General features: G+C 70.6%; 42 protein-coding genes and 1 pseudogene (1 of these 43 running past the window's edge). 24 read left to right on the top strand and 19 right to left on the bottom strand.

Features of this window, described 5'->3' with window-relative positions:
* The 3 genes from AC507J_RS00215 to AC507J_RS00205 all read right to left on the bottom strand — a co-directional run.
* Window positions 1-282, bottom strand: the 5' portion of a protein-coding gene (locus tag AC507J_RS00215; protein ID WP_496286959.1) for a hypothetical protein. The gene continues 495 nt to the left of window position 1, outside the view; 282 of the gene's 777 nt are visible here — the first part of the coding sequence; its start codon is at window positions 280-282; its stop codon lies off the left edge, out of view.
* 246 nt (window positions 283-528) lie between these two features.
* Window positions 529-1,878, bottom strand: coding sequence for a poly(ethylene terephthalate) hydrolase family protein (locus tag AC507J_RS00210; protein ID WP_496286958.1), 1,350 nt, complete (start codon window positions 1,876-1,878; stop codon window positions 529-531).
* A 298-nt stretch (window positions 1,879-2,176) separates the two neighbouring features.
* Window positions 2,177-3,013: a helix-turn-helix domain-containing protein gene (locus AC507J_RS00205; protein ID WP_496286956.1), complete on the bottom strand. Its 837-nt coding sequence runs from the start codon at window positions 3,011-3,013 to the stop codon at window positions 2,177-2,179.
* A 128-nt stretch (window positions 3,014-3,141) separates the two neighbouring features.
* Here AC507J_RS00205 and AC507J_RS00200 point away from each other — a divergent pair, with 128 nt between their 5' ends.
* The 3 genes from AC507J_RS00200 (at window position 3,142) to AC507J_RS00190 (ending at window position 5,959) form a co-directional block, all read left to right on the top strand.
* On the top strand, window positions 3,142-3,870 hold the full coding sequence (locus AC507J_RS00200) for an Atu4866 domain-containing protein (RefSeq protein ID WP_496286955.1): 729 nt from the start codon (window positions 3,142-3,144) through the stop codon (window positions 3,868-3,870).
* 27 nt (window positions 3,871-3,897) lie between these two features.
* Window positions 3,898-5,235, top strand: coding sequence for an amidohydrolase family protein (locus AC507J_RS00195; RefSeq protein ID WP_496286954.1), 1,338 nt, complete (start codon window positions 3,898-3,900; stop codon window positions 5,233-5,235).
* A 154-nt stretch (window positions 5,236-5,389) separates the two neighbouring features.
* On the top strand, window positions 5,390-5,959 hold the full coding sequence (locus AC507J_RS00190) for a hypothetical protein (protein WP_496286953.1): 570 nt from the start codon (window positions 5,390-5,392) through the stop codon (window positions 5,957-5,959).
* A gap of 125 nt (window positions 5,960-6,084) precedes the next feature.
* Here the strand turns inward: AC507J_RS00190 and AC507J_RS00185 are convergent, their stop codons facing one another.
* Genes AC507J_RS00185 through AC507J_RS00175 form a run of 3 tightly spaced genes read right to left on the bottom strand, consistent with a single transcriptional unit; the run spans window position 6,085 to window position 9,223 of the window.
* A complete protein-coding gene (locus tag AC507J_RS00185) occupies window positions 6,085-7,302 on the bottom strand; it encodes an ABC transporter permease (RefSeq protein WP_496286952.1) in 1,218 nt (405 codons plus the stop codon).
* On the bottom strand, window positions 7,299-7,982 hold the full coding sequence (locus tag AC507J_RS00180) for an ABC transporter ATP-binding protein (RefSeq protein WP_496287351.1): 684 nt from the start codon (window positions 7,980-7,982) through the stop codon (window positions 7,299-7,301). The genes AC507J_RS00185 and AC507J_RS00180 overlap by 4 nt, the downstream gene beginning before the upstream one ends.
* Window positions 7,983-8,017: 35 nt before the next feature.
* Window positions 8,018-9,223 carry an efflux RND transporter periplasmic adaptor subunit gene (locus AC507J_RS00175; RefSeq protein ID WP_496286950.1) on the bottom strand — a complete coding sequence of 402 codons (1,206 nt, stop codon included), beginning with the start codon at window positions 9,221-9,223 and terminating at the stop codon, window positions 8,018-8,020.
* 91 nt (window positions 9,224-9,314) lie between these two features.
* Between AC507J_RS00175 and AC507J_RS00170 the strand changes: the two genes are divergently transcribed.
* Both AC507J_RS00170 and AC507J_RS00165 read left to right on the top strand, forming a co-directional pair.
* A complete protein-coding gene (locus tag AC507J_RS00170; RefSeq protein ID WP_496286949.1) occupies window positions 9,315-10,022 on the top strand; it encodes a response regulator in 708 nt (235 codons plus the stop codon).
* Window positions 10,019-11,824: a sensor histidine kinase gene (locus AC507J_RS00165; protein WP_496286948.1), complete on the top strand. Its 1,806-nt coding sequence runs from the start codon at window positions 10,019-10,021 to the stop codon at window positions 11,822-11,824. Before AC507J_RS00170 ends, AC507J_RS00165 begins: the two co-directional genes overlap by 4 nt.
* A gap of 77 nt (window positions 11,825-11,901) precedes the next feature.
* Here the strand turns inward: AC507J_RS00165 and AC507J_RS00160 are convergent, their stop codons facing one another.
* On the bottom strand, window positions 11,902-13,755 hold the full coding sequence (locus tag AC507J_RS00160) for an alpha/beta hydrolase-fold protein (RefSeq protein ID WP_496286947.1): 1,854 nt from the start codon (window positions 13,753-13,755) through the stop codon (window positions 11,902-11,904).
* 264 nt (window positions 13,756-14,019) lie between these two features.
* Complete coding sequence (locus tag AC507J_RS00155; RefSeq protein WP_496286946.1) at window positions 14,020-14,613, bottom strand: TetR/AcrR family transcriptional regulator; 594 nt, start codon at window positions 14,611-14,613, stop codon at window positions 14,020-14,022.
* Between the two features lie 86 nt (window positions 14,614-14,699).
* Here AC507J_RS00155 and AC507J_RS00150 point away from each other — a divergent pair, with 86 nt between their 5' ends.
* Window positions 14,700-15,878: an MFS transporter gene (locus tag AC507J_RS00150; protein WP_496286945.1), complete on the top strand. Its 1,179-nt coding sequence runs from the start codon at window positions 14,700-14,702 to the stop codon at window positions 15,876-15,878.
* 322 nt (window positions 15,879-16,200) lie between these two features.
* Window positions 16,201-17,739, top strand: coding sequence for a non-reducing end alpha-L-arabinofuranosidase family hydrolase (locus tag AC507J_RS00145; RefSeq protein ID WP_496286944.1), 1,539 nt, complete (start codon window positions 16,201-16,203; stop codon window positions 17,737-17,739).
* A gap of 80 nt (window positions 17,740-17,819) precedes the next feature.
* On the opposite strand, the gene AC507J_RS00140 is transcribed toward AC507J_RS00145, so the two are convergent.
* Both AC507J_RS00140 and AC507J_RS00135 read right to left on the bottom strand, forming a co-directional pair.
* Window positions 17,820-18,635, bottom strand: coding sequence for an ABC transporter permease (locus tag AC507J_RS00140; protein WP_496286943.1), 816 nt, complete (start codon window positions 18,633-18,635; stop codon window positions 17,820-17,822).
* Entirely contained in the window at window positions 18,632-19,570 is a 939-nt protein-coding gene (locus AC507J_RS00135) for an ABC transporter ATP-binding protein (protein WP_496286941.1), read from the bottom strand. The genes AC507J_RS00140 and AC507J_RS00135 overlap by 4 nt, the downstream gene beginning before the upstream one ends.
* A 9-nt stretch (window positions 19,571-19,579) precedes the next feature.
* Here AC507J_RS00135 and AC507J_RS00130 point away from each other — a divergent pair, with 9 nt between their 5' ends.
* The 3 genes from AC507J_RS00130 to AC507J_RS00120 are packed head-to-tail and all read left to right on the top strand — an operon-like array spanning window position 19,580 to window position 22,526.
* Complete coding sequence (locus tag AC507J_RS00130) at window positions 19,580-20,923, top strand: sensor histidine kinase (protein WP_496286940.1); 1,344 nt, start codon at window positions 19,580-19,582, stop codon at window positions 20,921-20,923.
* A complete protein-coding gene (locus AC507J_RS00125; protein ID WP_496286939.1) occupies window positions 20,920-21,597 on the top strand; it encodes a response regulator in 678 nt (225 codons plus the stop codon). Before AC507J_RS00130 ends, AC507J_RS00125 begins: the two co-directional genes overlap by 4 nt.
* A complete protein-coding gene (locus AC507J_RS00120; RefSeq protein ID WP_496286938.1) occupies window positions 21,594-22,526 on the top strand; it encodes a DMT family transporter in 933 nt (310 codons plus the stop codon). The genes AC507J_RS00125 and AC507J_RS00120 overlap by 4 nt, the downstream gene beginning before the upstream one ends.
* A gap of 149 nt (window positions 22,527-22,675) precedes the next feature.
* Here the strand turns inward: AC507J_RS00120 and AC507J_RS00115 are convergent, their stop codons facing one another.
* The 4 genes from AC507J_RS00115 to AC507J_RS00100 are packed head-to-tail and all read right to left on the bottom strand — an operon-like array spanning window position 22,676 to window position 26,199.
* Window positions 22,676-23,896 (bottom strand): ABC transporter permease, encoded by a 1,221-nt coding sequence (locus AC507J_RS00115; protein WP_496286936.1) that lies wholly within the window; start codon window positions 23,894-23,896, stop codon window positions 22,676-22,678.
* A 1-nt stretch (window position 23,897) separates the two neighbouring features.
* Window positions 23,898-24,593: an ABC transporter ATP-binding protein gene (locus AC507J_RS00110; protein WP_496286934.1), complete on the bottom strand. Its 696-nt coding sequence runs from the start codon at window positions 24,591-24,593 to the stop codon at window positions 23,898-23,900.
* Window positions 24,590-25,669: an efflux RND transporter periplasmic adaptor subunit gene (locus AC507J_RS00105; protein WP_496286933.1), complete on the bottom strand. Its 1,080-nt coding sequence runs from the start codon at window positions 25,667-25,669 to the stop codon at window positions 24,590-24,592. The genes AC507J_RS00110 and AC507J_RS00105 overlap by 4 nt, the downstream gene beginning before the upstream one ends.
* Window positions 25,666-26,199, bottom strand: a complete 534-nt coding sequence (locus tag AC507J_RS00100) for a hypothetical protein (RefSeq protein WP_496286932.1) — start codon at window positions 26,197-26,199, stop codon at window positions 25,666-25,668. Before AC507J_RS00100 ends, AC507J_RS00105 begins: the two co-directional genes overlap by 4 nt.
* A 182-nt stretch (window positions 26,200-26,381) precedes the next feature.
* On the opposite strand from AC507J_RS00100, the gene AC507J_RS00095 reads away from it, so the two are divergent.
* From AC507J_RS00095 to AC507J_RS00065, 7 genes are all read left to right on the top strand, one after another.
* Window positions 26,382-27,038, top strand: coding sequence for a response regulator transcription factor (locus AC507J_RS00095; RefSeq protein WP_496286930.1), 657 nt, complete (start codon window positions 26,382-26,384; stop codon window positions 27,036-27,038).
* A complete protein-coding gene (locus tag AC507J_RS00090; protein ID WP_496286928.1) occupies window positions 27,035-28,189 on the top strand; it encodes a sensor histidine kinase in 1,155 nt (384 codons plus the stop codon). Before AC507J_RS00095 ends, AC507J_RS00090 begins: the two co-directional genes overlap by 4 nt.
* Before the next feature lie 267 nt (window positions 28,190-28,456).
* Window positions 28,457-29,752, top strand: a complete 1,296-nt coding sequence (locus AC507J_RS00085) for an MFS transporter (protein ID WP_496286927.1) — start codon at window positions 28,457-28,459, stop codon at window positions 29,750-29,752.
* A 76-nt stretch (window positions 29,753-29,828) separates the two neighbouring features.
* Window positions 29,829-31,391 carry an ABC transporter substrate-binding protein gene (locus AC507J_RS00080; RefSeq protein WP_496286926.1) on the top strand — a complete coding sequence of 521 codons (1,563 nt, stop codon included), beginning with the start codon at window positions 29,829-29,831 and terminating at the stop codon, window positions 31,389-31,391.
* Complete coding sequence (locus AC507J_RS00075) at window positions 31,388-32,338, top strand: ABC transporter permease (RefSeq protein ID WP_496286924.1); 951 nt, start codon at window positions 31,388-31,390, stop codon at window positions 32,336-32,338. Before AC507J_RS00080 ends, AC507J_RS00075 begins: the two co-directional genes overlap by 4 nt.
* Window positions 32,335-33,180 (top strand): ABC transporter permease, encoded by an 846-nt coding sequence (locus AC507J_RS00070; protein ID WP_496286923.1) that lies wholly within the window; start codon window positions 32,335-32,337, stop codon window positions 33,178-33,180. The genes AC507J_RS00075 and AC507J_RS00070 overlap by 4 nt, the downstream gene beginning before the upstream one ends.
* Entirely contained in the window at window positions 33,177-34,733 is a 1,557-nt protein-coding gene (locus tag AC507J_RS00065; RefSeq protein ID WP_496286922.1) for an ABC transporter ATP-binding protein, read from the top strand. The genes AC507J_RS00070 and AC507J_RS00065 overlap by 4 nt, the downstream gene beginning before the upstream one ends.
* A gap of 69 nt (window positions 34,734-34,802) precedes the next feature.
* Here AC507J_RS00065 and AC507J_RS00060 read toward each other — a convergent pair whose 3' ends face one another.
* Window positions 34,803-40,268, bottom strand: a complete 5,466-nt coding sequence (locus AC507J_RS00060; RefSeq protein WP_496286921.1) for an ATP-binding protein — start codon at window positions 40,266-40,268, stop codon at window positions 34,803-34,805.
* A 429-nt stretch (window positions 40,269-40,697) separates the two neighbouring features.
* Between AC507J_RS00060 and AC507J_RS00055 the strand changes: the two genes are divergently transcribed.
* Together AC507J_RS00055 and AC507J_RS00050 are read left to right on the top strand one after the other, a co-directional pair.
* On the top strand, window positions 40,698-44,309 hold the full coding sequence (locus AC507J_RS00055) for a fibronectin type III domain-containing protein (protein WP_496286920.1): 3,612 nt from the start codon (window positions 40,698-40,700) through the stop codon (window positions 44,307-44,309).
* A gap of 149 nt (window positions 44,310-44,458) precedes the next feature.
* A complete protein-coding gene (locus tag AC507J_RS00050; protein ID WP_496286919.1) occupies window positions 44,459-45,820 on the top strand; it encodes a fibronectin type III domain-containing protein in 1,362 nt (453 codons plus the stop codon).
* Window positions 45,821-45,851: 31 nt separating this feature from the next.
* On the opposite strand, the pseudogene AC507J_RS00045 reads toward AC507J_RS00050, so the two are convergent.
* A pseudogene (locus tag AC507J_RS00045) lies at window positions 45,852-46,742 on the bottom strand (DUF817 domain-containing protein); the annotation flags it as partial.
* 88 nt (window positions 46,743-46,830) lie between these two features.
* On the opposite strand from AC507J_RS00045, the gene AC507J_RS00040 reads away from it, so the two are divergent.
* Window positions 46,831-48,129 (top strand): NYN domain-containing protein, encoded by a 1,299-nt coding sequence (locus AC507J_RS00040; protein ID WP_496286918.1) that lies wholly within the window; start codon window positions 46,831-46,833, stop codon window positions 48,127-48,129.
* 69 nt (window positions 48,130-48,198) lie between these two features.
* Here the strand turns inward: AC507J_RS00040 and AC507J_RS00035 are convergent, their stop codons facing one another.
* Entirely contained in the window at window positions 48,199-50,940 is a 2,742-nt protein-coding gene (locus AC507J_RS00035; protein WP_496286916.1) for a hypothetical protein, read from the bottom strand.
* 173 nt (window positions 50,941-51,113) lie between these two features.
* Between AC507J_RS00035 and AC507J_RS00030 the strand changes: the two genes are divergently transcribed.
* From AC507J_RS00030 to AC507J_RS00020, 3 genes are all read left to right on the top strand, one after another.
* Window positions 51,114-52,754, top strand: a complete 1,641-nt coding sequence (locus AC507J_RS00030) for a hypothetical protein (protein WP_496286915.1) — start codon at window positions 51,114-51,116, stop codon at window positions 52,752-52,754.
* Between the two features lie 385 nt (window positions 52,755-53,139).
* Window positions 53,140-54,504, top strand: coding sequence for a CE1 family esterase (locus AC507J_RS00025; protein WP_496286914.1), 1,365 nt, complete (start codon window positions 53,140-53,142; stop codon window positions 54,502-54,504).
* 128 nt (window positions 54,505-54,632) lie between these two features.
* A complete protein-coding gene (locus AC507J_RS00020; RefSeq protein WP_496286913.1) occupies window positions 54,633-55,310 on the top strand; it encodes a hypothetical protein in 678 nt (225 codons plus the stop codon).
* Between the two features lie 157 nt (window positions 55,311-55,467).
* On the opposite strand, the gene AC507J_RS00015 is transcribed toward AC507J_RS00020, so the two are convergent.
* Window positions 55,468-56,313: a type IV toxin-antitoxin system AbiEi family antitoxin gene (locus tag AC507J_RS00015; RefSeq protein WP_496286912.1), complete on the bottom strand. Its 846-nt coding sequence runs from the start codon at window positions 56,311-56,313 to the stop codon at window positions 55,468-55,470.
* 329 nt (window positions 56,314-56,642) lie between these two features.
* Entirely contained in the window at window positions 56,643-57,014 is a 372-nt protein-coding gene (locus AC507J_RS00010; protein ID WP_496286911.1) for a MerR family transcriptional regulator, read from the bottom strand.
* A gap of 75 nt (window positions 57,015-57,089) precedes the next feature.
* Between AC507J_RS00010 and AC507J_RS00005 the strand changes: the two genes are divergently transcribed.
* Window positions 57,090-57,671: NAD(P)-dependent oxidoreductase (locus AC507J_RS00005; RefSeq protein ID WP_496286909.1), on the top strand; the 582-nt coding region annotated here is incomplete at its 3' end.

Below are 57,671 nucleotides of genomic sequence, written 5' to 3'. Positions count from 1 at the left end.
GACGCGTCGTACCCACCGGCCGAGGAACCACTGCGCCACCAGCAAGCCGACCACCAACGCCGTAAGTGCCAGCAGCGGTGGCCAGGAGGACGTGGCATAGGTGAGTCGGAACGCGTGCGTGAGTGCCGCGCCGATCAGGAACGCGGCCAGCAGGATGCTGTCGACGAGCTTGGCGCGCCGTCTTGCCGCCAGCCGCGCCGCGAGCAGCGGGGTCGGCTCGACCTCGGCCAGGCCGTGCCGGGCCAGCCACTGCCTGGCCTCCGGGTGATCTGCCTGTGGCATGCCGCCACCTCCGTATGTCGCAAGCTTTGTATCAACAAGATGAGTCATAGCATGCGACAATGTCAACCCCGGGGTGGGGCGCTGTCACGAACGTGGCGACCGTGGGAAGCGGGTGACTGAGCCGGGCGGGCCCGACCTGAGTCGAGCCCGCCCGTTTCAGTCCGGCCTGTTCAGGAGGGTTGGATCTCGCTCCGCAGCGAGTGGACCGGCACGCCCTCGAACAGGTTGTCCATCAGTCAATCGAGATCATCTTGCGAGGGGCGCGAGCCGGAACTGCTGGTTGGTTTGTCCGTGGCAGTCGTAGAGCTGGACCTGGGCTCCGTTGGCGGTGCTCCAGACGTCGAGGCATCGTCCGGACTGGACGCCGCTGATGGTGCCATTGGAGTTGATGTTCCATTGCTGGTTGGTCTGGTTGTGGCAGTTGTAGATCTGGACTGCGGTGCCGTTGCCGGAGCCTGCTGCGTCCAGGCACATGTCGCCGTACACCCGTAGTTGCTTGTCCGGGGTGTAGGTCCATGACTGGTTGGGTTGCCTGTTGCAGTCGTAGAGCTGGACCCGGGTGCCGTTGGATCGGGAGGCGTTGGGTACGTCGATGCAGCGGCCCGACTGCGCGCCGACGATCTCGTTGGCGGAGCCGGATGGTGGCGTGGTCGGGGTGGTGGTGGGGGTCGGCGTCGGCGTGCCGGTCGGCGGCGGAGTGGTCGGCCCCGGCGGAAGCAACGGGCACGTACTGCGGTAGGTGACCACGCCGCTGTTGTCCAGCAGCGGGCAGAGGAACTGGCTGTACCGGGCGTCGTTGTCGATGAACATCTTCAGGAACGGCAGCATGGTCCGGATCAGCACCGGGTTCGACCGTCCGACCATGAAGCCGTGATCCCCACCGGCGACCTCCAGGTAGGCGCTCTCCGTGCTGGCCGGGAGGCTGTTGTACAGGCCGAGGGCGTAGGACGGGGTGACCACCGTGTCCGCCTGCCCAGAGATGATCATCGTGGGTACCTGGTTGCTGGCCAGGTTCGACGACGGCGAGTACGGCGTGATGCCGACCACTGCCTTCAACGACGAGCGCCGCATGGCTGCGCTCAGCGCCCCACCGCCGCCCATCGAGTGACCGGAGACGGCCAACCGGTTCCGGTCGACCCGGTCGCGTACCGGGCTCTGCTGCGTCAGGTAGTCCAACGCGGCGAGCAGCTGGGTGCCTCGGGCCGTGTCGAAGTCGTTACGGCTGTTGGTCTCGATGCCGATCACGACGAAGCCGTGCGATGCCAGCCACGGCCCCATCCAGGCCAGTTCGGCGGAGAACAACGCGGTGTAACCAGGCGAGATCGCGATGGCCCCGAAGGTGCCCTGGCTGGTGTCGGTCGGGTAGTAGATCCTGCCGCCGTTGAAGCCGTTCCCGGTCGGGACGCTTACCGACGTGTTGGCAAAGGGGCCGTTCACGGCCGCGACACTGGTCCGGGTGGGGTCCGGGCCCCGCTGGTACGGGTTGTCGGCGGCCGACGCAGATCCGGTCGCCACCGTCACGGTGAACAACCCGACGGCGACTGCGATCCCGGCCGTGGCGAGCTTCGACAGCCGTCCTCGGAAGCCGGGGGACACTCGGTCAGCCTGGGTGTTCCCCGGGGGTGGGGGGTGCGGTGCCTGTCCTCGCACTGTCGGTACCTCCTGGTGGTGGGGGTGAGTGAGGGGTGGGCGGGGTGCGGCGGCTCCTGGGAGCTCAAGGATCGTGTTAGCGATCACATCCATCGATGGCTCTCAGGCTGACAGAAAGTTTCAAGGTTCTCAACCGGTAGTTTCCGGGAATTGACCGGTAATTTTTTCGGCCGGCGCTCGGCTCGGCGGGCTCGGCGCCGCTGGCGGGCGAGCGCACCCACCCGCGAGAGGGCGGCAGAGCGCACTAGAGCGAGGATCGGAGCCAGCTGCTGGCGGCCAGCGTGCCCAGCAGTTGCAGGGCCTCGGCGCTGCGGCTGTGCGGCTGTGCGCGGTACACGATCAACTGCTGGCCGGGGGCGTCCCGCACGTCGAACGCGTGGTACGACAACGTCAGTTCGCCCACTGTGCCGTGCCGGAACGTCTTCGCCTCGTGTGTCTTGCCCTGCACGTCATGCCGCCCCCACAGCCGGCGGAACTCCGGGCTCGCCCGGCCCACTTCCTCGGCCAGTTCCTGTGCCTGCCGGTCGTGCGGGTCATGGCCGAGGGCCAGGCGCAGGTTCGCCACGCACGCCTCGGCGGCGCGTCGCCAGTCGGCGAAGAACGTCGGGCCGGCCGGGTCCAGGAAGGTCATCCGGACGAGATTGTCCGCCTCGGCGAAGTCCGCGTAGAACGCGGCGGCCAACGCGTTGCCGGCCAGCAGGTTGAGTCGCCGGTCGATGACCACGGCCGGGGTGTCCGGCCAGGCGTCGAGCAGTTCCCGCAGGCTCTGCCCGACCCGGGGCCGGGCGGGTGCCGGCGCGTCCCCTGGCGAGAGCCCGGCCAGCCGGAAGAGATGGTCGTGGGCGTCCGGACCGAGGTCGAGAGCCCGGGCCACGGCGGCCAGCACCGACGTCGACGGGTTGCGCTCCCGGCCCTGCTCCAGCCGGGTGTAGTAGTCGACGCTCACCCCGGCCAGCACCGCGACCTCCTCGCGCCGCAGCCCCGCGACGCGCCGGGTGCCACTGGAGACGAGGCCGACGTCGCCCGGCGTGAGCCGGGCCCGCCGAGCGGTGAGGAACGCCCCGAGCGCGGTGGTCGGCATGCCACAAACGGTAGCCGCGCGGGCTACGGCCAGGCAGGGTGCGTCGCACCCTGGTTGGGCCCGGCCTGGTTGCCGGCTCCGCCGCCGGTGACGGTGAAAGCACGAGCCCCAACCCCAGGAGGTACGCCATGAGCAGCCCGATGCTCGACGAGGCGGTGCTGGCGGAGATCACCGGGAACAGCGGTGACCGGCACCGTCCACTGATGTTCGTGAACGCCACAATCCACACGCTCGACCCGCTGATCGGTGATTTTTCCGCCGCCGACCTGCTGATCGGTGCGGACGAGATCGTCGCGGTCGGTCCGGGCCTGCACACCGCGGCCGAGGACGACGGCGCGATCGTCGTCGACTGCACCGGCCTGGCCATCGTGCCCGCGGTCATCGACGGTGTCGCCGTCGCCGGCCTGCGGGTCCGTCCAGTCGACCGGGTCGGTGCGCTCACGCCCGGAAATCCCGCCACCTTTGCCCTGGTCGCCGGCCCGACCTCCGGCGCGTCCGCCCTGGAGATGATCGTCTGGCGGCCGGAACAGGCCGCCGCGATCGTCGTCGACGGGCAGATCGCGCTCGTCAACGGTCGCCGACTCACGCCCGCCCCGATCGAGCCCGACCTGCGCCCCCGCTCGGTCCAGAGCCCCTACCTCGGCATGTGGATCGACGAGACCGGCTTCCTGCACCAGGAACTCACCGCCGACGGCCGGTACGACGAGACGCGGGGCGGCCGGCCGCACGCGTACCAGGGGGCGTTCTGGATCGACGGTGACCGGATCGTCTACCGCGACGACCTGGGCTTCTGGGCGTACGGCCGGTTCATCGACGGGGTGCTGCACCACGCCGGATACGTCCTGCACCGCCGGTGACCACAGACAGCGAAGGGAGCCTTGGAGATGATGTTGTTCAGCGGTGGCGCGGTCGTCACCATGGACCCCGCGATCGGCGACCTGGACCGGGGTGACGTGCTGGTCCGCGAGGACCGGATCGTCGCGGTCGGCCGGGATCTGCGGTCGCATCCGGAAGCGGCGGGCGCAACCGTGATCGACACGTCCGGCCGGATCGTCAGCCCCGGATTCGTCGACACCCATCGGCACGCCTGGCAGGCGCAGTTGCGCCGCAGCATCCCCGACGTGACCGACCTGGGGGCGTACGTGACGTCGACGCTGGCCGGGAGCGCGCCCGCGTACACGCCGCACGACATGTACGTCGGCACCCGGCTGGCCGCGCTCACCGCCCTCGACGCCGGCATCACCACGATGCTTGACTTCTCGCACAACTCGCGTACGGCGGCGCATTCGGACGCGGCGATCCAGGCGCTTGTCGACACCGGCATCCGGGGCGTACACGCTTCGATGGGACCGCACTTCGACGACTGGGACCGCCAGTGGCCGGGTGACCTGGCGCGGTTGTGCGCGGCGTACCAGGGTGCGAACGGCGGCCTGGTGACGCTGCGCCTGGCGGCGTTGGCCACCGACGAGATCGCCGGGCCGGCCCTGGCCTACGGGCCGGAGCTGGCGGCCGTCGCCCGCGATCTCGACCTCGGCGTCAGCGTGGACGCGGTGTTCGGCGTGCCGTCCGCCACGGCGATCCTGAGCTGGGCCGCCAACGGGCTGCTCGGCCCGGAGCTGACCCTGATCCACGCCACGGGCCTCACCCCGCAGGCGTGGCGGGCGATGGGCGACGCCGGGGTCACCGTGTCGCTGGCACCGACCTCGGAGGCGCAGATCGGTCTGGAGACGGCGGTGCCCGCGATCGACGAGGCGCTGGCGGTCGGTATCCGGCCCGGGCTCAGCATCGACGTGGAGGTGGCTCTGGCAAGCGACATGTTCACCCAGATGCGTACGCTGCACGCCATCCAGCGGATGCGCGCGGTGAACGCCGCCTACGGCACGGGAAGCACGCCGTACCGGATCACCACCCGCGACGTGCTTGACTTCGCCACCGTGCAGGGTGCCCGGACCAACGGGCTCGGCGACGTCACCGGTTCGCTCACCCCCGGCAAGCAGGCGGACCTGCTGGTCGTCAACGCCTACGACATCAACACGATGCCGCTCAACGACGCGGTCGGCACGCTTGTGCTCGGGGCCGATCCCCGCAACATCGAGACCGTGGTGGTGGCCGGTCGGGTGCGCAAGAGTGGCGGGCGGCTCGTCGGTGTGGAGTTGGACGAACTGCGCCGGGAGGTGACCGCATCCCGCGACGCGATTCGCGCGGCCGTCGCCTCGGGATGATCTCGGGCGGCACGACGGATGGCGCGCTGCCGGAAGACCCGGAGACCTGACATCTTCCTCACTTCCGCTCGGAAGGCTGGCTCCGGCCGGGCCGGAAGGCCGGCCGCAGTGGCCCGGGACGCTCCCGGGTCGACCGGACGGAAGGGGCGATGTCATGCGGAGGAGTCGGGCGGTCTGGGTGGGTGCCGTCATGCTTGTCGCGCTCTCGGCCTGCGGGGCAACGAGCGACGAGCAGCAGGCGGACGACGGCGCGGCGCAGGTGGCCACGTTGGAGACTCCCGAGCCGGAACGGACCGGCTCGGCGCAGCCGAAGGAACAGCGTCCGCGCGAGCGGCTCGACACCACGTCGGAGGAGTTCGAGGCGATGCTCGGGCCGTACTACAAGTGCATGCAGGAGCAGGGTCTGACCAGCCCGCCCGGGGGCGGCAAGCCCCGGCCGACCACTGCGGCGGAGATGGAGAAGTTCGAGGCGGCGAACCGGATCTGTGAGCCGCAGTTCTATCCACTGCCGCCGTGGGAGAAGGACCCGGCCAACCCGGAGGCCCGGGACTTCGCGCTCGCCGTGGTGAATTGCCTGAAGGACAAGGGCGTCAAGTACGTGGAGGTCGACGCGGACGGCATCTCCATCTCCCTCGGTGGGGACCAGAACGACTCCCGTTCGATCAGCTTGGGGCTGGAGTTCGCCCCCGAGTGCGAGCGCAAGGTGGCCGCCGCGTCGAATTGACGCCTGACGAACAGCGAGCGCGGCGGCCGATCCCCGGCCGCCGCGCTCGTCCGTATCGCCCTTCGCCCGCAGTGATCCGGTCCCGTAGCTGGACCGGGAGGGCGGGACACCGCCAGCAGGGCAGCTCAGCCGGCGGCGAGGGCCTGCGTCGGGGGCAGCCGAGCCGCGCGTACGCACGGGTAGACACCGGCGAGCACGCCGATCACGACGGCCCCGCCCACCCCGAGGACGGCCGATTCGCCGGGCAGCACCAGCGGCCAACCCTGCCAGGTCGCGTACCCGACGGTGGCGAGCAGGCCCGTCGCGGTGCCGACCAGCCCGCCGAGCGCCGCCAGCACCACCGATTCGGTGAGGAACTGACCTCGGATCTGCCCACGGGTCGCCCCGAGCGCCCGTCGCAGGCCGATCTCGGCGCGCCGTTCCAGGACCGAGACGACCATCGTGTTGGCCACCCCGATGCCACCGACGAGCAGGGCGACCCCGGCCAGGGCCAGGAAGAGTACGGAGAAGCTGCCCTCGGTGGCCCGCTTGGCGGCCAAGGCGTCGGAGGGGCGGCTCACCACCACCTGGCCGGGACGCTCCGGTGAGATGGTCTCGGCCAGCACAGCCCGGACCGCCTCCAGTTGCGACTCCTCGCAGCGCAGGTAGATGACGGTCGGGTGACCGTCGAACCGCAGCTCGCTGCGGGCCGCCTCCCAACCGACAAGCACCGACCGGTCGATGTCCGGCGACAGCGGGGTCTCGGCCAGGATGCCGATCACGGTGAACCGGCGGTCCGCGATCATCACCTGCGGCGGGGGCTGGCCGGCGGGCAGGTCGGCGATGCCGAGTCGGGCGGCGGCGACGGAGCCGAGCACGACCGTGGGGAAGTTCGCCGTGGCCGGGTTCAGCCACCTGCCGGCCCGGATCCGTGCGTTGATGGTGGGCAGCAGATCCAGGCGGCTGGCCAGCACGGTGAGCCCGGAGCCGTTCGAGGGGTCGACGCGGTCGTTTCGGCGTACCACGGTGTGGGTGTTGCCGACCGCGCTGACCGCCGTGACCGGGCCGATCCGCTGGACCATCCCCACCGCCGATTCCGACAGCCGGGTCGGTGGCTCGCGGTCCGGCACCGCCATCGCCTGGAGGGTGTTCGTGCCGAGCGCGGTCAACTCGGTCAGCAGCGCCGCCTGGCTGGACGCCGGGATGCCGGTCACCACGATCATCGTGGCGATGCCGATCGCGATGCCCAGCGCCGACAGCACCGCCCGCAGCGGACGGGTCCGCAGGCCCGTCAAGCCGAGCGCGAGCAGGTCCGGCACGGCCAGCCGGACCGGTCGCGGCGCCCGGTCGGACTGCCCGGTCACCGGTCCGCCACCACGGCGTGCGCCGCGCGCCGGGCCGACGACGCAACCTCGTCGCGAACCAGCCGCCCGTCACGGATCTCGATCTGCCGGGGCAACGACGCGGCGATGTCGCGGTCGTGGGTGATCAACACGATGGTGGTGCCCTCCTCGTTGAGCCGGCGCAGCAACCGCAGCACGGACTGCCCGGTGGCGGTGTCCAGCGCGCCTGTGGGTTCGTCGGCCAGGACCAGCGAGGGCCGGTTGGCCAGGGCCCGGGCGATCGCGACGCGTTGCTTCTCGCCACCGGAGAGCTGTCGTGGGCGGTGCCCGGTGCGGTGCGCCAGGCCGACCCGGGCCAGGGCGCGCAGGGCGTGCTCCCGGCGTTGTCGACGCGGCACCCCGGCGTAGAGCAGGCCGGTGGCGACGTTGTCGGCCGCGCTCAGGCCGTCGGCGAGGTGGAACTGTTGGAAGACGAAGCCGATCTCCCGGGCCCGCAGCGCCGACAGCCGGCGGTCGCCAAGCGTCGCGACGTCCTGACCGGCGATGTGGACGGTGCCCGAGGTGGGGCGGTCCAGCGTCCCGATGATGTTGAGCAGGGTCGACTTGCCCGACCCGGACGGTCCGACGATTGCCACCAGTTCTCCGGCGGCGACCTCCAGGCTCACCCGGTTTAGCGCGGTGACCCCACCCGGATAGACCATCGACGCGTCGCGCACCGAGAGCACGGGTTGGCCGGTCACGCGGGTACCACCAGTTCGGTGCCCTCGGTCAGCCCGGCGCCGGTGATCTCGACCCAGCCGTCGGCGAACATGCCGGTGCGCACCGCGACCAGTCCGCTGGACGTCTGTACCGCGTACCCGCCCTCGCGCAGGGCCACCAGCGCCTCTACCGGCGCGGCCAGCACATCGGCGGCGGTACGCCCGGCGAAGTGCACAGGCACCTCGCCGGAGTCGAGGTCGGCGATGGTCTGCGGTTTGTCGACGGCCACCGTCACGGTCAGTAGTTGTGGGCCGGTGGTGGCGCCGTTCTCGGCCGCGACGAGATCACGGCCGACGGAGACGACCCGCGCCGGCACCGTACGGTCGTCGGGCAACCCGACCTTGACCCGGTCCCCCCGTTTGATCGAGGCGGCGTCGGTGAGTTCGGCACCGACCGTGATCACCTTGCGGACGGCGGTCACCGACATCAGTGGCGCGTTCGCCGGGTCGCCGGGCTGTCCGGTGATCGAGTCCACCCGGACCGCGCCGCTGGAGACCTCGACGTGCCCCACCGGGATCGTGCCGGTCGCCGGCACACCCAGATCGGTCTGCCACCGTTTGATCGCCGCGATCAGGCCCGTGGTCAGGACGCCCTCGTCGCTGCGTACCCGCTGCGGTTCCGCTCCGGGACCCGCAGCGCCGCCGGTGGTGGAGTTGCCGGCCGGCGGATGGGGCGTCACCCGCTCGCCGGGCGACGGCTGCTTACCGATCGAGTAACCGAGCGCGCTCAGGTTCTCCGCGATGATCCGCACATCCCGGCCGACCAGGTTGCGCCCGGCGATGTCGCGGTACATCGGCATGCTGCCGTAGAAGAGCACAACCGGCCGGTCGTCGGCCCGGAACAGCTGCTCGCCCCGCTTGATCGTGGCACCGGCCGGCGGCAACCAGGTGACCGTCGCCGCCAGGTGCCCGGCGAGCGGGCGGGCCGCGCCGAATCCGATGGTGCCGGGCAGCGTCCTGGTGGTGGAGAGGTCGCGGCGAACGATCGGTGTGGTCGCGACGGCGGTCGTCGCCTCCGGCCCCGGCTCGGCGGCGGTCCGGTGCCGGGCCACCGCGATCCCGGACCCGGCCACCAGCCCGGCCACCACGAGCCCCACGGCGAGCCAGCGCATGCCGCGCCGCCGGGCCGGCGGATCCGGCACGCGCGGGATGAACTCGGTCGGATCGTCAAGCTTCGGATGCATGCCGACGAGCGTGTCCAGCGGTCGTTAGAAACCTGTCAGGTATCGCCTCCGGGACCGCTCGCGGCGGATGTCCGGACCTATCATCGCCGCCATGTGCGCGCAGGTTCTGGTCGCTGACGACGATCCCCGCCAGGCCGAGGTGGTACGCCGGTACCTGACCGCCGAGGGCCACGGCGCGGTGGTGGTACACGACGGCCGGGCTGCGCTGGACACGGCCCGGCGGCTCCGGCCCGACCTGCTGGTGCTGGACGTGATGATGCCGGAACTCGACGGCCTACAGGTGTGCCAGACCCTGCGCCGGGAGTCGGACGTGCTGGTGCTGATGCTTACCGCCCGGACCACGGAGGACGATCTGCTGACCGGGCTGGAACTCGGCGCCGACGACTACCTGACCAAGCCGTACAGCCCGCGGGAGTTGATGGCCCGGATCCGCACCCTGTTGCGGCGGGCGGGCCGGGGCGGGCCGGCCCCGGCCGGGACCGGGCTGCGGCGGATCGGTCCGATCGAGATCGACACGGCGGCGCACCAGGTCACCGTGGACGGCGTCCGGGTGGCCTGCACCCGTGGCGAGTTCGCCATCCTGGCGGCCATGGCGGAGCAGCCGAACCGGGTCTTCACCCGGGCCCAACTGCTGCACCACACCCACGGCATCGACCGCAGCTCGACCGAACGAACCATCGACGTGCACGTGATGAACCTGCGGCGCAAGATCGAACGCGATCCACAGCGGCCCGCCTGGTTGGTCACGGTCTTCGGCGTCGGTTACAAGCTGACCAACGGTTCGGCGACGCCGCGGTGAGCGGCGGACGGGTGCCGGTCCGGCACAGTCTGGTGACCCGGCTGCTGGTCACCTCCGTGCTGATCGCGGTCGCCGCGATCGCGGCCACCGCCTGGCTGGCGACCCGGACCGCGACCCGGGCGATCAGCCAGGAACAGGGTCGTTCGCTCGCCGAGAACCGCAGCGTGTACGACCAGCTGGTCGGGTACGCGGCCAGCCACCCGGACTGGTCCGGGGTGCAGCCGCTCATCGAACAACGTGCCGCCGAGCTGGACCGCCGGATCACCCTGATGACCGAGGACCGGACGGTCATCGCCGACACGTTCCCCGGCCCGTCGCTGCGTACCGCCCGTCCGGCCGCCGTGGTGGATCCGCTGAATCTGGATCTCGGCCTGACCGGCGGTACCGACCGCATCGACGGCCGGGCGGTCGGACCCTTCCGGGTGTCGTCGGCCGCCCGCGCCGACCTGCGCGAGCGGGCCGACCAGCAACTCTCCTGCGTGCGGAGATTCGGGGCCGACGGGGAGATCGAGTGGCGGCCGAACGGCCGATTCGAAATTGTCCTGACCACACCGGACCCGACCAAGGTGGCCACCGATTGCCGGGTGGGTTTGCCAGTGCCGGCCACCGGATCCGAACGGAAGGCGCTGCGGTCGTTGGGCCGGTTGGCGGCCCGCTGCGTCGACCTGGACGAGAAGACCCAGCAGCTGGAGGTCCTGCCCGACTTCACGGCGTACCTGGTCCCTCTCCGTGATGCCCGGCCGGTCGAGGAGGGTCGTGGCTACCTGGACACGGCCGGCGCGGCGCGGATCAACAGCTGCGTGGAGAAGTCCCGGCGGACCATGCTCCAGCCGTACGTGGCCCCGGCCGTGCTGCTGTTCATCACCGCCCCGGACACCGGAGTCGACCAGACCACGTTCACCCTGTCCGGCGAGAACACCATCCGCATCGTCACCGTGACCGGGGCGGTGCTGGTCGCCACAATCATCGTCACGGTGCTGGTGGGCCGCCGGCTGGTCCGCCCGTTGCAGGCGCTCACCGACGCCGTCGACCGACAGCGTCCGGCCCCGGTGTCCACCCCGGATGAGATCGGCCGGTTGGCCCGTGCCCTGAACGATTCGGTCGACCGCCGCGACCGGGCCGAGGCGCAGCGGCGAGCCATGGTCAGCGATGTGGCGCACGAACTGCGTACCCCGCTGACCAACATCCGCAGCTGGCTGGAGGCGGCCCAGGACGACCTCGCCCCGACCGACGCCCAACTGCTCGGCCTGCTGCACGAGGAGGCGGTGCTGCTCCAGCACATCATCGACGACCTGACCGATCTGGCCGCCGCCGACGCGGGCACGCTGCGGATCCATCCCGAGCCGACGTACGTGCGGGACGTGCTAACCCAGGTGGTGGAGAGCCACCGGGGCACGGCACAGGCGGCCGGCATCGACCTGACCATGCAGCTCCGCGACGACCCGGTGCTGCCGGCCGACGCGGTGCGGCTCCGCCAGATCGTCGGCAACCTGGTCTCCAACGCGATCCGCTACACCCCGCCCGGCGGCTCGGTCACCGTCGGCGCGCAGGACACCACGATCACCGTACGGGACACCGGCGTGGGCATCGCGGCCGAGAACCTGTCGAAGATATTCGACCGGTTCTGGCGGGCGGACGAGTCGCGTAACCGGGCGACCGGCGGCAGTGGCCTGGGGCTGGCGATCAGCAAGCACCTGGTCGAAGCGCACGGCGGCACCCTGACGGTGGCCAGCACCCCCGGCGAGGGCAGCCTGTTCACCATCCGGCTACCGGAGATCGGGACGGCGCCACCGCCCACCTGACGCTTCCGGGACGACGATGGGCCGGCGACTGGAGTCGCCGGCCCATCATGCCTACCTACTGTCGAACGCGTAGCTGATTACCGGACCCGCAGCTGTTGGTGGACTGCCGCGGCGGGAGCGTAGGTCGCGTCACCGGAGTAGGCGACGTGGACCGCGTAGTTCCCTGCGGACAGGCCGCTGGTCGGCAGTTTGACGACGGCCTTGCCGTTGGTCAGCGCGATCACCTGCGTGGTGCCACCGAAGGTGACGGCGATCTCACCGGTCAGCTTCGGCGCCTTCTTGTGCTGGTGTTGCGCCCGCACGTCGACGTCGAGCGTGAACGTGCCACCCCGGACGACCGACGCGGGTGCGGCCTTCGCCTTCACCACGGTCTTCGCCGTACCCGGGGCCTTCAGGGTGACCCGGGCCGAGCCGGACTTGGTCGGGTCGACCACCGACGTCGCCACGACGGTGAGCGACGACGCCTTCTCCTTGGCGGACACCGAGAGCAGACCGTCCGCGGAGATGGTGGTCTCCGCCGAGGTGGCTCCCTGGACCGCCCACGTCACCGCCGGGCTCACGCCCTCGTTCGTCGACACCTTGGCGCTGAACTGCCTGGTCCAGTTCCAGCCCTTGGTCAGGTTCACCTTCGCGGGGGTCACCGAGACGGAGTCGACGCCCGTCCACAGGTGATCCCGGGCGAAGATGGTGAAGAGCTGGCTCGCGGTCATGCCGTCGTGCGCGCCCGGGACCTGGGTCGTCGCGGCGGCGTACCCGCGGGCCCGGAAGTTGTTCGCGATGCCGTTCTGGACGTTGAGGTTGCCCTCGAAGACACCGTTGCCGAGGAACACGAAGAGGTCCTGGTCCCCGACCGCAGCCGCGACGTTGTCGTAGTCCTGGGTGCTCAGCGACGGGTTACCGGAGAAGTGTCCGTAGAACGCGAACGTGGTCGGGTAACCCCGGATCACGTGGGCGCCCGTCATGCCGCCGTACGAGAAGCCGGCGTAGGCGCGCCCCTCCCGCGTGGTGGCGACGTTGTACCGCTCCTCGATGAGGGGGAGGATCGTCTGGACCAGGTTGTTGGCGGCGTTTGTCTGGTTGTACGAGGCGAAGCCGAGGCTGGTACCCGTGAAGTGGTTCCCCATGGTCACCACCACGGTCGGCTCGATCTCGCCCTTCGCCGTCATGTTGTCCAGGATGTGCGGGACGTTCGCCGGGACCATGAAGTCGGTCTCGTCGCCGAAGATGCCGTGCGCCAGGTACGCGACCTTGTACGGCTCGGCGCGGTCGGGGTCGTAGCCGGCCGGCAGGTAGACGCCGAGGTAATGGCCGCTGTCGCCCAGGATCGTGGTGTAGGGGATGTACTTGACGGTCCCGCGCTTCGAGCGGTCCCTGATCGGCAGCTCGTACTCCGCGCGCTCCTTGAGCACCGGGTCGTTCTGCTTGTCGGCGTATGGCACGTAGACGGCGTCGAGGACGTCGTTGTTCCGGACCCGGAAGGAGGACTCACCCGGGGGGCGGGGGTTCGTCGAGGCGGGATCCCAGATGCGCTTGTTCTCCCAGCCCTGGGTCGGGTCCCAGACCCGGTACCAGTAGCTGAGGCTCCCGGCGTGCAGCGGGAGCGAGACCGACCAGTACCCCTTCGAGTCCTTGGTCATGTCCCGGAGGAATTCGGTGCCGCCGGCGTGGTACCGGCCCGGCTGCCACTCTTCCGGCTGGTACCGCGTGTTGCCGGTGTTCACGTCGAGCAGGGTCAGGTCGCCGGCGAGACGGACCTGCGTGGCGTTGGGGTTGCGGTAGACGAACTTGACGGTGTACCCGGTCGGTGAACTGCGATCCGCCGTGACGGTCGCGCCTTCGGCGATCTTGGATTTGCCGGCAGCAGCGGCTGGCGCGGAGACGACGGCGCCGGCACCGAGTGACATGACCGCGAGCAACGAGGCGGCACGCATGAGCCTGCGCCTTCCGATTGCTATCTCCATCTGAGCGAACTCCTCTGTGGTCCCTCTTCGTGGCCTTGTTTGGACCTTCTGCTCTATTCGGACAATGGGATGGGGGGGTGGGTGGGACTGGGGTCAGCTAAATCGAATTAGCATGGCGCGTAGTTTGGTCGTGCACGACTGCCGATGTCAAGGGTGTTTCAGGTCTGTTGCGGCACCGGTTGCTCCTGGTCACCGGGCCGAAAGTGCCGGCCGGCGAACGCCGACGGTCGGGCGCTACTCGGGGTGAGCGACCAGGGTCTCGGCCATGAGTCGGGCGTGGGCCAGTTGCCGGCCGTGGCGGATTGCCGCCAGGTCCCCGAGCGAGGCGCGGGCCAACACGCCCTCGTAGATGATGAGCAGTTGCTCGGCCACCTGCGCCGGTGCGGACACCCCGCACTCGGCGGCCAGCTCGCCCAGCCGCCGGAGCATCGACGCCTTCTGCTCAGTGATGACCTTGACGGCCGGATGCGCCGGATCGCTGATCTGCACGGCGGCGGCCGACATCGCGCACCCGTGGTCCATCCCGGTCGACCTGCGCCAGGCCTGCAACGCGTCGAAGATCGCGAGCAGCCGACCCTCGGCGTCGCCAGCGCGGGAGATCTCCGACTCCCAGACCTCGCGCCACCGGCGATCGCGGTCCGCGAGGTACGCCGCGACCAGGTTGTCCTTGTTGCCGAAGGACTTGTACAGCGAAGCCAGGGCCACCTCGGCCCGTTGGACGACGGCGTCCACCCCGGTGGTCGCGATGCCCTGCGCGTAGAACAACTCGTCCGCTGCGCGCAGCAGGCGCTCGCGCGCCGAGCCTCTCGCTCGCCCCTGTTGCGGCATGGGCCCACCCTACATTTGACCGGGTAGAGCGATCGTTCTACTCTTGCCCGGTGAAGCACCCCGTGAGCTGGCATTTTCGCCCAGTCGTGAGCGGGCAGCCCGCAGACCGCTGGGCCATGATCGGCGCGGGGACGGCCCTGATCGGCGTCTGTTACGGGTTCGCCCGCTTCTCCTACGGCCTCTTCGCTCCGGTGTTCCAGGACGAGTTCGCGATGGGGCCCACGCTCACCGGAGTCGTCGGGTCGGGCAGCTACCTCGGTTACTGCCTGGCCATCGTGATCAGCCTCGTCCTGACCGCACGACTCGGGGCCCGGCCGATCGCCCTGGCCGCCGGCCTCGTCGCCACGCTCGGCACCGCCACCGTGGCCGCGGCGCCCAACGGGGTCGTCCTCGCCGCCGGGATCCTGGTGGCCGGGTCGAGCACCGGCCTGGCCTCCCCGCCGATGGCCGCTGCGGTTGCCCGGTGGGTCCGCGAAGCGCACCGTGACCGTGCCCAGTCGATCGTCAATGCCGGAACCGCGGTCGGCGTGGTCCTCTCCGGTCCCATCGTCCTGGCGTTCACCGAGAGTTGGCGGCTGGCCTGGGCGTTGTTCGCCCTCATCTGCGCAGCGGTCACGCTCTGGGTCGCCGCGACCGTGCCGAACACCGAACCCGAGGCCGCGCCGCCAACCACGCGGAGCGGGGCCGCCCGCCGCCGGCCATCGGGCCCGCCCGGAGCGGTCCGCCTGCTGTCGGCCGCGCTCTTCATGGGCTTGGCCAGCGCTCCGGTCTGGACCTTCGGGCGTGAGATCATCAGCGTTCTCGGCGATGCCGGACCGACCGCCTCCGCGGTGATGTGGATCGTGATCGGCGTCAGCGGTCTCGCCGGCACGGCCAGCGCCGACCTGATCACCTGGCTCGGCCTGGCACGGTCCTGGACCCTCACCCTGCTCGCCCTCGCCGCCGCGACCGCGCTACTGGCCGCCGCCCCTGCGGTGCTGCCACTGGCCCTCGCCGCCGCCGCGATGTTCGGCGCCAGCTACATCATGCTCTGCGGGCTCGCCCTGTTGTGGAGCACGCAACTGTTCGTCGGGCGGACCGCCATCGGGGTGGGCGCCGCATTCCTGTTCCTCGCCGTCGGGCAGGCCCTCGGCGCACCGATCGCCGGTGTGCTGATCGAGCAGGCCGGCCATGTCACCGGCTTCCTGGTCTTCGCGGCGCTCGGTGTGGTCGGCGCCGCCATCCGCCCCGCTGCCCGTCCGGCACCGGCTGCGGCACGCGACTGACGACGCTCCGGGCCCTAGCTGGGTACCTCGTTGTTAGCGTGATCAAGCCGCCTCAGAGGTACGACGTCCGACGATCACATGATTCCGGAAGATTACGTCTTGACGAACGACATGTTATCGCCCACAGTCGATGTTCAAGGACGACGATGCCTCTGGCTTACCGGGCAAGCCTGCTTCGTCGGACATCGGATCAGGCGTGCGCCAGGACACGCAGCCGTCGATGTTAGCGCTAACACTCGACGGTCGGCGCTCGACGATGTGGCGTGTCGTGGTGTGCCCGGCTTCGGGCGCACCGGTCGGTCTTGGTCGATGGAGGAGGATCATGTCTGCCCTTGGTAGGTCTCCAGCGCTCGCGCCACCGCCGGCGCGGCGGCGTGGGTTGTTGCCGCGGGTCGCCGCCGCTGGCGTGACGGCGGTGCTGGTCGGTGTCGCCGCCGCAGCGGTGGTCTCGGCACCCGCGTCGGCGGCGACGGTCGACACCAGTGCCTGGTACGTGCTGGTCAACCGCAACAGCGGTAAGGCTTTGGACGTGTACAACCTGGCGACGAACGATGGTGCGCGGATCACGCAGTGGACGCGGAACAACGGCAATCAGCAGCAGTGGCAGTTCGTGGACTCCGGTGGTGGCTACTACCGGTTGAAGTCGCGGTTGTCGAACAAGGTGCTGGATGTGCACAACTTCTCGACGGCCAACGGTGCGGCGATCGTGCAGTGGGCTGATCACAACGGGACGAACCAGCAGTTCCGGTTGGCTGATTCCGATGGTGGTCACGTCCGGTTGATCAACCGGAACAGCAACAAGGTGCTGGAGGTGCAGGGCGCCTCGACCGCCGACGGCGGCAACATCGTGCAGTACGACGACTGGAACGGCGCCAACCAGCAGTGGCAGCTCGTCCGGGTCGACGGGGGGACCAACCCCACGCCGGGGCCGACGACGCCGCCGCCGTCGGGTAACTGCAACCTTCCGTCGTCGTACCGGTGGTCGTCGACGGGTGCCCTGGCGCAGCCGCGGGCCGGCTGGGTGTCGCTGAAGGACTTCACCCACGCGCCCTACAACGGCCAGCACCTGGTCTACGCCACCACGCATGACACGGGGACCAGTTGGGGTTCGATGAACTTCGGCCTGTTCTCCAACTGGAACCAGATGGGCTCGGCCAGCCAGAACCCGATGCCGTTCAACGCGGTCGCGCCGTCGTTGTTCTACTTCGCGCCGCGCAACATCTGGGTGTTGGCCTACCAGTGGGGCGGTCCGGCGTTCTCCTACCGGACCTCGACCAACCCGACAAACGTCAACAGCTGGTCGGCGCATCAGACGTTGTTCACCGGCAGCATCTCCGGCTCCGGCACCGGCCCGATCGACCAGGCGCTCATCGGTGACGACCAGAACATGTACCTGTTCTTCGCCGGCGACAACGGGCGCATCTACCGGGCCAGCATGCCGATCGGCAACTTCCCGAGCAGCTTCGGCTCCAACTACACCACGATCATGACCGACACCACGAACAACCTGTTCGAAGGGGTGCAGGTTTACAAGCTTCAGGGCCAGAACCGGTACCTGATGCTGGTCGAGGCGATCGGCGCGCAGGGGCGTTACTTCCGCTCCTTCACCGCCACCAGCCTCGGCGGCACCTGGACCCCACAGGCCGCCACCGAGAGCAACCCCTTCGCGGGCAAGGCCAACAGCGGCGCCACCTGGACCAACGACATCAGCCACGGTGAGCTGATCCGTTCCAACGCCGACCAGACCATGACCGTCGACCCCTGCAACCTCCAACTGCTCTACCAGGGCCGCGCCCCCAACTCCGGCGGCGACTACGGCCTGCTGCCCTACCGGCCGGGTCTGCTCACCCTGCAACGCTGACCCCGTAGATCCGAAGAACCGCCAGCGGGCGGGCTCGGCACCAGGCCGAGCCCGCCCGAATGCGTGCGGTGCCGCCGCCGCTAGGCGTCGGAACGCTTCAGTCGCCAGGCTGCCGCGACAAGGACCGCGAGCAGGTACGCGGCGAACACCGCGAGTCCTGCTGCGGGGTCGAGTGTTCCTGAGTCGGCGGTGACCGCGGTGAACGAACTCGCCGCGTTGGCCGGAAGGTATCCCACCACGTCGTCGCGCCAGGAGTCGGGCAGAAGCAGGGCGGCGACCCCGCTGAGCAGGAACATGAGACCGAACAGGGTACTGATGGCAGCCGGGGTGGAACGCAGCAGCGCGCCGAGGGCGAGCCCGAGCAGCCCGGAGCCGGTCACGGTTACGGCGGAGCCGATGATCGCGCGGGTCGCTCCCGGATCCGACCAGGTCGCGCCGCTCTCACCGAGAATCGCCTGGCCGGCGGTGAAGGCGACGACGGTGGCCGCCAGGCTGACGGCGAACACCACGATGCTGAAGACTGCGATCTTGGCCCAGAGGACGGGCAGCCGCTTGGGAACCGCGGCCAGCGACGACCGGATCATGCCGGTGGCGTATTCGCTGGCCATGAAGAGCACGCCGAGGGTGCCGAAGGCGAGCTGAGCGAAGGTGGTACCGGCCAGGCTGACCTCGACCGGGCCGATGCCCGCTGCCCCCGGGCCGCCGGGACCGTCACCGATGACGGGACCGCCGCTCTGGAAGGACGACGTGGCGAGCAGGCCGATGCCGACGAGGAACAGGACACCGACGCCGAGCGTGATGATCGATGATCGCAGGGACCAGAACTTGATCCACTCTGCCCGGATGACGCGTCTCTGGGTGACGCGCAGGTCGGGCATGCTGATGGCGGTGGTCATCGCGCTGCGGCTCCCGTCGGTACCCCGATGCTGGCGGTCGCCTGGTATTCGACCGCGTCTCGGGTCAGCTCCATGAAGGCTTCCTCCAGCGAGGGGCGTTGGTGGGTGAGTTCGTACAGCGGTATTCCGTGCGCGGCGGCCGCATCGCCGACCTGCTCGGCCGTGATGCCCGAAACCTCCAGCAGGTCGCGTTCGACGGTGCGGATCGTCGTTTCCGGTCCGGCGATTATTCGGTGCAGTTCTGCGGCCCGGCTGGAGCGGATCCGAATGGTTTCGGGCGATGCCTGCGCGATGAATTCCCGCACCGACACGTCAGCGATCAACCTGCCCCGACCGATGACGATGAGGTGTTCGGCGGTCAACGCCATTTCGCTCATGAGGTGTGACGAGACGAATACGGTGCGCCCCTGGGTTGCCAGGTCCTGCATGAGGGTGCGGATCCACAGGATGCCCTCCGGATCGAGCCCGTTCACCGGTTCATCCAGAATCAGCACCTCGGGGTCTGCCAGCAGCGCGGAGGCGATGCCCAGTCGCTGGCCCATGCCCAAGGAGAACCCGCCGGCCCGCTTGCGGATCACGCCATGCAGACCCACCAGGTCGATCACCTCGTCAACCCGGGCGCGGGGCACGCCGGTGGTGGCGGCCATCGCGGTCAGATGATGGTAGGCGGACCGGCCGGGATGCACGGCCTTGGCATCGAGAAGAGCGCCCACCTGGCGTAGCGGCGCCGTCAGGTCGGTGTATTTCTGACCGTTGATGGTGGCGATGCCGGCGGTCGGCCGGTCAAGCCCGAGGATCATGCGCATGGTCGTCGACTTGCCAGCGCCGTTGGGGCCGAGGAAACCGGTGACGATGCCTGGCTTGACGGTGAACGTCAGCGCATCGACGGCTGTTTTCTCGCCGTACCGCTTGGTGAGATTCGCTACCTCGATCATGCGTCAATCGTGCGTTCCGCCGAGGGTGGCCACATCGTCTGCGGGCAGATAGCGCCTACCACGTTGGTGGTACCTGGCGGGCCCCGGACTACTACCGCGAGAGGACGTTTTCGGGTAGGTCCGCAGCGTAACGTCAGCCCTGTGATATCGGCGAGCGCAGTGCGGCACCGGGCCGTCACGGCCGCCAGGAGGCATCCGCAGCTGGTGGACGGCGCTTTCGCCGTCGGCCTCGCCGTTCCCTACCTCGTGGCCACCCTCTCCGGTTTCACCCACCCGGGCCGCGGGGAACGTCCCCACCTGGCTGCCGCACTCTCCGCCACCGTGGTGGCGGCTCTGGCGATCGGCGGCCGGCGTCGCTGGCCGATGCCGGCCCTGCTCGTGGTGACGGCAGGCACGCTCGTCTTCGTCGTGCTCGGCCAGCAGCAGCCGATCCTGATGGGCGCTCTCGTCATCGCCACCTACACGATGGCCTCCCGGGCGGATCGTCGGTCGGCCTGGCTCGTGGGCACGGTTGTCGCTCTGGCCGTCTATCTGGTCCGGGTGATCACGCTTGGCGACGGTTGGTGGGCGCCGGAAGCGCTCGGTGCGGTGGCATGGGTCGGCATGGCCACCGCTTTCGGCGACGCCACCCGCAACCGCCGGGCCTATGTCGCCGAGATCGAGGCGCGCGCCCACCGCGCCGAACAGACCCGCGAGGAAGAAGCCCGTCGGCGGGTGGCCGAGGAACGGATCCGGATCGCCCGCGAGTTGCACGACGTGGTCGCCCATCACATCGCCGTGATCAACGTCCAGGCGGGTGCCGCCGCCCATGTCCTGAACGACCAGCCCGAAAAGGCGGCACCGGCCCTGACGCACATCCGCCGAGCCGCCGACACCGTCATCAAGGAACTGGCGTCCGTGGTCGGTGTGCTCCGCCAGCCCGACGACGTGTCCACCGAACCGACGCGAGGATTGACGGGAATCGAGGACCTGCTGGACATGCTGGCCTCGGCCGGCCTGACGGTACAGCGCCAGCAGCACGGCGTATCCCGAGAGCTGCCGGCGGTGGCCGACCTCGCGGCCTACCGGATCGTGCAGGAGGCCCTCACCAACGCGCACAAACACGGGACCGGCGGTGCCGCCCTCGACATCACCTACTCCTCCGACGAGATCATCATCGAGATTACGAACCCGGCACCTGCTGAGCACCGATCGGCCGACATCGGCGGCTACGGAATCATCGGTATGCGCGAACGGGCCGCCGCCGCCGGCGGTGTCATCAGCGTGGGCCGCCGAGCCGACCACCAGTTCGTCGTCCGGGCCGTGCTTCCCCTACCTGCCGATGATCACGCCCCGGCCGAGAGGCAGCCATGACCATCCGGATAGTGCTCGCCGACGACCAGGCTCTCATCCGGGCCGGCTTCAAGATGATCATCGAGTCCGAGCCCGGCATGCAGGTGGTCGGTGAGGCGGTCGACGGCCGGGAGGCGCTCGCCCGCGCCCGTAGCACCCGCGCCGATGTCGTTCTGATGGACATCCGCATGCCGGGAATGGACGGCATCGAAGCCACCCGGCGCATCGTGGCGGAGGAGGACCTCGCCGGCGTACGGGTGCTCGTACTCACCACCTTCGAAATGGACGAGAACGTCGTACGGGCACTGCGGGCCGGCGCGAGTGGCTTTCTCGGCAAGGGCGTCGAGCCGGCCGAGTTGCTGCGGGCCATCCGCGTCGTCGCCGCCGGTGACGCTCTGCTCTCCCCCCAGGCCACCCGAGGTCTGATCGGCCACTTTCTCGCCACGATCGATGCGGACGAGCGGCCCGACCGAGCCGCCCTGGGCTCCCTGACCGATCGGGAGCGTGAGATCGTCATCCTGGTCGCGCACGGGATGTCCAACGAGGACATCGCCGAGCGGCTGTTTCTCTCGCCACTCACGGTCAAGACCCACGTCAACCGGGCCATGAACAAGCTCGACGCCCGTGACCGTGCCCAACTCGTCGTCATCGCCTACCAGAGCCGGCTCGTCCGACCCGGTGAAGCGATCCGGTGACCCTCGCCTTCGCCATCGGGCTCTGTGTGGCGTCCTCGATCGCGTACGCCGTCGCGGCCCTTCTCCAACGTCGCCTGGCACCCCACCCGCTCACCACCCTCGCCCGAAGGCCGTCCTGGTGGTACGCCCTGCTGCTCAACGGCGCTGGCGCGGCGCTGCACGTCGCCGCCCTGCGATACGGACCGCTGCTGCTGGTGCAGCCGTTCGGGCTGCTCACCCTGGTGCTCGCCGTCGTCATCGTCGCGATCGAGCACAACCGGCCGGTCACCGGCCGGGAATGGCGGGGGCTCGGCCTGACCTGTGTCGGCCTGGCCGGCCTCCTCGCCCTCATCGATGCCAGCCACGCCACCACCCTGCGGGCGGACCAACTGCCCGTCCTGCTCACCGCCACCGCCGTGGTGCTGCTGACGCTCACCGCCGTCAGCCGTCGGCCCGCGGCATCGAACCTCTGGGCGGCCGGTGCCGCCGGCATCAGCTTCGGCGTCGCCTCCGCCCTGACCCAGACCGTCACCCTCGCGTTGAGCACCGGCGGAACCGAACACCTCCGCCACCCGGTGACCCTGACCGCCCTCACGACCACAGCAGCGCTCGCGCTTTCCGGGGTGCTCTTCACCCAGGTCTCCTACCGCCGCCGCTTCGGTGCCGCCCTCGCCACCAGCACGTTGACCAATCCCGCTGCGGCGGCCCTGATCGGCATCGTGCTGCTCGGCGAGGGATTCCGCTTCGGGCTGCCCGGTGCCGTGCTCGGCGCCGCCTCCGCCCTGCTCGCCGGCAGCGGCATCGCCATCCTGACGGCGGCCGCCGAACCGGCATCCACGCTACCCAGACCGCGCCGCGCAGCACTCGTGGCGCGACGATCGAGCGCGTGTGCAACCCGCCGCCGTACGGTCGACAGACGCGGCTCCAACGGCCCGCGATCACGGAGCTGAGGACCGCTTCCGCGCGACACCGGCGGCCGGCGCACGGTGCAGCTCAGCTACGCGGCACCGGCAGAGTCCCGGCGCGCTCCGTGCGCAGCACGGCAGAAGGCCCCCGAATGCCCGGCGAGGCATCGGGGGCCGTTCTGTCGTGCCGATCCCTACACCGTGGCGAGCGCTTCGGTGGGTGCCAGGCGCGAGGCGCGGATCGCCGGATAGAGGCCGGCGAAGGCGCCAATCACCAGGGTGGCGCCGACGCCGCCGAAGGTCGCCCAGGCCGGCACCACGGTCGGCCAGCCCTGCCAGAGCGCGTAGCCGCCGGTGACCAGGATGCCGAGCAGTACCCCGCCGATCCCACCGAGCGCCGACAGCAGCAGCGACTCGGCGAGGAACTGGGTTCGGATCTGCCCCCGGGTGGCGCCGAGCGAGCGGCGCAGACCGATCTCGGCACGCCGTTCCAGGACCGAGATGACCATGGTGTTGGCCACCCCGACCCCGCCGACGAGCAGAGCCACCGCGCCCAGGCCGAGCAGGAGCGCGGTAAACGTCTCGTCGGTGGCCTGGGCGGCGGCCAGGGCGTCCGACGGACGGGACACGTCCACCTCGTTCGGCGCCTCCGGGTTGGCGGTCGCCCCGAGCACCGCGCGGACCGCTTCGACCTGGTCCGCCTCAGTGCGGGTGTAGACGGTGGTCGGATGGCCGTCGAAGCCCAACCGGCTGCCCGCCACCTCCCACCCGACCAGGGCCGAGCTGTCCAACTCCGGCGCGAGCGGCGCCGGGGCGAGGATGCCGACCACGGTGAACCAGCGGCCACCGAGCCAGACCTGCACGTCCGGGCCGGCGGCGGGCAACCCGAGCCGCTTCGCAGCGGTCGCGCCGAGCACCACGGCCGGATACCGGGCGGTGGCCGCGTTGAGCCAGGTACCGCTCACCACCTCGACCCCGACGGTCTCCGGCAGCCCGAGCTGCGCTGCCCGGACGGCGATGCCGCCGGTCTCCGCCGCCGGGATGCGGTCGGTCCGGTAGACGTTGCCGTCGACCTGGCCGGTGGCCGTCGCCCGGGTCACCGGGCCGATCCGGCCGATCATCGCCACCGAGTCGGATGGAAGCTGGGCGTCGCTGCCGAACATGGTCCGACCGGGTGACACGGTCAGCAGGTTGGTGCCGAGCGCGGCGAGCGTGCGGTCCAGTTCGGCCCGGGACGACGACGAGATGCCCACCACGGAGATCATCGCGGCGATGCCGATGGCGATGCCCAGTGCGGAGAGGAACGCCCGTAACGGCCGGGTCCGCAAGCCGACCCCGCCGACGCGGAGCACGTCGGCCGCGGGCATCCGGGCCGGGGCGAGCCGGGGGGCCCGGTCCGGGGAGAGCAGCGCCATCTCAACTCACCCCGCTCGGCACCGGCCGCGAGTCGGCGCGCAGCCGTCCGTCGCGCATCTGCACCTGACGGGGCAGGCTGGCGGCGATCTCCCGGTCGTGGGTGATCACGATGACCGTGGTTCCGGCCCGGTGCAGCCCGTGTAGCAGGTCGAGCACGGCCGTACCGGAGCTGGTGTCGAGGTTGCCGGTCGGTTCGTCGGCCAGCAGCACGGCCGGCTCGCCGACGACCGCGCGGGCCACCGCGACCCGCTGCCGCTCGCCGCCGGAGAGCTCGTGCGGCCGGTGCCCGAGCCGGTGCTCGAGACCGACGCGGTGCAGCGCAGCCTCCGCGCGCTGTCGCCGCTTGCGCCGGGGTACGCCCGCGTAGAGCAGCCCGTCCGCCACGTTGTCGAGCACCGGTACGCCCGGAGCCAGGTGGAACTGCTGGAACACGAAGCCGATCCGGGTGGCCCGGAGCGCGGAGAGCTGCCGGTCGGTCAGCCTCGCCACGTCGTGCCCGTCGATCAGCACGGTGCCCGAGGTGGGCCGGTCCAGCGTGCCGATCACGTTGAGCATTGTCGACTTTCCCGAGCCGGAGGGCCCGACGATCGCCGCCAGTTCACCGTGGCCGACCCGCAGCGACACGTCCGCGAGGGCGACCACGCCGCCCGCGTACCGTTTGCCGACCTGGTCCAGCACGATGACGTCTCCGCTCATCGCGGCATCCCGACGGTCGTGCCCTCGGTGACGCCGTCGCCGGTGACCTCGACCCGGCCGTCGGCGAACAACCCGGTGGTGACGGCGACGATCCGGCTCGACCCCTGGTCGAGGAGTTCCAGCCCGTACCCGCCCTCGGCCAGGGCCAGCAGCGCGGCGACCGGCACGGTCAGTACGTCCGGGCGCTCGCTGACGGTGAAGCTCACCTCGGCGGAGGCGCGGTCGAAGTCGGCCAACGCCTTCTGGTCGTCCACGGTGACGACCACCTCGATCTTCGTCTCGGTGCCGGAGTCGGCGGCCGCGCCGCTGGTGACGACGGTCTCGACCGTGCTTACCTTGCCCGCCACCGATCGGCCGTCGGGGAGCGTGACCTCGACTGGCGCGCCCTGCTTGGCCAGGCGCTGATCGTTGACGTCGAGTTCCGTGGTTACCAGCCGATCGGTACCGGTGTAGGTGAGCACCGCCTGGCCGGGTTGGATGGCCGCACCGACATCGAGCTGATGTCCCGCCACCCGGACCGCGCCGTCGGCGAACATGATCTGACCCAGTTCGATTCGGCCGGTCTCGGCCACGCCGAGCTTCTCCTGCCAGCTCCGGACCGCGTCGGCGGTGGCCGAGGTGTACTCGTCGTCGACGGTGAAACCGGTGTAGCCGAGCGCCTTCAGGTTCCGCTCCAGCTGCTTGACGTCCGGCCCCTCGACCCCGGGCTGGAGGGTCCGGTACGCCGGCACCTTGCCGTACAGGAGCACCACCGGATCGCCGTCGACGGCGTAGAGCGCCTTGCCGCGCCGCACGGTGGCACCGGTGTCCGGAAGCGCGGTGATCGTGCCGGGCAGCCGGGTGGCGGCGGTCCGGCTGGGGCCGTACCCGAGTTCGCCGTCGACGGTCTCCGCGTCGGCGAGGGTCTGCCGGGTGACGGTGGCGCTGGCGGGCGGCGCGCTGCCGGGCTCGGTGGCGTCATCGTCCACGCCGCCCCCGAAGCCGACCGAGGCGGCCACCCCGGCGACCGCGACCAGCAGCAGTGCCACGCCGCCGGCGATGCCGCCCAGGCGGGCTCGGCGGTTGGTCGGGGTCACCGGCCGCCCCCGAACTGCGGCGCGTGCTGCCGGCACTTCTCCATCGCCGCCTGGAACTTCGGGTCGTTCATGTCGAACTGGAAACTGTCCCGCTGGATCTGGATGCGACCGTCCGCTGCCGGGTCCGGGAAGTCCGGTACGCCGTTCTCCCGCATGCACTTGGCCATCGTCCGCATCTGTTCGAGCTGCTGGGCGTCGAGTTGGGGCGGCTGGCCGCCGTTGGGCATCAGCTCGCGGCACTTCTCCATGGCCGCCTGGACCTTGCTGCGGTCCACGTCGCCGTCGAACTGGAACCTCGAACCGTTGTCGGCCCCCGGATCAGGCACGTTCACGCCGTTCTCCCGCATGCAACGGGCGAACTCGAGCCGCTGTTCCTCCTCGCTGCCCCCCGAGCCGCCGCTCGCCGAGGCGGAGGCGTCGGCTGCGGCCCCGCCGGCTGTCGCCACACCGGTCCCGCCGTCATCCTGGGCGGCGCACCCGGCGAGGGTGAGCGCCAGCAGCACGGGAAGCAAGAGTGTTCTCCGTCGCATCGTCGGTGTCCTTTCCGGCGTCCGGCGACCCTCGCCGGACGGTGCGCCCGGCGGCCGCGCCGGGTCGGTGCGCCCGGCGCAGCCGCCGGATGCACCCGGCCAGTCCAGCCGAGGCCGCGTATCGCGGGCGTAACCAAAACCGTTTACGGCGGCGTTATCCCTGGGTGCGGCACCATTGGTGGGTGCGAGTGCTGGTGGTGGAGGACGAGGACGTGCTGGCGGACGCCATCGCGGAGTGGCTGCGCCGGGAGGCGTTCGCGGTGGACGTCGCCTACGACGGGGACGGTGCGCTGGAACGACTCGGCGTGAACGCGTACGCGGTGGTCGTGCTCGACCGGGACCTGCCGGTGGTGCATGGCGATGACGTGTGCCGGGCGATCGTCGACGCCGGTGGCGAGACCCGGGTGCTGATGCTCACCGCGGCGGCGGCGGTCCGCGACCGGGTGGCTGGCCTCGCACTCGGTGCCGACGACTACCTGGTGAAGCCGTTCGCGCTTGTGGAACTGGCCGCCCGGGTGCACGCGCTGACCCGACGGGTCGGCCCGGCCGCGCCACCGGCACTGCGCCGGGGCGGGATCGTGCTCGAACCGGCCCGCCGCGAGGTGCACCGCGACGGTCGGTACGTGCCGCTGACCCGCAAGGAGTTCGCGGTGCTGGCCGAACTGCTGCGCGCGGACGGCGCGGTGGTCTCTGCCGAGGAACTGCTGGAACGGGTCTGGGACGAGCACATCGACCCGTTCACAAACGTCGTCCGGGTCACCGTGATGAAGCTGCGGCGCAAGCTCGGCGACCCAGCGGTGGTGGAGACCGTGCCCGGAGTGGGGTACCGGATCCGGTGAAGCGACTCACCCTCCGCGCCCGCCTCACCCTGGTCTACGGCGGTCTCTTCCTGCTCGCCGGGGTCGTCCTGCTCGGCGTCACGTACGTGCTGGTGGACCAGCGGACGCCGCAGCCGTTCCAGACCGAGTTCCTGGACCGGCGTGCCGTCGCCCGTACCATGCCGACCGAACAGGATTTCGAGCGGTTCCGGCTGTTGATCGAGAACGTGCAGAGCGAGGCGAAGCGGGACGCCCTGGAGTCGCTGCTCACCCAGGGTGGGCTGGCGTTGGTGGTGGTCTCGGCGGCGGCGGTCGCGATCGGTTGGCTGATCGCGGGTCGGACCCTGCAACCCCTGCACCAGATCACCGGGACGGCCCGCCGGATCGCGGGCGCGAATTCCGCCGGTCGTGGGCTGCACGAGCGGATCGCGCTGACCGGCCCCCGCGACGAGGTACGCGAACTCGCCGACACGTTCGACCAGATGCTGGAGCGGCTGGACCGCTCCTTCGACGGACAGCGGCGGTTCGTGGCGAACGCCTCCCACGAACTGCGTACCCCGCTGACGATCAACCGGGCGCTTGTGGAGTTGGCGGTGAGCCGGCCGGACGCCTCGGCCGACGTGCGTCGCCTCGGCGAGGCGCTGCTGGCGGTGAACGAGCGGCACGAGCGGCTGATCGACGGCCTGCTCACGCTGGCCGACTCGGAGAACGAGCTGACCGAGCGGGCCAGGGTGGACCTGGCCGAGATCGCCGCGTACGTGATCGACCAGGCCGGGACGGCCGCGCCCGGCGTCCCGGTGCGCCGCTCGCTGGATCCGGCCCGGACGCAGGGCGACCCGGTGCTGCTGGAACGGTTGACGTTCAACCTGGTGGAGAACGCGTTACGGCACAACGTGCCGGCCGACGGTTGGGTGGAGGTGCGGACCGGGATCACAGCCGGCCGCCCGACGCTCGTGGTGGTCAACACCGGCCCGGTGGTGCCCGGCTACGACATCGAGACGATGTTCCAGCCGTTCCGGCGGCTGAGCCGGGAGCGGCTGGCCGGTGCCCGTGGCTTCGGGTTGGGCCTGTCGATCGTACGGGCGGTGGCGCGGGCCCACGGCGGCACCGCCGAGGCCGCACCGCGCCCCGGCGGTGGCCTGACCGTCACCGTCACCCTGCCACCAGCCTGAGCGGGGTCGCCACCGGGCTCTCGATCGGAGCGCCGGCTGCGCAGGCCGCCCCGGCGTCGGCCGACGCCACCTCCACCGCCGACGCCACCTCCACCGCCGTCGTCGCCGACCGGCTCGTCCTGGAGCCGACCGACTTCGGTTATCGCGGCTCGCTTGACGTCCGAGCTGGTCCAGGGCGAGGCGGCGCTGGCCGTTCTCGTTGCGGCTCAGTGCGGCTTTACAACGAAAACCATTTCCAGTAAGAATGTCGTCCGGGGGTGGTTAGTCATGGGCCGTCTGCTGGCCGTCGGAGGTGGGGTGGGTGCGACCGGGCGTGCCCTGCGCGGCTTTCCGGCCCCCGTCCAACTGCTGCTGATCAACCAGTTCGGGGTGAACGTCGGGTTCTACCTGCTACTGCCCTTCCTGGCCGGACACCTCGCCGACGACATCGGGCTCTCGGCCGCGATGATCGGCTTGATCCTGGGCGTACGGAACCTCAGTCAGCAGGGGCTGTTTCTGATCGGTGGCACCGCCTCGGACCGGCTCGGCGCACGCGGCGTGATCATCGCCGGCTGCGCCCTGCGTACCGTCGGCTTCGGGTTGTTCGCGGTCGGGATGTCGCTGCCGTTGCTGGTGGCCGCGTCGCTCCTGTCCGGCCTGGCTGGGGCGCTGTTCAACCCGGCGGTCCGGGCGTACCTGGCCCAGGCCGCGCCGGAACGACGGGCCGAGGCGTTCTCCCTGTTCAACGTGTTCGCCAGCGCCGGTTCCCTGGTCGGGCCGGTGCTCGGCGGTGCGCTGCTGCTGATCGACTTTCGGGTTGCCGCACTCGGTGCGGCCGGGGTGTTCGCGGTGCTGACCGTGGCCCAGGCGCTGGTGCTGCCGCCGCAACAGACCGTGCCCAGCAGGCAGAGCGTCCTCGGTGACTGGCGGGAGTGCATCACCGACCGCCGCTTCCTCGCCTTCACTCTCGCGCTGAGCGCCCTGTACGCCTCGCAGAACCAGCTCTACCTGGTGCTGCCGGTGCAGGCCGAGCAGCTCACCGGGCAACCGGCGGCGATCGCCACCCTGTTCGTGGTCTCCACCGTGATCACCCTGCTCTGGCAGGTACCGGTCACCGCGTGGTTGCAGCGGAGCGTGTCCCGGGGACGGGCCATCGCGCTCGGCCTGGCCGTGCTCGGCGGAGGCTTCCTGCTGCCACTGGTGTCGTTACCCGGCCCGGCGCCGGTCCGCCTGCTGCCGGTGCTCGGCGCGGCGGTGCTACTCGCCGTCGGTGTGCTGATCGCCCAACCGTTCGTGCTGGAACTCATCCCGGCGTTCGCCAGGCAGGGGCTGACCGGCACCTACTTCGGCCTGTTCTACCTGGTCTCCGGAGTGGTGGCGGCGGGTGCGACGGCCGCTGTCGGTCGGGTCATGGACATCGGTGACCCGACCGCCGGTGTGCCGGCGGTGGCCTGGCTGTTCTGCGCGGGGCTGGGCCTGGCCTCGGCGGCGGCGGTATGGCTGCTGCACCGCGCCGGACGGTTGACTCCGCTTTCGGCGGAGGTCCACCCGGTCGCGGTCGGACCCGGTGCGGTCCGTGGCTGACCGGCCCGTCTCGACCAGGCTCAGTACCAGCCGGGACACCGGCCAGATTTCAGGTGACGGAAGAGAGAAGAACCGAATGAACACAGTCAGGCGGGTGGCCGGCCTGAGCCGGCGGGCGCTGCTCGGTGGCGCGGTTGCGGTGTCGGCGGCAGCGTTGGGGGCCGGCTGCGGGAGTGACGCCGCCGCTCCGGCCGGGTCGGGCACGCCACGTCGGGGCGGCCGGTTGCGGGTCGCGTTCGCCGGGGGCGGCAGCAACGAGACGCTCGACCCGCACCAGGCCAACCTGTTCAACGAGGCGTCCCGGGCCAAGGCGATCTTCGACAAGCTCGCCGACTACGGCGCGGACGTGTCGATCGAGCCCAGGCTCGCCCGCAGCTGGGAGCCGAACGGTGACCTGACCCGGTGGCGGGTCGTCCTGCGGGAAGCCACCTTCCATGACGGTCGGCCGGTACGCGCCGACGACGTCCTCTACAGCTACAGCCGGATCACCGACCCGGAGCGGGCGTTCCGCGCCCGCGCCAGCCTGGGCCTGCTCAACCTGCGCGGCAGCCGGGCGATCGACGACCGGACCATCGAGTTCGGACTGACCCGGCCCTTCGCCGACTTTCCGAACATGCTCGCCGCCTTCGGCGCGTACGTGGTGCCCGAGGGTGCGGACAACTTCGACCGACCGGTAGGCTCCGGCCCGTTCCGCTTCGACTCGTTCGAACCTGGCCGGCGCCTGTTGCTCAAGCGGTACGACGGCTACTGGCAGGGAGCGGCCTACCTCGACGAGCTGGAGTACCTGATCAGCAACGAGGAGTCGGCCCGGATCAACGCCCTGCTCGCCGGTCAGGTCGAGTACGCGCACGATCTGACCCCGACCACGGCCCGTACCTACGCCGACGACGCGCGGGTGTCGATCGTGCGCATGCCGAACAGCAGCATGCAGGGCTTCACCATGAAGGTGGACCGACCGCCGTTCGACAACCGGGACCTGCGCGAGGCGATGTTCCTCCTGGCCGATCGGCAGCAACTCGTCGACACGGTGCTCGCCGGTGCCGGGCAGGTCGGTAACGACCTGTTCGGTAAGGGCTACCAGTACTACGCCGCCGACATCCCGCAGCGCGCCCCCGACCTGGATCGGGCGCGTGCCCTGATCAGGAAGGCAGGCGCCGAGGGACTAACCGTCAAGCTCGACACCGCCGCCGTGGCCAGCGGTTTCGTCGAGGCCGCCAGCACCTTCGCCGAGCAGGCGAAGCGGGCCGGGCTGAACGTGGTACCGACCGTCGGGAACAAGGACACCTACTGGCGGGACATCCTCACCGAGGGCGCACTGGCCTGCTACCGGTCAGGCGCCATGCCGATCGAGACGCACATCTCGCAGCGGCTGTTGAGCGACAGCACCACCAACGCCACCCGTTGGCGGCGTCCCGCCTTCGACGCCCTGTACGCCCGCGCCGTCTCCAGCGCCGACGAGGGCACCCGCAGCAGGGCGTACCACGACATGCAGCGCATGCTGCACGCCGAAGGCGGCTTCCTGATCTGGGGGTTCGCCGATTTCCTGGTCGGCACCGGGCCGACGGTCGGTGGCGTGGCCGGCAACGCACCCGCGAACACGCTCAACTGGGCGCGTTTCGACAAGGTCTGGTTGGGTTGAGCCTGCCCCGCTACGCCGGCCACCGGCTGCTGCTCGGCCTCGCCCAGATCGTCGGTGCCGCCACCGTCGTCTTCGTGCTGACCGAGGCGCTGCCCGGCGACGCGGCAGTGGTGATCGCCGGTGAACATCCCGACCCGCAGCGGATCGCGGCCATCCAGGCCCGGCTGGAACTGGACCTGCCGGCCTGGCAGCGCTACCTCGACTGGCTCGGTGGCCTGCTCCGGGGCGATCTCGGTGTCTCGCTGGTGTCGGGCCGGCCGGTCGTCGACGTGCTCACCGCCAACGCCGCGCCCACCGTGATGCTGGCCGTGGCGACGCTGCTGCCGCTCGTACCGTTGGCGCTCGGGGTGGGTCTGCTGGCAGCTCGACACGCGGGCGGCCGGCTGGACCGGGCGCTGTCCGCGGTGGTCGTCGGCCTCTACGCGGTACCCGAGTTCGCCCTGGCCATCCTGCTCGTCGCGTTCTTCGGGGTGCACCTGGGCTGGTTCCCGCCGACCGCCGTCGGTACCGGCGGGAACCTGCTGGCCCAGCCCGCCGTGCTGGTCCTGCCGTTGGTGGTGTTGCTGGCCCGACCGATCTGCTCGCTGAGCCGGCTCACCCGGGCCGGGCTGATCGAAGCGGCAAACTCGCCGTACCTGGCACACGCCCGCCGGCTCGGCCTGTCCGGCACCCGGCGCTGGCTCGGTCACGCGTTGCCCAACGCGCTCGCGCCGGTGGCACAGCAGCTCGCCCGAACGGCGGACTGGCTGCTCGGCGGGGTGATCGTGGTGGAAGCCGTGTTCGTGATTCCCGGTCTGGGCACCGCCCTGGTCGACGCGGTCACCGCCCGGGACGTACCGACGGTGCAGGGGCTCTGCGTGCTGATCGCCGTGGTCACCGTCCTGGTGAACCTCGCCGCCGACCTGGTGGCGTTCCGGTTGGCCCCGCGTACCCGGGTGGCCCGGTGAACGGGACGGTCGGGCGGCACCGACGGTCCAGGATGGTCGTCGGTCTGGTGCTGCTCGGCGTACCACTGATGATCGCCCTGATCGGGCCGGTGCTGGCCACCGGGCCGGCCGAACGTGGCCGACCCTTCACCGCCGACGGTCCGCTCGGCACCGACTTCGTCGGGCGTGACGTGCTCGGTCAGGTGCTGCTCGGCGGGCGCTCGGTGGTCGGGGTGGCGGTGGCGGCCACCGTACTGGCGTACCTGGTCGGGGTGCCGCTCGGATTCTGGGCCGCGACCACCCGGCGGCGCTGGCTCGACGAGCTGCTGATGCGCCCCCTGGACCTGATGCTGGCGGTGCCGACGCTGCTGCTGCTGATCCTGCTCTCCGCGAGCGTGCCACGTGGCCCGCTGACCCTTGTGGTGATCGTCGCCCTGATCGGCCTGCCCGAGGTCGCCCGGATCAGTCGGGCCGCCGCGCTGCCGCTGGCGCACGGCCCGGCGATGGAGGCGATGCGGCTGTACCGGGAGAGTTGGTGGCGGCGGGCGGTCGGCCACGTGGGACGCGGGGTACGCGGGGTGCTGCTCGCCGACGCGGGAGTCCGGTTCATCGGCGCCCTGTACCTGGTCGCCACGGCCAGCTTCCTCGGCATCGGGGTCGCCCCCGACGCCGCCGACTGGGCGGTGATGGTGGACCGGAACCGCACCGGGCTGGCTCTGCAACCGTGGGCGGTGGTGGTCCCGGCGGCACTCGTGGTCGCCCTCGCGGTCGGCGTCAACCTGCTGACCGACCGGATGCTCGCTGGCCGTACCGTGTCGGGCGGTCGGCCGTCGGTGAAGCTGGAAGCGCAGGCCGCCCGGTGACCGGCGGCCTGGTGCGGGTGGTCGGGCTCCGGGCCGAGGCGGGCGGCCGGCGCCTGCTCGACGACGTGTCGTTCGAACTGCCCGTCGGGCGGGTGCTCGCCGTGGTCGGTGCCTCCGGCAGCGGTAAGACCACTCTCGGTCGGGCGCTGCTCGGCGAAGCCGGCGTCGGAGTCCGACTGGCGGGCCGGGTGGAGATCGCCGGCCAGGCGATCACCGTGGCGCAGCCGCCCCCGCCCGGCACCGTCGGGTATGTGCCGCAGCAGCCGTCGGCGGTGCTCAACCCGGTCCGCCGGATCGGCCCGGTGCTGCACGAGATCGCCCGCCGGCACCTGCCGGCCGGTGGTAGCCGCGCCGCCCGCCGGGAGCGGCTACGCCAGGCGGTACGCGTCGCCCTGCACCGGGTGTCCCTGCCGGCCGACCGGGACCTGCTGCGCCGGTTTCCCCACCAGCTCTCCGGCGGGCAGCAGCAGCGACTGGTCATCGCCCACGTGTTGCTGGCCGGGGCCCGTCTGCTCGTGGCGGACGAACCGACCACCGGGCAGGACAACCTCACCCGGCGGGAGGTCGCCGCCGAGCTGACCGCCATGGCCCGCAGCGGGATGGCCGTCGTGCTGCTCAGCCATGACCTGCGACTGGTCCGCGCGGTCGCCGACGAACTGCTCGTACTGGACCGGGGCCGGTCGGTCGAGGCCGGTCCGTCCGAGACGGTCTTCGCCGCCCCTCGCGACGAGTTGACCCGCCGCCTGCTCACCCCGCCTGCCGCCGAGATCCGGACCGCCGTCGGGGCGAGTCCACCGATACTCCGGGTGGCCGGGCTGGTCGCCGGGCATTGCGGTGACGGCCGCCGCCGTACGGCCCTGGAGCGGGTGAACCTGAGCCTCGCGGCAGGCGAGTGTCTTGCCCTGGCCGGTCGTTCGGGCAGCGGGAAAACCACCCTGGCCCGATGCGTCGCCGGCCTGCACGAGCCGCATGCCGGCACCGTCGAACTGGCCGGCCGTACGCTCGCCGCGACCCTGGCTGCCCGGGACCGGGCCACGCTGGCCGCCATCCAGTACGTCTTCCAGGACGCCCGGGCCAGCTTCGATCCCTGGCGGCCGGTGCTCGACCAAGTGGCCCGCCCGACGGTACGGCTGCACGGCCGACCGGTGTCGGCGGCCCGGGAAGCCGCTCGCGCCGCCCTGGAACGGGTCGGATTGACCGGTCACCTCGTCACCCGGGATCCGAGTCGGCTCTCCGGAGGCGAACTGCACCGGGCAGCCCTGGCCCGCGCCCTGGTTGCCGAGCCCTGGGTGCTGATCTGCGACGAGATCACCGCCGGGTTGGACGCGGTCGCCCGGGATTCGATCCTGGCGCTGCTCGACGAGCTGCGCCGAGCGGACGGTCTCGCCCTGCTGCTCATCAGCCACGAGCGTGAGGTGATCGCTCAACTCGCCGACCGGGTCGTCGTCCTCAACGACGGCCAAGTTGTCGAGGAGGGGCCGGCGGGCGAGCTGCTCACCGCGGCCCGCCATCCCCTGAGCCGCACGTTGCTGTCCGAGTCACCCCTTGGTTGATCATCAAGTTGTTGCCCCGGCAGGCGCTGCCGGGGCAACAACTTCGATCGACGATGAGGGCAGGGGAGGTCAGGACGGGGAGATGCGGGTTTCGATGGACTCGATGATGCGGGGGCGGAGTTCGGCGGCGCGGATGACCGCGTCGACGGAGCCGACCTCGACGGCACGCTGGATGTTGTGCACCCGGTCGAACTCCGTGGCCACCTCACCGAGCTTCTCCGCGTGCACCGAGGAGCGGAGTTCGTCGAGTTCGGCGGTGAACGCGGCGCGGTCGGCACCGCTTGCGGACGCCACCCGGGCCTCCAGTTCGCGTACCCGTGGATCGGCCGCGGTGCGGGACTTGACCTCGCCGGCGAAGACGACGGCAGCGGCCGGCGCACCGCCGAGCACCGAGGCGAAGGAGCCTTCCAGGGCCAGCACTGTCATGTTGGGGTTCAGCGCCTTCGAGAAGACCACGAACGCCCCGCCGTGGTAGCGCGAGATCACGCAGAACACGATGGGACCGCGGAAGTTCACGATCGCCCGGCCGATCTCGGCGCCGTACTCCAGTTGCAGCTTCCGCATCGACTCGGGTGAGCCGTCGAAGCCGGAGAGGTTCGCCAGCACCACAAGCGGACGGTTGCCGCTGGCCGCGTTGATCGCTCGCGCGGCCTTCTTCGACGAGCGCGGGAAGAGCGTGCCCGCCGTGTAGGTGTCCGGGCCGTCGGTGGGCGGGAAGCCACGCCGGGGGACCGCCCGGGACTCGATGCCGAGCAGGCACACCGGGATGCCGCCGAGATGCACGTCCTGCACCACCGCCGTCTCCGCGTCGGCCATGCCCGCCCAGCGTTCCAGCACCGGGTGGTCCTGGTCGGCGAGCGCCCGCATCACCGTACGGATGTCGAACGGCTTCTTGCGCTCCGGGTTGGCCGTGCTGGAGAAGATCTCACCGACGGTGGTGAAGTCGCTGCCGGCTACGACGTGCGGGTAGTCGGAGATGTCGCGGTCGGTGGGGTCGCTTGTGGTCGTCGGGCGCGGCCCCGCCTCGCCCGGTACGACGTACGTGTGGTCGTAGTGCGCCATCAGTACGTCCCGGGCGGCGGTCAGGTTCGGCGCCCAGTACTGCGCCTGCCCGTTCGGGCCCATCACCCGGTCGTAGCCGCCGATGCCGAAGTTGTCCTCGGCGGAGACCCCGCCGGAGAAGTCGAGCGACTGCTTGCCGGTCAGCACCATCGCCGACTCCGGGGTCATCACCAGGATGCCCTTGGTGTGCATGAGCATCGTCGCCTCGGCGTTCCAGTACGGCTGCGCGCCGACGTTGATGCCCGCGACCACGATGTTGATCTCGCCACCGGCCTGGGTGAACTCGACGATCCGCTTGAGTGCCGCCGCCACCCAGTCCATGTTCTCCGTGCCCGAGGTCATGGAGATCCGGGCCCCGGCGGAGAGGGCGTACCACTCCAGCGGCACCCGCATCCGCTCGGCCAAGTCCAGGGCCGCGATCACCCGCCGGCACTCCGGCTCGGAAAGGGCACCAAGCGACTTCGTCGGATCGCCGAGCAGCACGACCCGGGTGATGCCCTGCGGGTGCCGCGAGGTCGGCGTGCTGACCACACCGGCGACGATGGCCGCGCTGTTGTGCCCCTTCGGCCGGTCGACCGGGACCAGCGCGTGGTCGTCGTCGAGGTCGTGCTCGACGAAGTCGCCGAGCAGGCGGGTCAGCTCGTACGGGTAGACGGTGTTGCGGCTGCTCGCCCGGAGCACCTTGAGCCGGTAGTCGTCGAGCGGCTCGATCGGTTCGACAGGTGGCTCGCTGATCGTCAGCTCCGCCCCGCCGGTGGCGTCGAACGAGATCCGTACGGCGACTCTGAGCAGCTCGCCGGTGGTGCGGTCGCGCTGCCGCGCGATGAACAGGATCTCCTCCAGCCCGGCGCCCGCGGTCGTCGGGCGGACCCGCCCGGCGATCATCTCCATCTCGGCGCGGGTGAGTTCGCTCGGCGGCCAGACGTAGATCACGATCCGGTTGGTGTTGAAGCGCGTCTTCGACGGTCGCCGCGACTGGGCGCGGCGGATCGAGTCGAGGCAGGCGGCGACGGTGTCCTCGGCCGTCGGCAACGCGGCCAGCCGGCCGTCCTGGTCGCGCAGCTCGGTCAGGTCGCGCACCTGCGCGAACGCGACGAGACGCTCGTCGGACGGGTTTTCCCGGGCCACGCACTGGAAGAGGTAGACCTCCTCGTCCGCCGACGGCAGCCGGGTCAGGTCGAACTTGTGCAACCGCTCCAGCTGCATCCGCTGCGCGATGTATGGGTGCAGGCCGCGGATCAGCCGCTCCTCGGCCATCCCGGCACTTGTCGGCCGGAACGTGAAGTGGTGGTGCATCACCGCGCCGCCGCGACCCGCCACGGTGGTGGTGAGCCGGTGCACCTGGCGGGGCAGCGGGTGCGCGTTTATGACGTCGAGCAGCGCGGCGACGGTCGCGTCGAAGTCCTCGGGCTGGTTCTCCCAGGCTAGGTAGATGTCGGCGTCGATGGCGTCTCCACCGCTCGCCAGCTCGGCGAGCCCGCGCAGGGCACCACCCAGTGCGTCGAAGTTCACCGCGGCGGAGACCACACTGGAGTCGGTACGCTCGGCGACCACGAAGGTGCAGCCGGCTACGGTCCGGGTGTGCACCGCGTTGAGCCGCCGGTTGCCGTAGTACCGCCGGGTCAGCACCTCGAGCATTACCGCGTTGTCCAGGTGGTCGCGGACGAGCCGCTGACCGAGCAACCGGACCAGCGGCTCGGTGCTCCGGACCATCGCCGCCATCCGCTCGGCGCGGTCCGGCGCGTCCGGGTTCGCGTCGAGGTGGCGCAGGTGTCCGCGTACCTCGGCGTAGACCCGGGCCCGGTTGCGACGCAGCAGCGGCTGGGCGAACCAGGCGAAGACGACGCCCCGCGCGAGGTCGGCGACCACCGGGAAGCGGACCTGCGTCGCGGAGACCAGCCGCTCCAGCGCCAGACCGGCCGGCTCGCGCAGCGCCTGGTCCGGCGGCGGCTCCCGCAGCCAGGTCCGCAGCAGCGCCGCGACGATCGTGGCGTCGGTAGCCCCGCGCTGCTGGGCGAGGAAGATCCGGAAGACGGCGGCCTCGAGTTCGGGGCAGCGCTCCAGCTCGGCGATGCCGTAGTGGCCGAGCGCCCGGGCGAGTTTGGCCTGGAAGGCGTCGGGCAGTCCGGCCCGCTCGACGTCGAGGCTCTGGAGGTAGGTGTGGAAGTACTCGCGGGCGCTGTGCTCGTGGGCACCGCCGTCCTCGCCGGTGGGCCGGTTGCGGCTCAGCTCGGCAAGGTCGGCGAAGGCGTTGACGAGGTCGACCTCCTCGGCCAGCGGCCGGTGCCCGTCCTCGGCGGCGGCCTGCCGGGCGGCGAGGTAGTCGTCAAGCACCCGGCGGTCGTCGTGCGGGTCGACGTCGAAGCCGAGCAGCAGGCCGCGCAGATCCTCCAGGCAGCGCCGGATGCGCTCCGGGGCCGGTACGGTGCCGTGCACGGTGGGCAGGTCCAGCTCGACCGCGGCGGCCTTCGGCGCCTCAGCCGTCTCGGCGGTCCCGTCGGTGAGCGGCTCCAGGCGCAGCAGCGCCGCGCCGGCCTCCACCTGGCTCCCGACGGAGACGGAACATTCCCGCAACCGCGCCTTGAACGGTGCGCGCAGCACCGTCTCCATCTTCATGGCCTCCAGCACCAGCACCGGTGCCCCCGCCTCGACCTCGGCGCCGACCTCCAGCGGCGTGGCGACCACCAGGGCGGGCATCGGCGAGCGCACGACGCCGCCCTCGTCCCGGCTGACCCGGTGCGTCACCCCGTCCACCTCGATCAGGTGTTCCGGCCCGTGTGTCCCGGTGAGCAGGTGGTACCGGGTGCCGTTGACGACGATCTGACCGGTGTGCCTGTCGAAGCGGTCGAGTTCGATGTCGGCGGTACGGACGGTGCCGCCCGCCTCGATGCCGACCCGGAACCGGTGCGCGCCGATCCGCGCCACCCGGGTGCGGTACGCGACGCCCCGCAGCTTGAGATCCAGCGGCCGGCCGCTGGCGTGCCGCACCTGTGGACGACCGCCGGCCGCCGTGTCCAGCAGCCGTTGCCGCTCGGCGCGTTCCTCCTCCTCGTACGCCTCGATGGCGGCCGCCGCCAGCGCGACGGCGGAGTGCCGGTACCCGACGAGCCGGCCCTCGCCACGGACCCGGTCGATCCAGCCGGTGTCCGCGCTGGCGTCGATCACCTCGGGCTGGTCGAGCAGGTCGAGCACGAAGCTCTTGTTCGTCGCGCCACCCTCGATGATCACGGTGGTGTCCGCCATCGCCCGGCGCAGCCGGCCGAGCGCCTCGTCACGGTCCCGGCCGTACGCGATGATCTTCGCGATCATCGAGTCGAAGTCGGCGGGGATGGTGTCCCCCTCGCTGACGCCGGTGTCCACCCGGATGCCCGGCCCGGCGGGCAGGTCCAACCGGGCGATCCGGCCGGGGGAGGGCGCGAAGTCGCGGTCCGGGTCCTCGGCGTTCAGCCGGGCCTCGATGGCGTGCCCGCGTTCCACCGGCGGCGTACCCACCAGCCGCTCGCCGAGCGCCACCTGCAACTGCGCCTTGACCAGGTCGAACCCGGTGGTCGCCTCGGTGATCGGGTGCTCCACCTGGAGGCGGGTGTTGACCTCCAGGAAGGCGAACATGCGGTCGCCGGGGTGGTAGAGGAACTCGACAGTCGCCGCGCCCCGGTAGCCGACCGCGACGGCCAGCCGCTCGGCCGACGCCTTCAACTCGGCCGCCTGCTCCGCGCTGAGCACCGGTGACGACGACTCCTCGATCACCTTCTGGTTGCGCCGCTGCACCGAGCAGTCCCGGACGCCGAGCGCCCAGGCGGTGCCCTGGCCGTCGGCGATCACCTGTACCTCGACGTGCCGGGCGCCGGTGACCAGGCGCTCCAGGAAGACGACGCCGCTGCCGAACGCCCGGGCCGCCTCCTGGCTGGTGCGCTCGTACGCGTCGGCCAGCTCGGCCTCGTTGTTGATCACGCGGATGCCGCGCCCGCCGCCGCCCGCGGTCGCCTTCAGCATCAGCGGGTAGCCGATCTGGCTCGCCGCCGCCCGCGCGGCGTCCAGGGTCTCGACCGCGCCACGGCTCCACGGCGCGACCGGCACGCCGACCTCCTCGGCGATCAGCTTCGCGCCGATCTTGTCGCCGAGCTGCCGCATGGCCTCCGCGTGCGGCCCGACGAAGGTGATGCCGAGCTTCTCGCAGAGCTCCGCGAACGCCGGGTCCTCGGCGACGAAGCCCCAACCGACCCACGCGGCGTCGGCTCCGGTCTCCACCAGCGCGCGTTCCAGCACCTTCAGGTTCAGGTACGGACGCCGGGACGCGGGACCGAGGTCGTAGGCGATGTCGGCGGCGCGCACGAAGGTGGCGGTACGGTCGACGTCGGTGTACAGGGCGACGGTCTCGATCCGCGCTCCCGTCTCAGCAGCCAGCTCTCGGACCGCGTGGATGAGCCGCATGGCGGCCTCACCACGGTTGACGATGGCGATACGGCTGAACACCCGACCGACCCCTCCGGTAGACGTACGACGAACGCCGGTGGACGTCGAACCCCGGCAGTCATCACCTTTCTGCCTGCGGCCCGGCCGCGCCATACCGTAATCGCCGAACCCAGGGCGGCCCCGATTGTAGGAACCCGACAAAATCTTTTGGCAGCGATGTCTGGGTGGCGGCATCGTGCCGTCGGGTCCGCAGCGAGAGTGAGTCATCGGCCCGGCGTTGACAATGCGCTACCTGGGTGCGCCCGACCCGCACTCGGCGTCTCGGGTCTCATCGGGCTGGATTGTCGTTTTTCCTGCTCAGAGGGCATGTAGGTGGAGTGGTCGGGCTACCTGTCGATCAATGGAAGTAGTTAACTCCCTACCGACAGTAGTCGTCGAGTCGTGCAGCCGGGGTGGTGGGGTCGCGGCTCGCCGGGGAGGGAGTGAACCATGGCCAGGAGAAAGAACCCGCCCGAGACGGGACCGGACGCGCCGGGTCCGAGCGCGGAGCCCATGACGTCGCCGGCCGGCATCCCGCGCCAGGAGCGCGTCGGTGCGGCGGACGACGAGTCGACAGTGGCGGTGATCGAGGCGGCTACGCCGCCGGACTACTTCGGGTTCGTGCCCAACTTCGCCAACAGCCCCCTGCCGGTGGTGGTTGGGGGCGTCGTCCAGGTCGGCACGGGGATCCGCAAGTTCGTCGACAGCCTGCCGGGCGCGGGCCGGAACAACCTCAACGACCTCGGCCAGTACCTGCCGATCGCGACTCCGGACACGATCACCTATCCCGGAAGTGACTACTACGAACTTGGCGTCCAGCAGTACGGGCAGCGGCTGCACAAGGATCTGAACGGCACTCGGCTTCGCGGCTACAAGCAGCTCAACAACGGCACGGACGCCACTGGGCAGAACACCATCGCGCCACCTCCCAGACCGTTCTACGGCGGACCCATCATCTTTGCCCACCGGGGGCGCCCGGTTCGGATCAAGTTGGTCAACCAGTTGCCGGTCGGCGCGGCCGGGAAACTCTTCCTGCCGGTCGACACGACAGTGGGCGGAGCCGGCCTGGGGCCGCTGGGTGGCACGGAGATGTACACCCAGAACCGCACGGTGATGCACCTGCACGGTTCGGAGACGCCGTGGATAAGTGACGGGACACCGTTGCAGTGGTTCACCCCGGCCGGCGAGAGCACCTCGTATCCCAGAGGGGCCAGCTACGCGACCGTGCCCGACATGCCGTCGCCGGGTGCCGGCGCGGTCACGCTCTACTATCCGAACGCGCAGAGCGGCCGGATGATGTGGCTGCACGACCACAGCGAGGGGATCACCCGGCTGACCGTCTACTCCGGGCAGTTGGCGCTCTACCTGCTCGACGACCCGGTGGAGCAGCAACTCATCACCGACGGAGTCATCCCGGCCGATCAGATCCCGCTCGTGATCCAGGACAAGACGTTCGTACCGGATGCCGCCCAACTGGCTCGCCAGGACCCGACGTGGGACACCGCCAACTGGGGCGGCGAGTCGTACCTGTGGTTCCCGCACGTCTACATGCCCAACCAGAACCCGTACAACGAGGCGGGCGCCAACCCGATGGGCCGGTGGGATTACGGTCCCTGGTTCTGGCCGCCGTTCACCGGGATCGAGCAGGGTCCGGTGCCGAACCCCTACTACGATCCGGTGACCCGGCCCTGGGAACCGCCGCTGCAACCCGGTACGCCGACTCCGTCGGTGACGCCGGAGGCGTTCCACGACACGCCGCTGATCAACGGCTGCCCGTACCCGTACCTCCAGGTGCAGCCGAAGGCGTACCGGTTCCGGATCTTGAATGCGTGCAATGACCGGTTTCTCAACCTCCAGCTCTACTACGCCGCCTCCAACGGCGCCATGTGGAACTCGAACGGCACCCTGCGGGACGGCGCGGCCGGGGAGGTGCCGATGGTGGAGGCCTGCCCCAACCCGGACTTCCCGCCCACCTGGCCGACGGACGGCCGTGCGGGTGGAGTGCCGAACCCGGCCGCCAGTGGACCCGACTGGATCCAGATCGGTAGCGAGGGTGGCCTGTTGCCGCACGTCGCGGTGATCCCGCCGCAGCCGATCAACTACGACTACAACCGCCGGTCGATCACGGTCCTGAACGTCACCGACCACTCGCTCCTGCTCGGCCCCGCCGAGCGGGCCGACGTGATCGTCGACTTCTCTTCGGTGCCCCCGGGCACCAACGTCATCCTCTACAACGACTGCCCGGCGCCGATCCCCGGCTTCGATCCCCGGTACGACTACTACACCGGCGACCCGGACCAGACCGACACCGGCGGCGCGCCCAGCACGCTGCCCGGGTACGGTCCCAACACTCGGACGATCATGCAGTTCCGGGTCGGCGGTACCCCCGCCGCGCCGTTCGACCTGGCCCGGCTCGAGGCCCGGCTGCCGCAGGCGTACGGCGCGAGTCAGCCGTTGCCGATCGTGCCGGAGGTCGCGTACAACGAGGCGTTCGGGCTCCACATCCCGAGCAACACCTACGTGCCGATCCAGGCCACCGACATCACCTTCACCCCGATCGGCGGGACCAGGCCGGTGACCCTGGACCTCGGCCCGAAGGCAATCGTCGAGGACTTCGACCCGACCTACGGCCGGATGAACGCCAACCTGGGCACCGAGTTGCCGAAGACCAGCGCGTTCATCCAGACCAGCATCCCGCTGCCGTACATCAATCCGCCGACCGAGATTCTCCACATGTCCAACCTGGCCACGCCGGTGGGTTCGACCGGGGACGGCACCCAGCTGTGGAAGGTCACCCACAACGGCGTGGACACCCACGCCATCCACTTCCACTACTTCAACGTCCAGCTGGTGAACCGGGTCGGCTGGGACGGTGCCTACTCTCCGCCCGACCCAAACGAACTGGGCTGGAAGGAGACGGTGCGGATGAACCCGTTGCAGGACGCCATCGTCGCCATGCGGCCGGCCGTCCCGTACACCCTGCCCTTCAAGATCGGCGACAGCGTACGGCTGCTCGACCCGACGCAGGTGCCGGGCACCACGAACGGGTTCGCGCAGGTCGACCCGACCACCGGCGATCCGGCAGTGGTCGCGAACGTGCCGTACGACTTCGGCTGGGAGTACGTCTGGCACTGCCACCTGCTCGGTCACGAGGACTTCGACATGATGCGGCCGATGACGATCCGGGTCTCCCCGGCCGCGCCGAGCGGGCTGACCGCCACCGCTGCGCCTGGCTCGCCGACCGTGCGTCCGGCCATCGTGCTGGCCTGGACCAACAACGCGACCTTGCCCGCCGCAACCGGGCTGGTGCTGGAACGGGCCACAAATGCCGCCTTCACCGCCGGGCTGGTGACCGTCAACCTGGCGGCCAGCGTCACCACCTACACCGACTCCACCGTGGTCCCCTCGGTCACCTACTACTACCGGCTGCGCGCGGAGAACGCGGTGGCGTACTCGGCCTGGTCGAACACCGCGTCGGCCAGCGTGGCGCTCATCGCGCCGAGAGGGTTGACGGCCACGCTAGGGGCCGGCACGCCACTGCGGGTGGTGCTCAACTGGATCAACACGTCCTACGCCACCGCCGTCGAGGTGCAACGGGCCACGAACGCGGCGTTCACCACCGGCCTGGTCACCGTCACCCTCGGGGTCGTGACCACCTACACCGACACCACGGTCGCCGCGAACACGACCTACTACTACCGGGTCCGCACCACCTATCTCGGCGCGGCCTCACCCTGGTCGAACACCGCATCGGTGACCACCACCGTCACCCCTCCGCCCGCGCCCACCAATCTCCAGGGGTCGGTGGTCGTCGTCGGCTCCACCGCGACGATCAACCTGACCTGGGCGGAGAGTACGAGCGGCGAGCTCACCGGATTCACCCTGCAACGCGCCACGAACGCGACCTTCACCCAGAACCTGGCGACCATCACGTTGCCGGCCGCCGCGCGCAGCTACGCGGACACCGGTCGGACCCGGGGCGTCACCTACTACTACCGAATCCAGGCGTTCAACGCGGCGGGCAGCTCCGCGTTCACCGCCCCGATCGCTGTGGCCACGTAATGACCCGTAAACGGTAAAATCGGGACAAACGGCCCGGAGCTTCTCATGATGGAAGCTCCGGGCCGCGCGGCTCGGGCTCGTGCACCCCTCTGCGCGGCACACCAATGACGGGGGAAGGCATGAAAACCGTACGATTTCGTACCCGAGCGATGCTGCTGGCATCCCTGACGCCGCTGGCCCTGCTCCTGCTCCTCGGTTCGCCGGCACAGGCTGCGGCGCCCCTCGCCTTCACCGGCGCGACAGCAGCCCAGCAAGCAACCGGCGACGTGCGTATCACGTGGAGCATCAGCGGTAGTGATCCCACTCTCACCGGCTTCCGCGTCGACCGTGTCGACGGCGCGGTGGTCACCCCGGTCGCCAGCGTCGGGCCCAACGCCAGGTCGGCCACCGACCCGCTGACCGGCGTCTCCACCGGTGTGCACCTCTTCACCTACAACATCGTGGCGCTCGCCGGCGCGACGGAGATCACCTCGACCACCGCGATTCCGTCCGCCATCTACCAGAACGTGCCGAGTGGACCCGCCACCATCGACGTCACGACCAGCGGTAACCGGGTGACACTTCGATGGACCGGCCCCGAGGTCAATGCCGCCCTGTTGACCGGTTACCGGATCGAGCGGCGGATCGGTGCCACCGGCCCGTTCACCGTCATCGTTGCCACCCAGACGGGGGCCAGCTACGTGGACACCGTCACCGGCCTGCCCACCGGGATAACCGACGTCTACTACCGCGTGATCAGCCTCGCCGGTACGGACGCAGGTGGCGCGAACGAACCCATCGCCCAGATCTTCATCGGCGTGCCCAGCACGCCGACAAACGGCAAGGTACGGATGGGCTTCGACGGCGACGCCGGGGTGGTGAGTTGGGGGCCGCCGACCGACAACGCCGGCCTGGTCACCGGCTATCGGATCGCCCGGTCGGTGGGCGGTGGCCCCGAAACCGTCCTCGGAACCGTCGGCGCCGGGGTGCGGCAGTTCGTCGACCCGAGCCTCGAATCGGTGCCCGACGGTACCTCGGTGACCTACACCGTGACCGCGCTGTCGGCGGCGGGTCCGGGTGGGGCGCTGCCGATCCTCTTCACCGTCCGGCACACCCCGCTGGCGATGCCGGAGCCGACCGTCACTCCGAAGGTCTGCGCGCTGCTGGTTCGATGGGCCGCGCCGGACACCGGCGGCGTGCCGGTGCAGTCGTACGTGGTGCGCTACCGGGCAGTCGGGACGGAACCGTGGACCTCGGTCCCCGCCGGCGAGGTCGACTCGGCGAAGCGCGAGGCGTTCATCAAGGAACTGCGCGGCGGTGTGCGGTACGAGGTCGAGGTCGCCGCGGTCGACGTACCCGGTGCCGGCCAGAGCGCCTGGTCGCCGCCGGCCACCGGAACGCCGAAGGAGGGCCTGCCGGTCACCGGAGCCGATGCCTGGTCCCTCGGCCAACTGGGCGCCGCGAGCGTGGTCGCGGGCGCGCTCCTGCTGGTCGTCACCAGGCGACGTCGGCCCGTGGTGGCCTCGTTCTGACCCGGGCGCGTCAGCCGGCGGCCGACTGGTCCGGTGCCAGCTGCGGTTGCTGCCGTTCCTCGGGTGGCTGAGGCGGCGCGACCCAGGTGACAAGCACCACGGAGATGATCATGAGAAGGAACCAGGATGCGAGTTTCGACGGCGAGACCGGGTGCCAGCCGTCGAGCTGGGTGGGGTAGAGCCAGGCGTTCGACCAGGTGGCGATGTTCTCCGCCAACCAGATGAAGAAGGCGACGAGGAGGAAGGCCAGCAGCAGCGGCATCCGCCAGCGGAGCCGGAAGATCCGGAACTGCATCACGCAGCGCCCGAACACCAGCGCGACGACCGCGATCAGCAGCCATCGGACGTCCTGGACGTAGTGGTTGGTGAAGAAGTTGACGTAGATCGCCACCGCCACGAGGGCGGTCAGCCACCGCCTCGGGTACCGGGTGAACCGGAGGTCGAACAGCCGGTTCACCCGGACCAGGTAGGAGCCGACCGCGGCGTACATGAAGCCGCTGAACAGCGGCACGCCGCCGATCCGGAGCAGGCCGTCGGGCTCGTAGGTCCACGAGCCGATGTGTGTCTTGAACACCTCCATGACCGTGCCGACGAGGTGGAACAGGATCACCACCCGCAGTTCGCGCAGGGTCTCCAGCCGCCCGGCGACCATCGCGATCTGGATGACGACCGCGGCGAGCGTCAGGAAGTCGTTGCGGGCGAGGGCCGCCTCCGTCGGGTACCAGAGGTGCGCCGCGAGAATGACCGCCAGCATCGTTGCGCCGAAGACGCACGCCCAGGCCTGCTTGAGCCCGAACACCACGAACTCGGTCAGCCAGGCGGCCGGTCCGCGCCGGGGCAGCCGGGCCAGGGCCGCGTGGAAGCGAGCGTCGATCGCGCGTTCGGCCGTGGTGAGGGCGGCCGGTTCGCCAGGGGTACGCATCGACCCAGACGCTATCGCCGCCGGTCCACGGGCCGACCGCCGGTGGTGGCGTGACCGTACGCAGGTCCGACGTTGGTAGGTTCCCGTCATGAGCCACACCCGAGCGGCGCTCTACCTCGACTTCGACAACGTCTTCGGCGGGCTCTACAAGCTGGACCCGGAGGTGGCGGTCCAGTTCGCAAGTGATCCGGGCGGGTGGTTGCGCCAGCTGGCCACCACCTCGGCGACCCAGGCGCCCCGGCGCTGGTTGGTGCTGCGCTGCTACCTCAACCCCGCCGGCTGGGTCTTCCACCCGGATTCGACGGGTGAGCAGCCCCGCCTCTTCTTCTCCCGGTTCCGGCCCTCGTTCGTCCGGGCCGGCTTCGAGGTGATCGACTGCCCGCGCTACAGCGGCACCAAGAACGCGGCCGACATCAGGATCGTGGTCGACGCCCTCGACGCGCTCACCGCCGACACCCGGTACGACGAGTTCGTCATCGCCTCCGGTGACTCCGACATGACGCCGTTGCTGCAACGGCTGCGCCGCTCCGACCGTCGCACCATGATCGTCTCGCCGGCCGACGCGGCCGAGGCCTTCACCTCCATCGCCGACCAGGTCCTGGGCAGCCAGCATCTGCTGGCGCTGATTCAGGGCGAGTCGGTTGACTTCGACGACGACACCACCGACGAGGTGAGCACCGAGTTCGAGGGCGAGGGCGCGGTGGCCGCCGCCGACCAGCGCGAGGCGTACGAGGAATTCCGCTCGGTCGTGACCCACGAGTACGACGCGGCGGTCGAGCCGCTGAACATGGCCTCGCTTGCCTACCGGCTGCGGACTCAACTGGGGCGCTCGGTGAGCGCCAGCGGTTGGTTCGGTTTCGGCAGCTTCGCCCGGGCGGTGCAGAGCCTGGCCCTGCCGAATCTGCGCATGTCGCAGCATCTGCTCTGGGACGACAGCCGCCACGAGGCCCCCGGGGCGGCCGCCACGTCGCCGCTGAGCGCGTTCCCGGAGCCCGTCGAGCGCCTGGTCGACCAGCTGGACCTGCCCCGGCTGCCCGAGTCCTGGTGGCCGGCGATCTACCAGACGCTCGCCGACTACGCCCAGTCCCACCGGTTCAACCTGACCCAGTGCACCAGTTGGTGCCGGGACCAGCTACGCGACCAGGGCGTACCGGTCAGCCGCAACGCCGTCGCGTTCGTCGTGCGCGGCACGTCGTTCGGCGGCGCCCCGTTGCACCGCCAGCCACCACCCACCGCCGCCGAGATCGGCGCGGGTTTCCTCGACAACGTCCTCAACCGCGCCGAGGCCGCCGAACTGCCCCTCTCCGACGAGGAGATCGCCATCGTCCGCGCCTGGCTGGGCGCCGCCGATAACCGGGAGCCAAGTCCGCCGTCCGCGCACGACTGAGTCCGTCGCTCCGGCGAAGTGGCGGTGACCGGCCCTGCCGATACCACCACTTCGCCGAAACGCAGTGGATCAGCGGCGGACGGTAACCGCCTTGCTGGTGGCGCGGCCGTCGGCGTACCCGGTCTTGCGGGCAACCACGGTCACGGTGATCTTCTTGTTCCGCATCGAGGACTTGAGCTTCAGCGTGCGACCGGTGGCACCCTTGATCAGCTTCCCGTTGAGCCGCCACTCGTACCGGTACGAGTCCGCCTTCGGCGACCAGGCGCCGACGTCGGCCTTGACGGTCCGGCCGACCTTGGCCGTACCGACGATCTTCGGCTTCTTGGTGGCCTTTGGCGCCTTGCCCTTGGCGACCGCCGCCGTGGCGGCCGAGGTGGCCTTCGCGGCGGTGTGCCCGCTGCGGCTCGCGGTCACGGTGACGGTGAGCCGCTTGCCGAGCAGCGAAGCGGGAATCCTGTACGTCGGCGCAGTCGCGCCCTTGATCGCGCTGCCGCTCGCCAGCCACTGGTAGCTGTAGGACGTCGCCGTGGGCGTCCACTCGCCCGGACTCGCCTTGACGGTGTTGCCGACCGCCACGGTGCCGCTGATCGTCGGCTGCTTCACCACGCGCAGCGCCGGGGGCGGAGCGATGGTGACGGTGCCGACCGGCACCAGCGAATCAGCCGCACCGTACGGGCGCAGGGTCAGCGTGGCCGGGCCGGTCGGTGCCGAGGCGAGGTTCACCTCGGCGGTCGTCGTCGTACCTGCCGACGAGACCGTCTTCACCGTGGCGGTGAGCACCGGTCCGGTGGCCGGGGCCAGTTCGATCCTGTCGCGCGGATGCAGACCGGTGCCGCTGATGGTGATCGTCCGGACGGCACCGGCGGGAAGCGTGGTCGGTGTCACCGAGGTGACCGTGGTGACGCCGGGAGCCTCGACCGTGAAGGTGTACACCGTGTTGCCGGAGCGGGTGCCGGTCGCCGTGACGCTGCGTACGACCAGGCTCTGCCGGCCTTCCCAGCCAGGCGTCCAGGTCAGCGTGGTGGTACCGCTCGGGTCGGCGGCGATTGTGGAGAACGTGCCGTAGTTGATCGAGTATTCGTACCGGGTGGTGCCGGGCAGGCGCGGCGTCAGGGTGAAGGTGCCTTCGGCGAGCCGGCCGCTGCCGGTCGTGGGGAAGTCGGTCGAGGTGACCCGGGGGCCGTCGAGGACCGTCCAGGAGGTGCCACCTTCCTCCGTCCGCACCCCGGCGGCGTTCTGGGCGAACACGCGGACGTAGGTGTGGCCACCCTTCGTCGGCGTGAACGTGAAGGTGGCGCTGCCGTCGGCGGTCGGCTTGACGACCTTCTCGGTGGCCGGATCGCCGTTCAGGGTGGCGACGAACCTGTCCACGTTCACCATCCGGGTGCGGGCCGTGAAGCTGGCCGTGGTGCCCAGGTCGGTGCCGCCGGTGCGGGTCAGCGTCGGTTCCGCCCCGTCGACCGAGACGGAGGTCCAGCGGGGCTCCGATAGCGTGCCGTCCGCACTGCGGCTCTGGAAGCGCAGCCCGTAAAGGCCGGTCTCGGTGGCCGTCCAGGTGAGGTCGGCCGTGCCGTCCGCGCGGGCCGGAATGGTGATCTTCTGGATCGGCCGCTCCTCCAGGCCGGAGTACTCCGGCCAGTAGAGGTACGCCCGCACGTCGGCTGCCCGTGGCGTGAGGTGGAAGGTCAGCGATGACCCGAGGACCACACCACGGTCCGTGTCGCCGGTGAGCCGTGGGCCGTCGTCGACCAGGAACGGGTACGCGCGGGCGGGGTGCGCGGTGCCGTCGCGGGTGATGCTGTGCACGTAGAGGGTCTGCCGGCCGGCACGGGTCGGGGCGATCATGGCAGTCGCCTTGCGGTCGGCGTCCGCCGGCACCGTGCCGGAGGGCCCGTCGTCGTCGATCCGCCAGCCGAAGGAGACCGTGTCGGGCAGATTGCTGCTCAGCTCGAAGGCACCGGGCACGCCGACGTTGTAGTCCAGGTTCGCGCCGTAGTCCGGGTACGCCGCCGAGAAGATCGACGGCCGGGTCTCCCGGACGGAGAACTCGTGCACGGTCCGCTCGGACCAGTTGCCGGCCCGGTCGACCGCGTAGACGGTGAGCGCGTGGTAGCTGGCCACCTGCGGGGTCCACCGGATGGTGGCCGTCCCGCCGAGCGCATCCGCCTCCACAGTGGAGTAGTCGTCGTCGCCGCCCGCCTCACCTGAGTAGAAGCGGTACCGGTAGCTGACCGTGTCGTCGGCCGCCGCGGTCAGCTTGAACACGCCGGGGATGCCGATCGCACCGACGTCGTTCCAGCTGCCGGCGGGGTACTCGGCCGAGGTGACGACCGGCGCCGGTCCGCCGCTGCGATCGACGGTGAAGTGGCAGGTGTCGCTCCACGGCCCGGCCTGCGCGCCGTCGAGCACCCGCACCCGCCAGGCGTACGTGACGCCGTCCAGTTGCCGGTCGCGGTCCTCAAGCTGGACGTAGACCTCGTTGCTCTGCGCGCCGACCGTGCGGAGCCATTGCTGGCGGTGCTCCGGGTCGGCGACGTCCCACACCTGGAAATCGGCCCGCAGATCGGCGCCGGAGCCGGTGCGGTCGAAGGTGCCCTTCAGCACCACCGCCTGCGCGGCGTTGAGCCGATCCGGACTCAGGTAGGGGCCGGGCGCGACGGAGGCGCACGGCTGGTCGGCGTTCTTCAGGTCGGTCGGCGCGGTCACCGCGGCGGCGGCCGGGGTGGCGGCGACGGCCACGGCCGTGCCGATGCCCAGTGCGGTCGCCGTTGTCAGCGTCAGAAAACGATGAATGCCCGAATAGGTAGGCATGTAGATCCCCCATTATGGACCGGCGTCGCTGGACGCCAGGCCAGCATGATCGCACACCGGTACGACGAGCGTGTGCGCTGATCGCAGCGGGGGAAACGGGACAGCGCGGCCGGTCGAACCTGACCTACGATCAATCTCCCGTCGTTGTCGTACGCCGGGATCACCCTCCACCCATGGGGATCGTGGAATTGTTCTCTCTGCCTACCCGGGCCAGGCTCAGCCTGGGCCCGTCGTTCCGGTTCCGCCGCAGCACGGCCAGCAAGGTGCTCGCGGCGGCTCTCGTGCCGGCCATCGTGCTCGGTGCCGGCGCTCCGGCGGTCGCCGCGAGCAACACGCTCACCCTCACCACGCTGGACCGCAACGGCAAGAAGGTCACCGTCAACGCGACGGCGGTCAACCTCGCCACCAACTCCAGCTACAAGGTGAAGTCCAACAAGCCCAAGAAGCTGCCGAAGGGCAACTACGCGGTGCTCGCCTCGGTCAAGACCGGCGCCACGGTGACGCTCGGCGCGCGTACGGTGAAGGTCTCCGGCACCAGCAGGACGACCGTGGACGCGCGTAAGGGCAGGAAGGTCACGGTGGGCCTCAGCCCGGCACCCGCCCCGGCGCTCTACGCGCAGACCACTGTCGAGATCTGCACCAGGTCCGACTCCGCCAGTTACTCCGTCGAGGGCTCGGATCACAACGGCACCGTCTACGTCATTCCGAATTCGTCAAAGAAGTACGCCTTCGCCGCGATGCGTACCTGGGCCGACGGCTCCGGCTACCCCGGTTCCACCCAGTACGCGGTGATGTACGCGACCACCGGCGTGCCGAGTAAGCCGTCGCGGACGATCAAGCAGTCCTCGCTCGCCACCGTCAACGTGACCTCCCGGCGCGGCCCCTCCGTCGGTGACTACAGCAGCCTGGCGGTGCAGCCGATCGACCGCCCGTGCGGCGACATGTACCACGGTCTGGTGAACAGCAACGAGCCGTACCGGACGAAGATCAAGGTATCGGCCGGCAAGTGGGACTTCCCGGTGCACAGCTCCGGCACGGCCAAGGACGGCTCTTCACCGGTGATCGGGCACTACTACTCGCCGCGCAAGTTGGTCGCGGCCAAGTCGTACAGCCTGAACTTCTACCGTTCCGCCTGGGGTCCGTCCGCGTACGTGCCGGCCACGGTCTACGGCCGGATCAGCTACTCGCTGAACGAGATGTTCGCCGATCCCGGCTACCCGCGCGGCAACGTCGAGGGCGGCGACAAGGCGACCGCGACGTTGACCTTCGGCGGCAAGACCGTCAAGACGGTCAAGGACCGGGGTTGGGAGCCGGGCGAGACGGAGCTGAACTACAAGGTGAAGAAGGCCGGCTGGTACAAGCTCACCAACACGGCGACCCGGTACTACCCCGAGGTCACCCTCCCGGCCGGGATGCTCTCGCCGAAGACCAGCGTCACCTACAAGTTCAAGGCGAAGCCGAACACCGCTGTGGTCGCGCCCGTCTACGGGATCGCCATGCTGCCGGCCGGGCTGGACCTGCACAACCGGGCGAAGCCGGGCAGCACCACAAACGTCGAGCTGAAGCTGAACCGGTCCAAGATGTACGCCGAGACCAAGCTGGGCAAGAACCCGAAGGTCAAGACGGTGACCGCCAAGGCGTCGTTCGACGGCGGGAAGACCTGGCGCTCGGTGAAGGTCAAGAAGATCAACGGGAAGTGGACCGCGATCGTCGGCAACCCGGCCTCCGGTGCGGTCTCGCTGCAAGCCCGGGTCGCCGTCACCAACGGCGGCTACACCGACGTGACGATCATCCGGGCGTACGCGATCGGTTGATCGCCCCTGACGCGCACACGCGCCCCGGTGCCCCGGAAATCGGGCGTGCCGGGGCGCGAGTGCGTGTGCGGCCCGGCGTCGGCGAGGCGGGCGAGCTAACGCATTTACATCTTGCTATGTTATCGCTAACACGATACCTTTCCCGGTAGGGGCGCAGGGCACGCTCCACCGCCCGTGGCGGTCGACCGACCCGATCTGACCGGTCGCCGAACCGCTGGCTGAGGGATCTCCGGGCACCCCGGTCAGGGCGTCGATCCGGCAGCGGCCATGTCCGCCGGGCGGCTCCCGTCGCGGGCAGCGCCTGGCGCGAGACCCGCGCAATTCCACCACCATCGACGGCGTGTCGCGCCGTCCTCGCGTCGCCGTGACGCCGAAGGAGACCATCATGCGCTTACGATCGTCCGTCCCCAGAACTTCCGCCGACGGCGGCCGGGTGAAGCTCCGGCCGAGGTCCCTCTTCGGGTCGGCTGCGCTCGCGGCCCTGCTCGCAGTGGGACTGGGCGGCACGGCACTGGCCGGCCACTCAAGTGCCTCCGCGTCCCCCGACAGCGTCGCGGCCAACGAGGTCGGCACGCTGGCCGCGACGGCCGGCTGCGGTCGGGCACCGGGGCTCACCAGCGGTACCCGCACCATCTCCAGCGGCGGGCAGTCGCGGAGCTACATCCTGCGGATCCCGGCGAACTACAACAACAACCATCCATACCGGCTGGTGCTCGGCTTCCACTGGTGGGGTGGTACGGCTGTCGACGTGGACACCGGTCAGACGGTGCAGCGGGACGTGTGGTCGTACTACGGCTTGCAGCGGCTGGCGAACAACAGCACGATCTTCGTCGCACCGCAGGGCATCGGCAACGGCTGGGCGAACTCCGGCGGTTCGGATGTGACATTCGTCGACGACATCCTCCGCCAGATCGAGGCCAATCTGTGTGTGGAGACCACGCAGCGGTTCGCTGTCGGGTTCAGCTACGGCGGCGCGATGAGCTACGCCCTGGCCTGCGCCCGGCCGAACGTGTTCCGTGCGGTCGCCGTCTACGGCGCACCCCGGGAACTGAGCGGATGCAGCGGTGGCACGCAGCCGATCGCGTACTTCGGCGCGCACGGCATCAGCGACAACATCACCTCCGGCCGGGCGTTGCGGGACCGGTTCGTACGCAACAACGGCTGCGCCGCGCAGAACCCGCCCGAGCCGGCGGGGGGCAGCCTGACCCACCGCACCACCACCTACTCCGGATGCCGGGCCGGGTATCCGGTGGTCTGGGCGGCCTTCGACGGCGGCCACATCGCCGCCCCGCAGGACGGCGCACCCGGCGACAGCGGCTCCCGCACCTGGCTGCCCGGGGAGACCTGGAACTTCTTCACCCAGTTCGGCGCCAGCAACCCGCCGTCGACCAGCCCGCCGCCGAACCCGACCACCCCGCCGCCCGGCGGCACCGGTGCCTGCCGGGTCGCGGTCACGGTCAACGCCTGGAACAACGGCCTGACCGAGGACATCGCCATCACCAACACCGGTAGCAGCGCGATCAACGGCTGGTCGCTGGTCTTCACGCTGCCGGGTGGGCAGACCATCACCGGCGGCTGGAACGCCAGCTACTCGCCCAACTCCGGCCAGGTGACGGCGCGCAACGTGTCGTACAACGGCACCATCGCCGCCGGCGCGTCGGTAAGCATCGGCTTCCAGGCCACCCACACCGGCAACAGCGGCAGACCGAGTTCGTTCACCCTAAACGGATCCACCTGCACCATCGCCTGATCCCGTACCCAGGGGTGACGTTCCAGGCCGGGCGTCACCCCTGGTCGGGCGCAGCGCGGCCAGCACCACCGGCCGGACGGACCAGGCGGTGGGCAGCGGCGCCGCTCAGATTGGTCGATACTGGGACTGTGCTGAGACGTGCCCAGTTGGCGGTGGCAGTGACGCTCGGGTGGGCCTTGACGGCCTGCGACGGCACACCCGTGGTCGCCCCGACCGGCTCCCCGCTGCCCGGCTCCCCGCAGGCTTCCGCGCCTCCCGGCTCCCCGCCTTCGGGCTCCCCGCTGCCCGGCTCCCCGCAGGCTTCCGCGCCTCCCGGCTCCCCGGCCTCCGCCTTGCCCGGCGAGTTCCCGGCCCCACCCCTGCGGCTGCCCAGACTGGCGCCGGGGGATGCCTGCCCGGTCGCCGAGCCGCAGCCCTGGGCCAACCCCGGTCAGGCAAGCCGGGTGCTCGGGCCTGGCCCGCTCTACCCGGTCGCCGACTATCTTCCCGGCAACGCCCTGCCCCTGCGGGAGGGCCACCGAAACCCGGACGGCAGTTACACCGTGAAGCTTCGCTGGCTCTCCGCCGGCTACACCGGATCGGTGCTGGTGCGGGCCGGGCGCATCGACGGGCCGGGCGCCGCCTCGGTGGAGTTCTCCTACCTCGGTGAGCCTCGCGACGGCGGGCACCATGCCGTGCTGACCCGCCCGGACACCGACCTGCCGGCCACCACCACGGTCACCGGCCCAGGCTGCTACGCCTTCCAGGTGGACGGAACCTCCTTCACCTACACAATCATCTTCCGCGCCACCCCCACCCCCACCTGACCCCCGCCCCCCGCCCCCTCTCCCCCTCTCCCCCTCCGCCCCCCTCCACCCCCCTCCGCCCTCTCGATCTTGCACTTCTGGTCGCTGAAATGTCCGAAAGGGGGACTTTGTCCCGACGGATAGTGCAAGATCGATGGAGTCGGACCGGGTGGGGGAGTCAGGAGAGGGCGGCGCGGATGGTGGCCACGATGTGGGCGGGACGGCGGTAGAGGTCGCGGTCGGTGAAGTAGCGCATCCGCCAGCCCTGGTCGTCGAGCCAGTTCATGCGATCCCGGTCGTAGCGCAGACTTTCCCGATCAAGGTGGGAGGCGCCGTCGTACTCGATGCCGATCCTGCGTTCGCGGTAGCCCAGGTCCAGGCGATAGCGCGGGAAGCCGTACGCATCGTGGACCCACAACTGCGGCTCGGGTGGCGGAAGTCGCCCGTCCAGCAGCACCAACCGGAGTTGGCTCTCCTGGCGGCATTCCGCCCGGTCGTCGGCCAACGGCACCAACTCGCGCGCCTGCCGCACGCCGCGTAGCGCTCGATGGACGCCGACCTCAGCCAGCAGGTCATCCGGAGTGACCGCGCCGGTTCTCAGGGCGCAGTCCAGCACGGGAAGCGCGTCGAGCCGCCGTACCGTACGCGCCAGGTCGACAGCGCAACGTGCCGCCGGAACGCACGGCAGCCCCTGCACGAACACTGGCTGCACCGGCAACACGGAATGATGCACAACCAGACCGGGCAGCCGTGGTTTCGGCACGTTGACCGGCACCTGGACGTGTACGAGATCGTCGCGCAGCACGCCGAAGCCGTACCTTCTGGCCGCCGTCTGCCGGGCGAACATGGCGCCCTCCGGCAGGCAGAGCAGGAGAGCCCGCAACTCGTCCTCGTCGTCGAAGGGCTGATCGGTGTAGACACCGCGACGCACGCGGCGCAACTCCTCCCGACCCAGCCGAGTCCGAAGCCGTCGGGCGCTGAGCGTCCGCATCAGATCTTCCACTCGCCACAGTTGAGCAGTCACCCCGGCACCATCCGCCGCCCCCGGGCGAACGCGCCACCCCGACCCCGCCTCCCTGTGGACAACCATCCCTTCTGTGGATAACCCCCGCCCGCCGCCCATCCGTGCTATGGCCCCACCCGCCAAGTCCTCGCCGATCTTGCACTCCGCCCCACCCCACTCCCACCCCGCCGGCTTCGCCGACCTTGCACTCCGTGTCGCCCCACTCCCACCCCGCCGGCTTCGCCGATCTTGCACTCCGTGTCGCCTTTTTGCGGCTTTCATCCCGCTATGCGGGGACGGAAAGTGCAAGATCGCGCGGGGCAGGCGGGGGCAGGCGGGGGTAGGCGGGGTCAGGGGGATGGGGTGGGGTGGGGCGGGGTGGTGGCGGTCAGGTAGGTGTGGAGGGTGCGGCGGGATTGGGTCAGGGCGCTGATGCGCTCGTCCAGGGCGTGCAGGCGGGCGCGTAGGGCGGCCACCAGCTCAGGGCAGGGCTCCAGGTCGGGGCCCTCGCCGGTGGCGCAGGGCAGCAGGTACGCGATGTCCTCTGTGGACAGCCCGGCCGCGAGGAGCCGCCGGATCTGGGTCACCGTCAGCACGGCGTCCTCGGCGTACTCCCGGTAGCCGTTCGGGCCGCGTGTCGGTTCGAGCAGGCCCTGACTCTCGTAGTAGCGCAGTTGGTGCGGGTTGACGCCGGTCCGTCGGCTCAACTCCCCGATCAGCACAGCGGCTCCCTTGACCTTCATATCGATGTGAAGGTTGACGATACCCATCAGGACCGGATTTCGAGGGGGCAGATGATGCACGACCACGATGGCAGCCGTACCCCGGTGACCGTGCTCGGGTTGGGCCTGATGGGCCGGGCACTGGCCACGGCCCTGCTCGCAGACGGGCATCTGACCACGGTGTGGAACCGTACGGCGGGGAAGGCGACCGACCTCGTCGCCCAGGGTGCCCGATCTGCGGACTCGGCCGAGGCCGCGCTCACGGCCAGTCCGCTCGTGGTCGTCTGCGTCTCGGACTACGACGCGGTACGGGAGATCCTCGAACCGCTCGGCGCGGCGTTGGAGGGTCGGCTCCTGGTCAACCTGACCTCGGGCGACTCGGCGGCGGCCCGCGAGACCGCCGAGTGGGTGGCCGAGCGGGGCGGCAGCTACCTGGACGGTGCGATCATGGCCGGCCCGGCAGAGATCGGCAGCGACCGGGCCGCCCTCCTCTACGGTGGTCCGCGTCCGGTCTTCGACCGGTACGCCTCGACGCTGGGCCGCCTCGGTCCGGCGATCCACGTCGGCGACGATCCCGGGCTGTCGGCGCTGTACGACGTGGCCGTGCTGGGCCTGATGTGGGGCATCCTGAACGGCTTCGTGCAGGGTGCCGCCGTA

Source organism: Micromonospora sp. PRAS1, assembly GCF_059553435.1.
This window is presented reverse-complemented; position numbering and strand designations above follow the sequence as displayed.

What these genes read in the sequence shown, in the direction of transcription:
- AC507J_RS00100 (WP_496286932.1), bottom strand. Translation starts at nt 26,199, where the DNA reads ATGCGACGGAGAACACTCTTGCTTCCCGTGCTGCTGGCGCTCACCCTC.
- AC507J_RS00085 (WP_496286927.1), top strand. Translation starts at nt 28,457, where the DNA reads ATGGGCCGTCTGCTGGCCGTCGGAGGTGGGGTGGGTGCGACCGGGCGT.
- AC507J_RS00055 (WP_496286920.1), top strand. Translation starts at nt 40,698, where the DNA reads ATGGCCAGGAGAAAGAACCCGCCCGAGACGGGACCGGACGCGCCGGGT.
- AC507J_RS00145 (WP_496286944.1), top strand. Translation starts at nt 16,201, where the DNA reads ATGTCTGCCCTTGGTAGGTCTCCAGCGCTCGCGCCACCGCCGGCGCGG.
- AC507J_RS00110 (WP_496286934.1), bottom strand. Translation starts at nt 24,593, where the DNA reads ATGAGCGGAGACGTCATCGTGCTGGACCAGGTCGGCAAACGGTACGCG.
- AC507J_RS00140 (WP_496286943.1), bottom strand. Translation starts at nt 18,635, where the DNA reads ATGACCACCGCCATCAGCATGCCCGACCTGCGCGTCACCCAGAGACGC.
- AC507J_RS00040 (WP_496286918.1), top strand. Translation starts at nt 46,831, where the DNA reads ATGAGCCACACCCGAGCGGCGCTCTACCTCGACTTCGACAACGTCTTC.
- AC507J_RS00175 (WP_496286950.1), bottom strand. Translation starts at nt 9,223, where the DNA reads ATGCATCCGAAGCTTGACGATCCGACCGAGTTCATCCCGCGCGTGCCG.
- AC507J_RS00190 (WP_496286953.1), top strand. Translation starts at nt 5,390, where the DNA reads ATGCGGAGGAGTCGGGCGGTCTGGGTGGGTGCCGTCATGCTTGTCGCG.
- AC507J_RS00050 (WP_496286919.1), top strand. Translation starts at nt 44,459, where the DNA reads ATGCTGCTGGCATCCCTGACGCCGCTGGCCCTGCTCCTGCTCCTCGGT.
- AC507J_RS00170 (WP_496286949.1), top strand. Translation starts at nt 9,315, where the DNA reads ATGTGCGCGCAGGTTCTGGTCGCTGACGACGATCCCCGCCAGGCCGAG.
- AC507J_RS00115 (WP_496286936.1), bottom strand. Translation starts at nt 23,896, where the DNA reads ATGGCGCTGCTCTCCCCGGACCGGGCCCCCCGGCTCGCCCCGGCCCGG.
- AC507J_RS00205 (WP_496286956.1), bottom strand. Translation starts at nt 3,013, where the DNA reads ATGCCGACCACCGCGCTCGGGGCGTTCCTCACCGCTCGGCGGGCCCGG.
- AC507J_RS00030 (WP_496286915.1), top strand. Translation starts at nt 51,114, where the DNA reads ATGGGGATCGTGGAATTGTTCTCTCTGCCTACCCGGGCCAGGCTCAGC.
- AC507J_RS00160 (WP_496286947.1), bottom strand. Translation starts at nt 13,755, where the DNA reads ATGCGTGCCGCCTCGTTGCTCGCGGTCATGTCACTCGGTGCCGGCGCC.
- AC507J_RS00125 (WP_496286939.1), top strand. Translation starts at nt 20,920, where the DNA reads ATGACCATCCGGATAGTGCTCGCCGACGACCAGGCTCTCATCCGGGCC.
- AC507J_RS00200 (WP_496286955.1), top strand. Translation starts at nt 3,142, where the DNA reads ATGAGCAGCCCGATGCTCGACGAGGCGGTGCTGGCGGAGATCACCGGG.
- AC507J_RS00035 (WP_496286916.1), bottom strand. Translation starts at nt 50,940, where the DNA reads ATGCCTACCTATTCGGGCATTCATCGTTTTCTGACGCTGACAACGGCG.
- AC507J_RS00080 (WP_496286926.1), top strand. Translation starts at nt 29,829, where the DNA reads ATGAACACAGTCAGGCGGGTGGCCGGCCTGAGCCGGCGGGCGCTGCTC.
- AC507J_RS00025 (WP_496286914.1), top strand. Translation starts at nt 53,140, where the DNA reads ATGCGCTTACGATCGTCCGTCCCCAGAACTTCCGCCGACGGCGGCCGG.
- AC507J_RS00180 (WP_496287351.1), bottom strand. Translation starts at nt 7,982, where the DNA reads ATGGTCTATCCGGGTGGGGTCACCGCGCTAAACCGGGTGAGCCTGGAG.
- AC507J_RS00135 (WP_496286941.1), bottom strand. Translation starts at nt 19,570, where the DNA reads ATGATCGAGGTAGCGAATCTCACCAAGCGGTACGGCGAGAAAACAGCC.
- AC507J_RS00195 (WP_496286954.1), top strand. Translation starts at nt 3,898, where the DNA reads ATGATGTTGTTCAGCGGTGGCGCGGTCGTCACCATGGACCCCGCGATC.
- AC507J_RS00155 (WP_496286946.1), bottom strand. Translation starts at nt 14,613, where the DNA reads ATGCCGCAACAGGGGCGAGCGAGAGGCTCGGCGCGCGAGCGCCTGCTG.